Consider the following 57671-nt stretch of genomic DNA (forward strand, 5'->3'; position numbering starts at 1 on the left):
ATTTTTCAACCATAATTGTCCTTATGAAGCCTCCTATTAGACACTTCTACCCATTTTTCAACCATAATTGTCCTTATGAAGCCTCCTATTAGACACTTCTACCCATTTTTCAGCCATAATTGTCCTTATGAAGCCTCCTATTAGACACTTTTACCCATTTTTCAGCCATAATTGTCCCTATGAAGCCTCCTATTAGACACTTCTACCCATTTTTCAGCCATAATTGTCCCTGAGATGCTTCCTATGAGTCACTTTTACCCCAAAAAAACTGGCTTAGTTCTGCAGAAGCAAAAATAAGCCAGTAAATGTTCTATGTAACCGCCAATCCCAATAATGCCGTCTATAGTAAGTTTTGATCCCCGCTTCCTGCAGGTGGGTGCCTTGTTTTATATTTTATACGTCCCCGCATTTGAATACGAGGCATGTATGCCATATAAAAACAGATAAGCTCCCAATATCATACTGTTCGGTCAAAACGTATTTTATAGACTAACATATCAGGATTGACTGGTTTTATAATACTTTAGGTTTGTAAAAATATCTTAACATAGCCCATAACGGGATTCAATATCCCGTTATATGAAGTATTGATTACAAATGTTACAGAAAAGCAACAAAATTCAATTTCAAGCATACTATTGACGCAAGCGAATAGATAATTCCGTTAGCTGTGCATCACTAACTTCACTTGGTGCATCCGTTAATAAATCGGATGCTGATGCCGTTTTCGGGAACAGGATCGTATCACGCAAATTGCTTCGACCTGATAGTAACATGACAATCCGGTCTAAACCTAGCGCAATCCCCCCGTGTGGTGGTGCTCCATATTCTAATGCATCTAACAAGAAACCAAATTGAGCTTCTGCTTCCTCTTGAGAAAAACCAAGCACCTTGAACATTTGGTCCTGTTGCTCTCGTTTATAGATACGGATAGATCCGCCACCCAATTCATAGCCGTTAAGAACAAGGTCATAAGCATTTGCTCGAACACTTCCTGGATCAGTAGAAAGTTTCTCAAGGTCCTCTTCAAATGGCATCGTAAACGGATGATGTGCAGCAAAGTAACGGCCAAGTTCTTCATCATACTCAAGTAATGGCCAATCTGTCACCCATAGGAAGTTAAATTTAGTTTCATCAATTAATTCTAATTCTTTCCCAAGCTTGAGTCTTAAAGCACCAAGGCTGTCATACACTACAGATGTTTTGTCCGCAACAAATAATAATAAATCCCCTTCTGTTGCTGCCGCTTTTTCAACAAGCCCTTGTCTTTCTTCATCGGAAATAAATTTAGCAATCGGCCCTTTTAGTTCATCACCTTCAACTTTAAGCCACGCCAAACCTTTTGCTCCATATACCTTGACGAAGTCTGTTAACTTATCAATATCTTTACGTGAGAAGCTAGCCGCCTTGCCTTTTACATTTAATAGACTAACCTTTCCGCCACTTTCAATGGCGCTTTTGAATACGTTAAAATCAGAGCCAGCTAACACATCAGAAACATGAATTAGTTCCAGCCCAAAACGGGTATCGGGTTTATCTGAGCCATAACGTTCCATCGCCTCTTGATATGGCATGCGAGGTAAAGGTAACGTAATATCAACCTGATTGACTTCCTTCATCACCTTTTGCATCATGCGTTCTGTCATGGTCATAATCTCATCGCTTGTCATGAATGAGGTTTCAATATCGATTTGTGTAAATTCTGGCTGACGGTCAGCACGCAAATCCTCGTCACGGAAGCAACGAGCAATTTGGTAATACTTTTCAAAACCACTCATCATAATTAACTGCTTAAACAATTGCGGCGATTGTGGTAATGCGTAAAATTCCCCTGGATGGACACGACTTGGTACTAAATAATCACGTGCTCCTTCCGGTGTACTTTTGGTTAAGACTGGTGTTTCCATTTCTAAAAATCCATCTTCATTTAAATAGTTGCGTACTACTTGTGAAATTTGATGACGTTTCTTAAATGTTTCTTGCAGTGCACCTCTTCTTAAATCAAGGTAACGATATTTCAACCTAAGATCCTCTGAAACATCGGTTTCATCCTGGATTAAGAATGGCGGGTTTTTCGATTTATTTAAAACCTGTACAGCAGTAGCAGATACTTCAATCGTTCCCGTTTCCATTAATGGGTTTACCGTTGCAGCATCTCGTAACACTACTTGCCCTTTTACTTCAATAACATATTCACTTCGAACGGACTCCGCTATCGCTAGAGCCTCTTCATGATTTGGATTGAAAACGACTTGAACGATCCCTGATTTATCACGAAGGTCGATGAAAATTAACCCACCTAAATCACGGCGCTTCTGTACCCATCCTTTTAATAAAATAGTTTTCTCTACATCTGCTTCTCGGATCGTACCCGCTAGCACTCTTTCACTCATTCTATTCTCCTCCTTCGAGCTTTTCTTTCAATGTGTTTACTAATTTATCCAGAGGAACCTCAACTTGTTCACCCGTACCCATTTCTTTCACGTTAATAACTTGTTTTTCTAATTCATCTTCACCTAGAACTAACACATATTTTGCCTTATAACGATCTGCCGCCTTAAATTGTGCTTTCATCTTTCGTCCTTGATAATCCTGATCGACTTGTATTCCATTCCATCGTAGTTCATGGACGATACGAACCGCTTCTTTTTTTGTTTCATCACCAACAGATATAAAATAGCAATCTAATTCGTCTTCAACTGGAATTTCAATATTTTCCGCCGCTAGCGCCATTAATAATCGCTCTATTCCCATTCCAAAACCAATTCCTGGTGTATCTGGACCGCCTAACTCTTCCACTAGCCCGTTATAACGACCACCACCAGCTAATGTTGTAATCGAACCAAAGCCTTCCGCTTCGCTCATAATTTCAAATGCAGTGTGATTATAATAATCTAGTCCACGTACTAGATTTGGATCGACTGTATAAGCAATCCCCATGCTATCTAAATAGGTTTTAACTTGGTCAAAATATGTTTTCGATTCCTCATTTAGATACTCTAAAATCGAAGGAGCTGTTTTCATCGATGGATGATCACGATCTACTTTACAATCTAATATCCGTAATGGATTTTGATGTAAACGTGATTGACAATCTCTACATAGCTCTTCTTGATGTGGTGTGAAGTGTTTAATTAACGCTTCTCGATAGTTTTGGCGGCTTTCTTTATCCCCTAGTGAATTAATTACTAGTTTTAAAGAAGTTAGCCCTAATTGTTTATAAACTGTCATAGCCAAATCAATTGCTTCTGCGTCTACTGCTGGATCAGCACTACCTAGTACTTCAACACCAAATTGATTTAATTGGCGCATTCTTCCTTGTTGTGGTCGTTCATAACGAAACATTTGCATGAAATAATATAGTTTAACCGGTTGATTTGGTTCCCCGTATAATTTGTTTTGTACAAATGCTCGCGATACTGCAGCGGTACCCTCCGGACGAAGGGTCAGACTTCTACCGCCACGATCTTCAAATGTATACATTTCCTTTTGCACAATATCTGTTGAGTCACCTACACCACGAGAGAAAACCTCGGTATGTTCAAATAATGGTGTGCGAATTTCCTCATAATGGAATTTGTCACAAATACTCTTTATTCTTCCTTCAACATACTGCCACTTTTGGGCATCTTTCGGTAAAATGTCTACCGTTCCCCTTGGCGCATTAATATTCATTCCATCATCCTCCTAATAACTATGTATCCATAAAAAAATATACAAAAAACTCCCGTCCCTATAATAAGGGACGAGAGTATACCCGCGTTGCCACCCTAGTTGATGCATAATCTGCATCCTCTTTACACAGTTAACGCCTGCAAAACGTCTATATTTACTAGTCACCGTTCAATATAGATCCTCAGGAATGTCTTTCACTAGATCGTCATGCAAAATGCTTTCAGCCCAAGGCACTTTGTCTCTAAACAGTCACACACTAGTTACTCTTTCCCTCTACGGATATATTCTAAATTTGTTTAAATTTGTTTGAATGACTATTATCATAATGTTTCAAAGGGGGATTGTCAAGTACGATTAATCTTTTTCTTTAAGGCCTTTACTTCCCCTAGCGAAATCCCCAATTCCTGGGCAATTTCCATATGATTAGATGACTCTTGCATTTCAATAAATCGATGTAGATTAACCCCAAATATATCTCGATTTTGTTGAGAATTCCAATGCTTTTCATTGTACCGCAACGTTTTAGCCTCCTTTTTTCTAACACTAGTTTTGCCTAATTCGACAATTTTTATTAAAATAGAATGGAAACATAATGTTTGAGAACTAGTAGGAGGACGTCTTTTGCGACAACGAAAACGAATCGGAATAATACTAACACTATTATTGCTTGTCATGAGCATACATATTACAGCTAGTACGGAAGAATTAATGGTTCAAGAGGATAATGTAAATGTCAGAAGTGGACCAGGTACAAATTATGAAGTGTTAGGACAAGTACATGCAGATGAAACCTACCCTATTCTTCAGCAACAGGGCGACTGGCTGGAGATTCAATTAGATGGCTATACAGGTTGGGTCATAAGTGATTATATTTCTCTTAATGGAAACAATCCAGACTCCAGTACCAATTCAGAATCAGATTCGACTATTGATTCAGTTCCCGCCACATCACCAGTCTACGATGCAGATGTAGACGCTATTACTATCCAGCACGAACAAACACAAATCCGTAAAGGTCCATCTACAGAGTATGATATTATTTATTTTGCGGATAAAGGAGATCGCCTAGAGGTTACTGGTGAAGTTGGAGAATGGTTACAAGTGAAAACCGATGAAGGCGAAGGGTATGTTTTAAAAGCATTATTAGTAAAAAAAACTGCAAGCACCTCTGGCTTAGCAGGCAAAACTATTGTTATCGATCCTGGACATGGTGGCGATGATTCTGGCGCAATCGGTGCAAATGATTCACTTGAAAAAGACTTAACCTATAAAACAGCACGAGAATTAGAACAAGAGCTAACCATGCTCGGTGCTGAGGTCATTATGACTCGTGATGAAATGACATTTGTATCCCTAAGTAGTAGAGCAACTGTATCAAATGTGTTGGATACAGATGCATTTATCAGTCTACATTACAACAGTGTACCTGACCTACCTGATGTAACTGGTATTGGGACTTATTATTATCACGATCAGTATGAACCACTAGCCCGCTATATCCAAACAGAGCTAATTAAAGAGTCCGGTGACAATGATCGCGGCATGGGCTTTGGCGATTTTCAGGTTATAAGGCAAAACGCCAAGCCTGGTGTACTAATTGAATTAGGATTCATTTCCAATCCAGAAATTGAACAGCTGTTACTTACAAATGCTTATCAGAAGAAATTAGTCACTGGCATTGTCAATGGATTGCAACATTACTTTGCAACCAATTAGGAAAACTATCTCGTTAACAGGCATTCTGTTACGTGACAAAAGCAACATTAAAACTAAAAAACAAGTCATTACTACAGCAACCGTACCCCATTTGTGGTATGGTTGCTGTTTTTATTTTCCAATGATTCGAGAATAGCCCCGTTCTCACCCTAAAACTAGCCAAGTAAACCTATCATTTTCTTGATTTCTAAACAAAATTCAGATAAAAGCGTTTACATTAAAATTTCTAATTGTTTAATTAACTAAATAGTATTAATATAAATTACATCATAATTTTTTCGTATTACGAAATAATTATAACTATTGAAGAAGAAGGTGTAAGTATGTCTCAAATGTTAGCTTTAGCAATTGTTGTTCTTATTCTTTTAATCGGGGATTGGATTGCGATCCGAACCAAAGCATGGGTTCCATCCATGTTTATTAGTGCACTCTTATTCCTAATTGGCTACTGGACATTCTTCCCGACAGAAATCGTCTCTGTCGCTGGTATTCCGTCTGTAGTGGCTACCATGCTGATGTATTTATTAATTACGAACATGGGTACACTACTTTCCCTACAGGAATTAAAAGCCCAGTGGAAAACTATTCTGATTGCCTTAGCAGGAATTATTGGAATCGTTGTATTTTTATTAGGAATCGGAACCTTCATCTTCGGTTTTAAAACTATGGTAGTTGCTATACCACCACTTGTTGGAGGTGTTGTATCTGCCCTCATTATGGCAGACGGAGCTAATGCTGCGGGTCTTACAACCCTGTCTGTTTTTGCTATCGTCATTTATGTCATGCAAGGTTTTGCCGGTTACCCTCTTACATCTATTGTGTTAAAAAAAGAAGGAAAAAGATTACTAGAAAAATATCGCAGTGGTGAGTTACAACCAATGGATCAAGTACAAGCTTCTTCCGAATTAGCTGTTACCGCAGAACCAACCCTAAAGCTATTTAAATTTTTACCAGAAAAATATAACACGGATTTCTTTAAATTCTTTCGATTAATTGTTGTTGCGTTTCTGGCATACTTCGTTTCTACACTAGTTGAACCGATTGTTTCAATCAGCCCGTTTATTCTCTGTTTATTATTCGGAATAATTGGTAAAAGCATCGGATTTTTAGAGAAGCAAGTACTTCAAAAAGCTAATGGATTTGGATTTGCAATGATGGGTCTAATGCTATTCATTTTTGATGGGTTAAAGCAAGCAACTCCGAGCATGATGGTTGAGATTATTTTCCCACTAATCGGAGCAATTGTAATTGGTGTATGTGGGATGTATATTTTTTCATTCATCGCCGGAAAATTTCTTAAGGTCAGCAAAGAAATGGCATTCGCTGTTTCGTTAACAGCATTATATGGTTTCCCAGCCGACTTCATTATTACGAACGAGGTCATTAATTCCTTAACACAGGATGAGAAAGAAAAAGATGTACTGACGAGCCATATGCTGCCTCCGATGCTTGTTGGCGGGTTTATCACGGTCACCATTGTTTCCGTTATTTTAGCAGGTATATTCGTTACATTATTATAAAAACGGGAGGATTTAAATGAATACCCTACAAGCTCGAATTGAAGCTCATATAGACACACTTAGTACGTTCACTGCAACGCCTGGACAAGGAACAACGAGATTAACGTATAGCCAGGAAGACAAGCTTGCTCGAAACTATATAAAAGAAAAGATGAAGCAATACGGATTAGAAGTACGTGAAGATGGTCTAGGGAATATATTTGGAAAGCTAGCTGGAACGTTACAGGATGCACCAAGCGTTCTAATTGGCTCTCATTTTGATTCCGTACCAAACGGCGGCTCTTATGATGGGCCAGCTGGTGTTGTTGCCGGTTTAGAGGTTGCAGCTTTATTCGCTGAACACAACCTTAAACCAACCTATCCTTTAGAACTGATTGCACTTGTTGAAGAAGAAGGTTCCAGATTTGGCGGTGGATTAATGGGATCAAGAGGAATTACTGGTTTAATAACTGATAATGAATTCAAAGCACTCCGTGATCAAAATGGTATCACTACTACGGAAGCGATGACCGAAATCGGGCTTAATCCATCCCTTCCCAAAAAAAGAGAACCAAACACCATTAAAGCATATTTAGAATTGCATATTGAACAAGGACCAATTTTAGAAGCTACCCAATTTCCAATCGGAGTGGTGGAAACGATTGTTGGTTTAACACAATTTGAAATTACTGTAGAAGGTCAGGCCGGACATGCAGGTACAACACCTATGGATCGTCGTGCTGATGCCTTGGTAACTGCAGCACAAATGATTGCACAACTCCCTTCTCTTGCCATAGCGGAAGGCGAAGGAACTGTTATAACGACAGGAAGATTAACTGTGTTTCCAAACGGCGCTAATGTAATTCCGAAAAAAACGGTCTTCACAGTAGACATTCGTTCTGGTAAAGAAGAACATATCCAACATGTAATCAACAAACTGAACATGCTCATTGATTCCTATTCTACTAATGATATAAAGATCACTGCTGTTCAGCAACTATACATGCAACCAAAAGTGATGAACCCAGAAATCGTATCGCTTTTCAAGCAAACTAGTGAGCAATTAGCAATCGAGTACTGTTCGATTAATAGTGGAGCTGGTCATGACGCCATGGTTTTTGCTGATGTGACTGCAGTAGGTATGTTATTCATCCCGAGCAAGAATGGTCTCAGTCATTGTCCAGAAGAATGGTCAGACTCCAGTGATATTGCAAGAGCAGTTGAAATCCTCTATGAAACTGCAAAGAAATTAACGGAAACTAACGGAGGTTAAGACAATGATTAGTCAGACAATTAAACAATCGATTTTACAATACAGTGATGAATTAACGGCAATACGAAGAAAGCTTCATAGTGAACCAGAGCTTTCTTGGGAGGAAGTTAATACGACCAATTTTGTTTGTGAATATCTGGATCAATTAGGTATTACCTATCGTAGAGCAACCCCTACTGGCGTTATCGCTACCATTAAAGGAGGCATGCCAGGAAAAACGGTCGCATTACGTGGTGATATGGATGCCCTTTCCATAGAAGAACTCAATACAGACATATCATATGCTTCAAAGCATCCCGGTAAAATGCATGCATGTGGTCACGACTCCCATACGGCTATGCTACTAATTGCAGCAAAGGTATTAACAGAACATAAGGCTAATTTACCAGGTAATGTTCGATTATTATTTCAACCAGCTGAGGAAGTAGCAGAAGGCGCAAAAGCATTTGTGAAGCAAGGTGCAGTGGATGATGTCGATAATGTATTTGGCATTCATATTTGGTCACAAATGCCAACTGGTAAAGTATCTTGTACACCAGGACCATCTTTTGCTTCTGCGGATTTATTTAAAGTAACATTCAAAGGAAAAGGTGGCCACGGTGCTCTCCCCCATGCTTGTATTGATACTGCAATTGTTGCTTCATCCTTTGTTATGAATGCTCAAAGCATTGTGTCTCGAACAATTGATACACAGCAACCAGCAGTCCTTACCATTGGTAAAATGGTTGTCGGTACCCGCTTTAATGTCATAGCCGAAAATGCAGAAATAGAAGGAACAGTTCGCTGCTTTGACCAACAAGTAAGAGATCATATCGAAACCCAGCTTGAGCATTATGCCAAGCAGGTCGCAGCTATATATGGTGCTACAGCAACACTCGAATACACTCGCGGTACACAAGCAGTTATTAATGAAGAAGAAAGCGCTAGGTTAGCAGTGGACGTTATTACCGAATCATTTGGCTCCAGTGCTGTTTATCAGGAGAAGCCAACAATGGGTGGTGAGGATTTTAGTGACTATTTCGCCAAGGCACCTGGTTGTTTTGCACTAGTCGGAAGTGGTAATCCAGAAAAAGATACTGAATGGGCCCATCACCATGGTAAATTCAATATCGATGAAGACGCCATGGTAATTGGTGCAGAGCTATACGCACAATATGCATGGTCCTATTTAACTAAGTAGACACAAGAAAAAAGGCTGGATATACAGGTAATAGGCAAGGAAAATTTAACATGTTCTTCTTTTCCTTGCTCGCTACACTGTTATCCAAGCCTTTTTTCTAGTCTTACTATACTCGGTTATTTTTCCTTACTATCAAGTAGTAATGTGACTGGTCCGACATTAGTAAACTGCACATCCATCATTGCCCCAAATTGACCTGTTTCTACAGAGATTCCCTCTGACAAAAGTAATTCGTTAAATTTCTCATATAGCTCGTTCGCCAATTCAGGTTTTGCTGCTTGCATAAAATTGGGTCTTCTCCCTTTTCGCGTATCACCATATAGGGTGAATTGCGAAATAGACAGGATACTTCCACTAACATCCTTTAAGGATAAATTCATCTTTTCTTGTTCATCTTCAAATATACGCAAATGAACAATTTTATTGACTAGATATTTCGCATCCTCTATCGTATCTTCATGTGTGACACCCAACAGCACAACTAAACCATTAGGAATTGCACCGATTATTTCATTTTGCACAGTTACTGTTGCATCCTTTGCACGCTGAATTACTGCCCTCATTTAGTTCATAACTCCTTTTCGGTAATCAGATCGAAAAATACCAATTACACTTGCTAAATATTCCGATGTAAAAACCCCATACATGGAAGCTATGGGGTTATTGGAGTGTACGTGTAACGGTGTACACATCCTTGATTTGTTTAATTCGCTCAACGATCTTTCGTAAATGATTCGTATTTTGAATTAAGGTGGTGATGTGAATTACTGCCATTTTATTACGATCTGAGCGCCCATTTACATGGGTAATATTAGTTTTCATCTCATTTACTGCTTGGAGTACTTCATTTAATAAGCCTCGGCGATCATAGCCTGATATCTCTAGGTCTACATGATATTGTTTCTGCGTTTGATCAGCTTCCCACTCCACATGTAAATGTCGTGCTTTAGCTTCTTCCGTTTGAACGTTCGGACAGTCATCACGATGGACTGACACGCCTCGTCCCTTTGTAATATACCCAATTATGTCATCACCAGGAACTGGATTACAGCATTTTGAAAGGCGAACTAGTAAATTATCAATTCCTTCGACAATAACACCAGAATCCTTTTTATATTTCTTCGCTGCTTTTTCATCTGTTTTCGCAACTTCTAATGTTTGCTCGAGATTTTGTTCCTTTTGACGCGTTTGACGAATTTTATCAGTCAATCTAGTGGCAACTAATGCCGCAGTAATACCTTGATAGCCTACTGCTGCATAGAGATCATCCTCAGTGGTAAAATTAAATCGTTCATAGACACGCTTTAAATTTTCCTCTGTTAAGGCCTCTTTCGGCTCAATATTAAGAGCCCGAATCTCCTTGTCTACTAAATCTTTTCCTTTTGCAATATTCTCATCACGACGTTGTTTTTTGAAGAACTGCCTGATTTTATTTTTTGCCTGTGAGGTTTGGGTAATTTTCACCCAATCCTGTGAAGGTCCGTAAGAATGCTTTGATGTCAGCACCTCAATAATGTCACCATTTTTCAGCTTGTAATCAAGTGGCTCCATCTTCCCATTGATTTTTGCACCAATGGTATGATTTCCAACTTCGGTGTGAATACGATAGGCAAAATCAAGTGGAATCGAACCGGATGGTAATTCAATTACATCGCCTTTAGGTGTAAAAACATATACCATATCGGAAAACAAATCTATCTTTAAGCTTTCAACAAATTCCTCTGCATCGTGTGTTTCATTTTGCCATTCCAAAATTTCACGGAACCAAGTTAATTTTTCTTCAAATGATTTTTTATCTTTATTTAATTGTTTTCCCTCTTTATATGCCCAGTGTGCTGCAATTCCGTATTCAGCTATTTCATGCATTTCTTTCGTACGAATCTGTACTTCTAATGGATCGCCTTTAGGACCTATGACGGTAGTATGCAAGGATTGATACAGATTTTGCTTTGGCATCGCAATATAATCTTTAAATCTTCCTGGCATAGGCTTCCAACATGTATGAATAATACCTAAGACTGCATAACAATCCTTTATACTATTTACAAGGACACGGACTGCGAGCAAATCATAGATTTCATTAAATTGTTTATTTTGCTTAACCATTTTCTGGTAGATACTGTATAAATGTTTCGGTCTTCCTGAAATTTCCGCTTCCACATTAATTTCAGCAAGTTGTTTCGTAACTTCACTAATGACTTCTTCAATGTAGGATTCCCGTTGTTCACGTTTCTGTTTCATTAATTGAACAATTCGGTAGTATTGCTGTGGGTTCAAATAACGTAGTGCTGTATCCTCAAGCTCCCATTTAATGGTTGATATTCCTAAGCGATGTGCCAAAGGAGCAAAGATTTCTATTGTTTCATTGGCTTTTAATCGCTGCTTTTCTGGCGGCAAATGTTTTAATGTACGCATATTATGCAGGCGATCCGCAAGTTTAATGAGAATAACTCGAATATCTTTTGCCATTGCGACAAACATTTTTCGGTGATTTTCAGCTTGTTGTGCTTCTTTGGACTTATATTTAATTTTCCCTAGCTTCGTCACGCCATCAACAAGCATGGCTACTTCATGATTGAATTCTTCCTCAATCATTTCTAGGGTTACGTCTGTATCTTCTACTACATCGTGTAAAAAACCACCAGCAACTGTTACTGGATCCATTTTTAAATCAACTAAAATACCAGCTACCTGAACAGGGTGAATGATATACTCTTCTCCTGATTTACGGTATTGGTCCTTGTGCGCTTCTTCCGCATACTTATACGCACGAATAATAAAGTCAACATCTTCATCCGAAAGATATTCACGCGCTTTATCAATTAAATTGTCTATAGTAATCGTGTCACTTTTTGCCATATTATCACCTTTAAATGTAGAAGATACTTTCTTACTAGTATTGATAACTTTTTGTTAAAAGTAAAGAAAAAAATTTATTAGAAGAGGTCTGATGAGGCATATATCTCATCAGACCTAAAATTTCAATTAATATTTCATTAATGTTAGGACGTCATAGCCTTTAAGTTTTTCTAAACCATCTAAGTAAGTTAGCTCGATTAAGAATGCACAACCAACAACAATACCGCCTAACTCTTCAACTAATTTGATTGTTGCTTCAATTGTACCACCAGTTGCCAATAAATCATCGGTAATTAACACTCGTTGACCTGGCTTTATCGCATCCTTATGGATTGTTAGTACATTTTGGCCATACTCTAAACCATAATCTACCTTGATTACTTCACGTGGAAGCTTTCCTTCTTTTCGAACAGGTGCAAACCCAACTTCTAATGCATAGGAAACCGGACAGCCTACAATAAACCCACGTGCTTCAGGCCCTACGACTAGATCAATATCCTTTTCTTTGGCAAATTCAACGATTTCATCCACTGCTGCTTTAAATGCCTTACCGTTATCCATTAATGGTGTGATATCTTTAAATTCAATTCCTTCTTTTGGCCAATCCTGAACAATTTTAATATATTGTTTATAATCCATGTATAATTTCCTCCTCAGGCTTCTCCATCTGTTCCATACAAGCTTGGAACCAACGAATTAGTTCCTCGTATGGTGCAAAGTAGAGTACCTTCTCTATTTCCGCTTGTTTTAATCGCTGCTGGTACTGATTGGATTCTTGTAAATCCTTCTTATTAGGTGAATTATTTAGTAGAATCATACCATTTTCTATCTTAACAAATTCAAGCTCAGAAAACACGTCTAACATAAAAAGAATCGTATCCTTGGACCAACCCTTTGCCTTCATAACCTTAGGCAATTCTTTATTTATATCTAAAGTCTTTCTTTTCCATATTAATGCATATAAGTCTTTAAAGTTTTCCCTAGTAGGAAAAGCAAATAGATAGGCACTATTTTCCACATAAAAGCAAACATGTATACATAATGGCTTTACCTTATTCACGATAGACCGCAACAGGTCTAAGTCTGGTGGTAAATCTACTAAATATAATACTTCCGCTTCCATTATTTCCTCATGTACTTCATCATATCGAACTTTTGTGATATCAGTTGGAAATGATCCTAGCTTGCTTTCATCCTGATACAATAGCATATGCGATTCATACTGATTAAGATAGTTTGTTATGTCAAATTGTTTTTTGCCACGGTAATCAAACAATTGCCAATCGTCTATTCGCATGTCCTCAATGACTAGCTGTGGTTTTCGAACACCGTTCCATTCGTTGACACCTAGTTCTCCAACTACGGAAAGGTTTGCTTTTGGAGAGATAAACGAAAACAATTCACCCATTCCAAAGGCGATTCCTTCCAGTATGTTATCCTCATCTTTAAATAACAACTTCAGGTGATTTTTTTGATTTCCTAGTTGTCGTAGGTCAGCTGGATTTTGCTTTATATGAAATTTAGGTTTCGGATTCGCCATTCCAAATGGTGCTAATTGATTCAGTTCTTCAATTAGATCTAGGCTAACCTCACCTAATTCTAGTGTTTTACTAATGACTATTTCCTGTTTAAAATCCTCTGGAGTTAACTCTTGCTTAATGATAAGGTCAAGTTCTCGTTCTAGTTCCTCTACATTCTCCAGTGGTAACGTCATACCCGCCGCTTGCGCATGACCTCCAAAATGTGTAAATAATGCTTTATGCCTCATACACCCCTGAAACAGGTCAAATGCAGCAATACTTCTAGCTGACCCCTTTGCTGTACCTTTTTCTTCATTAATCGCTAATACAATTGCCGGTCGGTCATATTTTCGAACTAGTCGAGAGGCAACAATTCCGAGAACCCCCTCATTCCACCCCTGTTTTGCCACGACGATGACATGTTTCATCGTGTCAGAGTCTATCATCTCCTCAACCTCTTTTACGATTGAAGCAACAATTTGTTGGCGTTCTTGGTTTAATCCTTGTACCATCTCGGCAAGCTCAGCAGCCTCATCATGATCTTCGGTCATTAAAAGCTGAACAGCAAGATCAGCATCTTGTAATCTTCCTACTGCATTTAATCTAGGCCCAATTAAAAATCCGATATCTTCCTCCGTTACATTACCTACTAGTTTACATTGCTTTTTTAAGGCAATTAATCCATCCCGCTTCGTTGTCGACATTTTTCGCAATCCATAGTATGCTAACACCCGATTTTCACTCACTAATGGAACTAGGTCAGCAATTGTGCCGATTGCTACTAAATCTAAAAACTGCTCGGGAAAGTATCCTAATAATGCTTCTGCAAATTTAAATGCAACTCCGACTCCTGCTAATTCCTTAAATGGATAATCTGGTGAACATTTTGGATGTATAATGGCAAATGCATCAGGCAATGTTTCCTGTGGTTCATGGTGGTCGGTAATTATTAAATCAATTCCAAGCTCTTTTGCTACATTCGCCTCATGAACAGAAGCAATACCTGTATCAACAGTAATGATTAAGCGAAAGCCATTATCAAATGCCTGTCTAAAGGCTGCTTCATTAGGACCATATCCTTCCGTAAACCGATTCGGAATATAATATTCACAGACTGCTCCTAGCTCTTGCAATGCTTTCATTAATACGGTTGTTGAACTAACTCCATCGGCATCATAATCTCCGTAGACAAGAATTTTTTCTTGTTGCGCAATAGCTTGCAGCACACGTTCTTTCGCAATATCCATCGATGCTAATCTATCTGGCGCTACCAAATGATCTATTGCAGGCGATAAAAATGCCTGTGCTGCATCATTTGTCGTAATGCCACGTTGTATTAATAACGTTTCTATCACGGGGGATAAGTCTGATGAGTCATCCATCCATTGCTGTGTATTCTCTTGTTTAGTTGCAAATTTCCATTTCGATTTGCTTCGTAACATAAATTCACCCCTGACTAATCTATTATACACAAAGTTAGTCAGGGGTAGCAATTAGAATTTGTTCTCTATCGATTCTGCTTCTTCCGTACCATTGTTCGGTTGTTTATTACTATCATCTAGTTGCAAACCATGTTCTTCCATTAGATGATTTAATTTATCGCGTTCTTGTTTTAAGCTCTTTATTTCTCGTTGTAGCTTAAACATTTTAACCATACCAGCAGCTGCCGTAATAATACCACCCATTAAAACTGAAAATAGAATGACGAGAATAAGTGGTGACTCAGCTTGCCAAAAATAGTAGGTAACTTCCACTGAATTAACATTTGTAACGGCAAAAATCGCTACTAAAATCATGACAATTATAGCTAAAATAACATAAGATTGTCCTTTCAAAAAAAATCCTCCTTTTAAGGTAATCAACCTTATTATTTACTTGCAAGGATAAACAATCCCCTTATCACTAGACAAGGAGATTGTTTTTTTAAGATTATCTACTAGTTATACTTGTGGACCTTCAACCCGTTTTTTCTTCCTAAAATCAACTGGATTTTCTTTAATACGTCTACCACGTAATACGAGCCATAATTGAGTAGCTAAGAATAAGGAAGAATATAGTCCAGCTAACAATCCGACCATAAGCGCTATTCCAAACCCAGCAATTGACTCTGCACCTAATAATAGGAAAGCAACCACCGCAATTAATGTGGTAATCGTAGTATTAAGTGTTCTTGTCATTGTCTGAACAATACTCTTATTCACGACATTTGCTAGTTCGTTAAATGTTTTGATCGGTTTCTTTCTTCGCTGAATGTTTTCTCGGATACGGTCAGAGGTTACAATAGTCGCATTAATGGAATACCCAATAATCGTTAGGATTGCCGCAACAATTGTCACATCAAATTCTATTTTAAAAATACTAAATACCGCAAGCATCAGGAATACATCATGTAACAAGGCAATGATCGTCGTAATGGCAAAGTACAGTTCGAAACGCAAGGCAACATAAATAATCATGCCAATCGAAGCAATTCCGAGCGCATATAAAGCATTTTTGACCAATTCTTGTCCCACAATTGGCGAAACGACACTTACACTTGGCTCAACACCATATTCATCTAAAACCAATTCCTTTAGACCATCTAGCTCTTCATCAGCAATAACATCTTCATATCGTATCACTGCAATTTCATTATTCTCACCGGAGAGTACGATCGATTTTGCTGCTAAACCTATTTCATCGAGACTTGTTTCAATCTCTTCTGAACTTAATGCTTCCTCTGCGATGATTTGCACACGAGTTCCACTTGTAAAATCAATGCCAGGATTTAATTTAAACACGAGAAGTGATACAGTACCAATTACGACGAGTAACAATGTAACAATGAAAAATTTCTTTCTACTTGTTACAAAGTCCCATTCACGATTGAAAAATTTAGCAGGTACTTCGGTACTGTCTTTAATATCTTTGATTTCCGTCTTCTTAACCCCAAACCATGCGGGGTTATTTTTTAGGAATTTAACTTTTATCCAAAGCTGTAATAATAATCTAGTTCCATAAACAGCTGTAATAAAGCTGGCTATTATAGAAATAATGAGCATGGTTGCAAACCCTTTAACAGAGCTTGTCCCGAATGCAAACAAAACAGCCGCTGCTAACAGTGTGGTGATATTTGCATCTAAAATCGCCCGAAGTGAATTACTCGTACCTGCTTTAAAGGCTGCAACCAGCGATTTTCCTTCTCGTAATTCCTCTTTAATACGTTCAAAGGTTATGACATTGGCATCAACAGCCATCCCTACTCCTAATATTAATGCCGCAATACCAGGAAGTGTTAATACACCATTTAACAAGTCAAAAATGACTAGCACTAAGAAAATATATGCGATTAAATTGATAACTGAAATAATCCCAGGGAACCGATAAATAACTAGCATGAATATGAAAATAATGGCTACCCCAATTATTCCAGCAAGAACAGTTTGATTTAATGCCTGTTCCCCAAATTGAGCCCCCACAGAAGTGGAGAATATTTCATTCATACTGACCGGTAAAGAACCAGAATTTATGATGTCAGCAAGATAGGTTGCTGATTCTACCGTAAAGTTCCCTTCAATCATGACGTCTGTCGTATTCAAGGTTTGACTTACACCTGGCGCAGATACAAATTTCGGATCTGCTTTTGTTGCTTCTGCTTGGTAAGAATCACCTTCTTGATAATCCATCCAAATAACAAGTAAGTTCTCACCTGTTGTTTGCTTAGCTGCTAAATCCCGTGTGATTTCACCGAACTTTTTAGCATCCTTGAGCTTTAACGTAACAATTGGTGCATTTGTGTCAGGATGGAAGTCTTGTTTTGCACTTCCCTCTTTTACATCGGATCCGTCGAGCAATACGTTATCATCTACATCACGAAATGTAAGTCGAGCTGAGGTAGCTAACATTTCACGCGCTTGGTTCTGATCTTCTACTCCAGCAAGCTGTACCCGAATTCTATCTTCACCTTCAATATTAATGACTGCCTCGCTAATTCCTAGCTTATTAACACGATCGTTTAATAATTGCACAGTCGACTCTAATAAAGCACGGTCCACTTCTTGGTCTAGGTCAATTGTTTCAACCTCGTACAATACTTCAAATCCACCTTGCAAGTCTAAGCCAAGATTAATATCCTTTGCTACGCTCGGGGTTAACAGCCCCACCAATAAACCTAATCCGATAACGATTAGGAAAAAGACTGAAATACGTCCTTTATTCTTCATTCAATTGTTCCTCCCTTTCCAATAACAACCAACCTATGTACTTATAACCATTGATAGCTTAATTTTTTCCTGTTAATGCTGCGATCGATGCCATTAAATCATCATCTTGGTAAGTATCTACGGTTAAATAACTCATATAGATATTTGAACTGAGATGAAAGACCTCTTGAACAACCTCGTGTAAACGTTTGTCCGGATTACCCTTCCACACCTTTTTTTCTAGGCAGCGCCAGACATCTTCAGCAGTTGCTCTTGTATATCCCATCAGTTGAAATTCTTCTGCTTTACTCTGTAAAGCAGGCTTCAACTCAACCTTCCATTCCTTTACAGTCTTTATGATTTCCAAGACCTTCACCTCGTTAGAAAGAATTTTAAATAAAAAGACAAGTTGTCATGCTTGGACTCTACTATTGCATATATATCATTGTATATGAAATTTTATTTTTTGAGAAGGCAGGTCGTCGATGTTGTCGAAACAAACGTTTTTACAAGGCACACTTATCTTAATATTTGCAGGTATGATTACAAGATTTTTAGGCTTTATTAATCGGTTAGTTGTTGCCAGGCTAATGGGTGAAGAAGGTGTCGGATTATATATGATGGCTCTTCCTACCTTCTTTTTAGTCATGACGTTGACACAATTAGGATTACCTGTTGCCATCTCCAAGCGAGTTGCCGAGGCAGAAGCTCAACATGATCACGCAAAAGTAAAGAAAATTTTAGTAGTATCCATTATTATCACTAGCCTATCTAGTATTATTTTCACTGCGGTAATGATAGTTGCCGCTCCATTTATTGCAACAACACTCTTGACAGATGAACGAACTGTATATCCTTTGATTGCCATTAGCCCGATTATTCCTATCGTCGCGATATCCTCTGTATTACGTGGGTATTTCCAAGGAAAACAAAATATGAAACCACAAAGCTATGCACAAGTCATTGAGCAGATTGTTCGGATAAGCTTTGTAGCCTTATTTGTTCATCTATTACTACCTTATGGAGTCGAATTTGCTGCAGCTGGTGCCATGTTTAGTGTCATTCTTGGTGAATTTGTTTCGTTACTCTATATGATTTACCAATTTAAACGGAAAAAGACTATCCGTATCCGTTATCGTTTTTTTAGTTATTTAAAATCTAGTGGGCAAACCGTAAAAGAATTGTTCTCTATCGCTCTTCCTAGTACCGGTAGTAGAATTATCAGTTCGTTTTCTTATTTTCTGGAACCGATAATCGTGGCTCATAGTCTAGCATTAGCGGGATTAACTACAGTGATGGCGACAAAGCAGTATGGCGAGCTAACTGGATTTGTCTTACCATTATTAGCTTTGCCAACCTTTATTACGCAATCATTGTCAGTGGCACTTGTTCCAAACATTTCTGAAGCAGAGGCCATGTCCAATAATCGGCTAATTCACTACCGTATTCATCAATCCATCCGCATTTCATTTGCATCCGGTGCTATCTCAACGGTTGTATTAGCAATCTTCGCTATCCCGATTCTTTCGTTTATGTATGGTACATCAAATGCTAGTACGATGCTTGTTTTCATGGCACCTTTTTACATTTTACTGTATATACAATCCCCCTTACAAGCCGCTTTACAGGCGCTTGACCTCGCCAAGCCTGCAATGTGGAATAGTTTAATTGGTGCTTTAATAAAATTCTTTGTGCTTTTCATCCTAGCTTCCAACGAAGACTTTGGCATTATGGGGGTCGCCATTGCTATGTCAGTCAGTGTCGTATTAGTAACATTCTTGCATTTAGCCGCGTTAAAGAAAACAATCAATTTCTATATACCAGTTAAGGATATTGCAAAGATGGTTGCTTTAATTTTAGTTACCTGGACGATAGCTAGCTTCTTCTATGATATTTATAGCAAGTATGATCCAAATGTACTTCTATTTGGTGCTACACTACTCTTACTTGCAGGTATCTATCTCGTCATGCTTTTCCTACTAAAATTTATAACGAAAGCAGAACTGGAACAAATTCCATTTCTTCAAAAATGGATTCGATAAAATTTTCTCAAAAAAACTCGTCTACTTTTGTTGTACAAGAATATGTATAGAATAGGAGACTTTTACGGGCTGTCACAAGCTAAGCAGTTCTAATGGGATAAGTTTGACTCTTGGCTAGTAACAGGATGAATAGGAGGATAAGGATGCGAAATCAACAATTTATTGCATTATTGTATGGATGGATCGTTGTGCTAGGATTAATTCTTGTTTCTAGTATGACATTAGCATTATTGCTACGTTTCTCTAGCTTCAATGAGCCGGCATTGGATTGGGTGACACTTGTCATTGGTCTAATTTCATTATTTATTGGTGGCGCAGTATCTGGTGCCAAAGGGAAGAAAAAAGGATGGGTAATTGGTGCAGTTACAGGGCTTGGCTTCACGCTTTTTACTTTTTTAGTACAGTATTTGGGCTATCAGCAAGGCTTCTCGTTGGAGCAAACCATTCATCATTTATTCTATATTTTGGCAGCTTTATTTGGCGGAGCTGTTGGTGTGAACGTTATTGCTGATCAAAAATAAAGTACAAGTATAATGCCCTTTTCGCTCGTGTGTGAAAGGTATTGATAAACAGGTGTTTCGTCTTTAAGCTTTTTATTTTATCATTGTTCATGAAAAAAGAGGCAGACATTTACGTCAGCCTCTTTTGCTTGCATTAAACAGTTTTCACATCACGGATCGCAGAACGATCATATGTAAGCTTAGAACCATCTCCTGCTTGTAATACAACAGTGTCTTCATCGATAGCATGAATCACACCATGAAAACCACCAATCGTTACAACTGTATCACCTTTTTTAAGTTCAGACTGCATTAGTCTAACTTGTTTTTGACGTTTTTGTTGTGGACGAATTAGCAAGAAGTAAAAAATAACAAACATTGCTATCAACGGTAATAATGTAGCAAGTTCTCCCATTACTTGTCCCTCCTTTCCAGACAATTTGTTTAAAAAACGGATTGCTTTTTAAACACACTTTAAAAATTCTTTGCATCCGGTTGGTTTAACCCATAGCGTTCAAAGAATTCCTCTTTAAAGTCACCAAGTCGATCTTCGCGAATTGCTTGTCGTACCTGTTCCATTAATTTTAACAGAAAATGTAGATTATGATAAGTAGTAAGTCTAAATCCAAATGTTTCATTACATTTTATTAAATGTCTAATATAGGCGCGTGTATAATTTTTGCATACGTGACAATCACAATTTTCATCAATTGGTCCAAAGTCACGAGCGTATTTTGCATTCCGTACGACCAATCTTCCATTTGAAGTCATACAAGTACCATTACGAGCAATTCTAGTTGGCAAGACACAATCAAACATATCAATCCCTCGAATTGCACCATCAATAAGTGAATCAGGTGATCCTACTCCCATTAAATATCTTGGCTTATTGCTTGGCATTAATGGTGTTGTAAATTCTAATACTCTATTCATGACATCTTTAGGTTCACCGACTGATAACCCACCAATGGCGTATCCAGGGAAATCAAGGGAAACCAAATCACGTGCACTTAGTTTTCGCAGTTCCTCATATTCCCCACCTTGAATAATTCCAAATAATCCTTGTACATCCTTTCGTTGATGAGCTTCTAAACAACGCTCTGCCCAGCGAGAGGTTCTTTCAACCGACGATTTCATATAGTCATAGGTTGCTGGAAATGGTGGACATTCATCAAATGCCATCATGATATCCGACCCGAGTGCATTTTGAATTTGCATCGCTTTTTCTGGTGATAAAAATAATTTATCCCCATTTAAATGATTACGAAAATGGACACCCTCTTCTTTTATTTCGCGCATATCACTTAAACTGAAAACTTGAAAACCACCTGAATCCGTTAAAATAGCACCGTCCCAGTTCATAAATTTATGGAGACCACCAGCTTCACGGATAATATCCTCTCCAGGTCGTAACCAAAGATGATACGTATTTGATAAAATTATTTTTGCATCCATAGCTTGTAAATCTTCTGGACTCATTGTTTTTACAGTAGCAAGTGTTCCAACTGGCATAAATGTTGGGGTATCAAATGAACCATGTGGAGTATGTACTCGTCCAAGTCTTGCACCGGTTTGTTTATCTGTTTTAATTAATTCATATGTTATTGGTGTTGTCATCATATCTTTCCTCTACTAAATAATAAGCATCGCATCTCCAAAGCTAAAGAAGCGATAGCGTTCCTGTACTGCCTTACGATAGGCTTGTAAAATAAAATCACGATCACTAAATGCACTGACTAACATAATCAATGTTGATTTAGGAAGATGGAAATTCGTTATTAACCCATCAATTGCTTTAAACTCATATGGTGGGTATATAAAAATATCTGTCCAACCACTAGCTTCCACAAACTTCCCATTATTATCTCTGGCGATCGTTTCAAGTGTACGAGTTGACGTTGTCCCAACTGAAATGATTCGACCACCATTTTCCTTAATCTTGGTCAGCGTATCGGCAGTTTCTTTTGTCATGACATAAAACTCTGCATGCATTTTATGATCATCTACATTGTCCACACTTACAGGTCGAAACGTGCCTAGTCCAACATGTAGCGTAATAAATGCGACCGTCACACCCATATTCTCTATTTCCTGCAGTAATTCCTTCGTAAAGTGAAGTCCTGCAGTAGGTGCAGCAGCAGATCCTTGTTCCTTTGCATAGACAGTTTGGTAACGATCTTTTTCTGGTAATTGTTCTTTAATATACGGTGGTAGTGGCATTTCTCCTAACTCATCTAATACTTCATAAAAAATGCCGTCATACGAAAAGGTTAGTACACGCCCACCATGTTCTAGACTATCGATACATGTTGCAGTCAACCGACCATCACCAAATACGAGCTTAGAACCAGTTTTTATTTTTTTAGCAGGCTTTGCTAATACCTCCCAAGTGTCCCCTTCTAGCTGCTTTAACAACAGGATCTCTAGCTTCGCACCTGTGTCCTCTTTTATCCCGTATAACCTTGCGGGAAGTACACGTGTGTCATTTAACACAAGGCAGTCACCTTTTTTTAGATAACTAGTAATATCTGCAAAATGCTTATGGTCAATTTCTTTTGTTTGTCGATTCAACACCATTAATCGAGAAGCACTCCGATCCTTAAGTGGTGTTTGTGCGATCAATGATTCTGGTAAATCAAAGTCAAAATCCTCAATATTCATGCTGTTACTCCTTTAATAAACTAGGATATTCAAAAGGATATTGTCAGATAGTAATTGTAATATCAAGCCATTGGCATATCCTATTAGTTAACGAAACCTTCCTAGGATGAAAAATATAAGCGATAATACGATGCTAACAATAATAGAAGTCATTAGTGGAAAGTAAAACGTGACATTTCCCTTTTTAAACGAGAAATCCCCAGGTAATTTTCCTATTAAGGTCCAAATCAACCCAATAATGAGAAAAACAATCCCAATGATAATTAACATCTTCCCTATATTCATTCGTCCTCATGCACCTTCATTCCAAAATGATGATAGGCTTTCGGCGTTACGATTCTTCCTCTTGGTGTCCGTTGGATAAATCCAATTTGCAATAGGTATGGTTCATAAACATCCTCAATAGTTTGCGATTCCTCTCCTATCGTTGCTGCAATTGTATCTAATCCTACTGGTCCGCCTTTATAGCCCTCGATGATACCTTTCAGAAGTTTGTGATCAATGTGATCGAGGCCGGCATCATCAACCTGTAGCATCTCTAACGCAAGCTCTGTTGTTTGATAACTAATCTCTGTTTCACCTTTTACTTGTGATATATCACGAATTCTTCTAAGTAAACGATTTGCTATACGCGGTGTTCCTCTTGATCTGCGCGCAATTTCAACTGCTGCTTCCTTCGAGATAGATGTCTCAAATATTTCTGCGGTACGTTCGACTATAGCGCATAAATCCTTCGTTTCATAGTATTCCAATCGGCTCAACACACCGAATCGGTCACGTAGCGGAGCGGATAATAGACCTGCTCTCGTTGTTGCCCCCACTAACGTAAATGGTGGTAAGTCAATTCGTACCGACCGCGCACTTGGTCCAGTTCCAATGACAATATCAATAAAAAAATCTTCCATTGCCGAATATAATACTTCTTCAACGGCACGCGGTAGGCGATGAACCTCATCAATAAAAAGAACATCTCCCGCCTCTAAAGACGTCAGTATAGCAGCCAGGTCACCTGCCCGGTCAATTGCTGGTCCAGATGTAGAGCGAAATTGCACTCCCATTTCATTTGATATAATTGCTGCGAGTGTTGTTTTACCAAGTCCAGGCGGTCCATATAATAATACATGGTCTAACGGTTCATTCCGCATTTTAGCAGCCTGAATAAAGATATGAAGGTTTTCTTTTACTTTATCTTGGCCAATATATTGATTTAATGTTGTAGGGCGCAAACTAAGCTCAACGGAAAATTCTTCAGCCTGTAATTCACCAGTAACCATTCGCTCATCCATAATATTGCCCCCTTCTTACTTTTTCATTAATAGACTTAATGCCTTTCGGATAATTTCATCCGTGTTGGTTGTACTTTCAATTTGTTTGCGTAGCTGTGGTAATACTGCCTTTACTTCACGTTCCAAATATCCAAGTGCCTTAAGCGCTTCAATTGCTTCGGTTAGTTCCTCAGTTGTTCCGGTTGATACTGGTGTTGCCTCAATTTCCTCATTAGCAATACTGAAGGTAGATGTTAATTTTCCTTTTAAATCAAGAACGATTTGGCGAGCAGTTTTCTTTCCAACTCCCGGAAAACTTGTTAAAAACTTGTCATCTTCACGTTCAACTGCCGCAACAAACTCTGGAATATTAACACCAGCTAAAATAGCTAACGCACCTTTTGGGCCAATACCTGAAACAGATAATAACCGAGTAAATAAATACTTTTGATCCTCATTTTTAAACCCATAAAGGATTTGCGCATCTTCACGAACATGAAGATAAGTATGTATATGAAAATCATTATTTAATGCTTCCTGAAAAACAAATGGATTTGGACAAATTATTTCATAGCCAACTCCACCGACATCCACCAGTACCGCTTCATCCTGGATGGATACTAATTTACCACGAATATATGCTATCATGTCATCTTCTCCCCTAACAATCCTTTTCCTATTCTAACATAATTTCACCATCTCGGCATCGATGGGAGAATTTGACTTGGTTAATGTTCCTCATAAAAAAAACCTTTGAAAAGTTCAAAGGCTTATTCATTACCAAAAAAGCTTTGTAGCCTTTTGGTAATTTCATCATCTACTTTTAATTGCTTACCATTTAAGTTACGCATTCTTTCCCAATAATTCTCGTCTGTATAAACGACAATTTCTTTATTAGGTTCAACCTGGCGTACTTCTTGCTCGACAATTTCATTAAGGTTTGGGTATTCGTGATTTTCCGTAAGTACCGCCACAATAATCCGATCATCCGTTTCAGCAACTTGAGCTTGGACGATTTCTTTACGTTTTGCTAGATATTCTGCGATTAATAATGTCTTTTCATTTGTGTAACGGTCTTCATTTTTTGCGTTAAGATTTTTATCTCCCTCATTCACATATTCTTGCTCACTTTGTGGATAGCCACCTAATTCACCAATTGTTTTATCCCGTTCGCCCATCCGATTTTCTTGTTCCTTAGGTGTTTCATAATTTATCGGCTGTGTGCGGTTTGGTGTATCAGAATGGTTAGAATCATTCATACCCTCCTCTGAATTGCCACATCCAGCGATAACTAGAATACTAAAGCATAGTAGAATTTTGCCACGCATAAATAAAACCTCCCTTATAGCTAGTTTGCTAAAAGAGAGGTTATTTACAACAGGATAAATTATCCTTAACGTTTAAATTGTGGCAATGGATTTCGTTTGTGAGCAGAGCGATTATGCATCCGTTCAATCACAGCTTTATCTGCTTCAGGAATTGTTTCTCCTTTTAAATAGGCATCGATTTTGTCATAGGTTGTTCCCATCTCAGCTTCATCTGTTTGCCCTTCCCAAAGGTCTGCACTCGGCTTTTTCGTAATGACTTCATCTGGAACGCCAAGATATTTGGCTAATTCACGAACTTCACCTTTAGAAAAATCAACAATTGGTAAAATATCTACGCCGCCATCTCCATATTTCGTGAAGTATCCAGTAAACCATTCTGCAGCATTATCTGTTCCCACAACTATATAGTTAAAGTTAGTTGCAATTGTATATAATGTACTCATTCGTAATCTCGCACGAAGGTTCGCATCTGCCAATTTTCCATTTTCTTCGTTATATTCTTCTTTTAATTGTGACTTAATTTGTGAGAACATCACGTGATGCGTCTCTGCTAAGTCTACTTTTACACCTTTAATGCCAGATGCTTCGATAACCTTCTCGGCATGCTTCATACCTTCTGGATCACTATTAAGTGGCATAATAACACCTAAAGAATTATCTGGACAAGCTCGCTTAATTAAGTTAGCAACGACAGCAGAGTCAATTCCCCCACTTACACCAACTAATAGACCATCTACACCTGCTTGTTTTACTTGATCCTGCAGCCAAGCTACAATATCCGCTACTACTTTTTCCAAAATAATCGCTCCTTTTGTCTTTTTCTACCCTAATTGAAGAGACTTCCAAGGCTTCTAAACCTCAGAAGCACCTTTCCAGTTAGATACAATATGATTATTTTACCATTATTTTAGAATTAGTTAAAAATTTTTTTCTTTGGATCCATTCCATTTCCATCGTTTGCAAATAAGATTCCACACTAGTTAGACCTCTTTTGGACAGAAAATGCAACCATTCCCGAACCAAATCACTTGGTATAAAAACCGAATAGAGAAATTGTTCTAGTTTTTCATCGTCAATCATGTCATAAGCAAGTAATTGTTCAACATCCCAATCAATAGTCGGTAAAAATCGTTGCCCTAATTGAATATAATCATATAAAGGAGTTGTACAATGCAATAAGTCGAAATCAATAATAAAACTTCTTTCATTTTGAATAAAATTGTGAGAAGCTACATCACCATGTACCCACATACCCTTTTGTTCTGCTTCTAGCTGATCCTGGTACCATGGAAATCCTGAGACAATTTCAATGGATTCCTTCATCGTTAGAAGAATATCATCAAACAGTGTACTATAACCATATTGATGAAAAATGGCTTCCGTTTCCTTCAATTTATACAATCTAGATTGCCATCGTTTATAAAACAACGGTTTTTTTAATGTGTTATGCAAGTAAATTCCACTTGCATGATGGTGAAATTGTTTTACAGCACGCACAGCTCTTTCTCGGTCTTCTTCAATCTGATAGCTTAATTTTCGTCCAGGAATATAAGGCGAAATCGTCCAATAATAATTCGTACCAATTGAAATTTCCTTTTTGCCATTCGGAAATCGCACGAACGGGACAATCACAGGTGAACGAATTGCTTCAAAAAAATCCCACTGCTGTTTCATGTTTGCAGCATCCAAATGTCCTTTTAATATATAGCATTCTCCAGTACTCGCTTCTAGAAAGTAAACATTTTGCTTGATTGAATATAATTTTTTTGCTAGTAAATTCCCCTCCACATACAAAAAAGAAGAGAGACGATTAATACGATTATCGTCTCTACTTAGTTGATTGTTCACTCAGATAACTCTTCCTTATCTTGCGTTCGCAAATCCCCAAAACTAGGCGGGGTTGGAAATGCATTGGTGTCATGTCCTGACATTGTCGGATAAGTAGAGGTCGGTCCTGTTTGGGTTGGCATTGTGAATGCTTGATTTGGAAGATTTACATTTGGATTAAAGCCAAATTCAGGCACTATTCCCATCGGCGGGAACTGGTTCATTGTAGTTCTTCCTCCGCCACACCCACAATCATCATAGGCCATCTCCTGGATTGGCATTACCGGAGCAGGGTACCCCATTTGTTGTGGCATAAATTGTGGAAGTGATACTGGTTGTGGTCCAACTGGTACTCCTCCATAGCATGGATGAACTGGAAAACATGGAACCATTTGTACTGGCTGTTGAATCGGATGATAAATTGGTTGCTGGACTGGCTGTTGAATCGGTTGCTGGGCAGGTTGTTCAATCGGATGAACCGCCTCTGCTGTAGATGATTCATCTGTTGGAAAATTAAACGTTAGATAATTTAATTCTTGTTCAATTAGAGGAAACTGTGCTGTTTCCGGTTGTGAAATTGGCTGTGGCAGAGGTTGTGGTATTTGCGGCATTTGTGGCATCTGTGGCATTGGCATTTGTGGCTGAACTTCCTTGATTGGTTGTACCTCATCTTCATTTATCACCGGTAATGGCTTTGGCGAAATATCCAAATAAGGTTGTTCTACCTGTGGTTGTATTTGCACTTCTTTTGGCTTTGTTTGCATTTCCTTTAAGGCGGTTTCTTTTTTAACTGTCTTAGCTGATGTCGGTATTCGAATCTTCATTCCTGGCATAATCATATCTGGACTTGCGATATGTGAATTTGCTTGTTTTAATTGCTCGAAATCCACTCCATATTGCTTAGACAATTCCCATAATATATCCCCTTTTTGTACAATATGAATCTTCAATGTAAAACCGAACTCCTTTCACTTCTGTATTCTGGGCTGTTTACTCTCTATCAAGATATGCAATTCAAATATAAATGTTGAACCTTATTCAAAATTTATCCTTTCTTTTCTTCTTTAATAAAAATCACATTTATTCGTAATTTAGCCAAAAAAATTGAGAGCCACTTTCTACAAACAAAAGTGCCTCTCATAGCAAACATTATTCAACAAACTCAAATTCAAATTGGAGAATACGAATCGTATCGCCATCTTCTGCGCCTCTTTTTCGCAGTTCTTCATCAACACCCATAGAACGCATTTGGCGGGCAAAACGACGAATTGCTTCATCGCGATTAAAATCTGTCATTTTAAATAATTTTTCTATTTTCGGACCAGAGACAACGTATGCCCCGTCGTCATCTCTAGTTATTTCGAATCCTTTATCTTCCTTCTGATAACGGTAAACAACGGTTTCCTCTGTTTCTTCAAGCTGTGGTGCAAATTTAGGGATAGATTCTAATAAATCTGCTACCGCAAATAAGATATCTCGTAGTCCCTCTTTCGTCAGTGCTGAAATAGGATAAACAGGAATATCTGAACCAAGTTGTTCTTTAAAGCGTTCTAAATTGTCTTCCGCTCCTGGCATATCCATTTTATTTGCCGCAATTATCTGTGGTCTTGTCATCAGCTTTTCATCATATTCACGTAGTTCACTATTGATCTTTTGATAATCATCAAACGGATCTCTACCTTCCGTACCAGCCATATCAATGACATGAATAATAACTCTTGTCCGTTCAACATGTCTCAAAAATTGATGTCCAAGTCCTACACCTTCACTTGCACCTTCGATAAGTCCTGGTAAATCCGCTAACACGAAGCTCCGTTGATCTCCAGTATCCACTACGCCTAAGTTAGGTGCTAAGGTTGTAAAATGATAATCAGCAATTTTGGGACGTGCGGCACTAACGACTGATAGCAAAGTCGATTTTCCTACACTTGGAAATCCGACCAATCCTACATCAGCAATTAATTTTAACTCTACTTTAATGGTACGTTCCTCACCTGGTTCCCCATTTTCAGCGAAGTCTGGTGCTGGATTCCGTGGTGAAGCAAAGCGCGTATTTCCTCTACCTCCACGTCCACCTTTAACAATAACTGCTTCTTGTTCATGTATCGTAAGGTCAGCTAGTACTTGACCTGTATCTTCATCTATTACGGTAGTTCCAGGTGGTACAGGTACAATAAGCGGCGATGCATTTCGTCCATGCTGTCCCTTACTCATCCCATTTTCTCCACGTTTTGCTTTAAAATGTCGGTTATAGCGAAAATCCATTAACGTATTAAGACCCTCGTCAACCTTGAAGACAACATCTCCACCATCTCCGCCATCTCCACCAGCAGGACCACCCTTTGGCACATATTTTTCTCTACGGTATGCAACAAGGCCATTTCCACCATCTCCAGCCTTTACATACACACTGACTTGATCTACAAACATATACTCACCTCTTCTATTCAGGCAGGAATCGAAAACGTACAAATTATTTCTGAATCCGATTCATTTACGTCGATCGCCCCATTAACATGATCGATATTATTTTGAATTATTTTTTTTAATGCTTCATAATCAATAGTACGTCCCGGAAGACTAGTTATTAATTCGATTGTAGCTTCCTTTACGACTAGCTGAATATTACCTTCAACTACTTCCAAATCGTTCTGCACAACGTCTGCAATGGATTCGATTAGCGCATTCCCATAAGTTGTTAATGTCATATCATAAGCCGCTAAATTTCGATTCGTTGTATGTATATCGTATGTAAAACGTATGTTATTATGAAGCCAATTTACTTGCATTAGCCATAAAGCGAAATTTGGGCAGTTACTATTCATCAACAGTCTTTCTCGACTAAATGCCGCAATAATTTCCTCCACTTTTGCATTTACTTTTTCCGTCTTGCCCATACTTAAATATCCATGAACAATCTGCAACTCATTCATTAAATCATGTCGCTGTAATCGTAATAACTGAATAACTTCCTTCGCATCCATACTATCCCCCCGTAGGTAGCATTATAGCAAAAACAACAAGATCATGAAATGCCAATAATCTTATCGTAATAAAAAAGCTCCAACCATCTACTAGTTGGAGCTTTTAGTCATAGCCAATTATTATGCTTCTTGAGCAACTGGATATACACTAACTTTTTTGCGGTCACGACCAAAGCGTTCGAACTTCACAACACCATCGATTTTAGCAAAAAGTGTGTCATCACCACCACGGCCTACGTTTTCACCTGGATAGATTTTTGTACCGCGTTGACGATATAAAATAGATCCACCTGTAACGAACTGACCGTCAGCACGTTTCGCGCCAAGACGTTTTGATTCAGAATCACGACCGTTTTTTGTACTACCTACACCTTTTTTAGATGCAAAAAACTGTAAATCTAGACGTAGCATTCAGCACACCTCCTTATTTACTTTGTATTGTTATAAATTGATTATAGTCACGTTCAATTGTTTCTAGTGATACAATCATGCCCTTAAGTAAGAGCTGTACCTTTTCCATTACTGCTGGAGCAATAGAGTCAGGAATTGTTGCACAAAGGTAACCACCATTTGCGCCTTGTTCAATGTCTAGGTCAATACCCGTCAGTTCAGAAACAGCATTCACTGCACCAAAGGAAACTGCGGATACACCTGCACAAACTAAGTCGTATCCATATGGTCCACTTTCTGCATGTCCAGATAACTCAAAGGACTTTATTTGATTATTATCTCGATATACAGTGACATGTATCATGGAACAAACCCTTATTAGTTAATTTTTTCAATTACAAGTTTTGTGTAAGGTTGACGATGACCTTGCTTCTTATGATAGTTTTTCTTAGGTTTGAATTTGAATACAGTAACTTTCTTTTGACGACCATGTTTTTCAACTTTAGCCGTTACTGTAGCACCATCAACATATGGAGAACCAACTTTAACGTTTTCTCCACCTACGAAAAGAACCTTGTCAAAAGTAACAGTTTCGTTCACGTCTGCTGCAACTTTTTCAACGTAAACTACTTGGCCTTCTTCAACTTTAATTTGCTTACCGCCTGTTTCGATAATAGCGTACATAACTTGCACCTCCTTAATATACTCAGACTCGCCATACAGGTACTCTAAAGAAGAGTTTCAAAACCTGTTCTGTGCGGTTGTAGCACGGGTGCTACGATGAATAACATACAAATGTTATCATGCAGATACTAGTTTGTCAAGTTCATGTAATAACAGAAGTTGCAATTTCACCAATTGATTTATCAAACTGTTTATCAAAAAAATAGCTTCGCAAACAATCATTCTCATCTATTGAAAGCCGTGACGCATCCGGCATTCGAACATATATAGGATGCCTCTTGTCCCTTCTAAATTGAGAAAACACCGCCATTAATGGGGTTTGATGCGAAACCGTTAATGGGTTTATGGACTTTATTTGTGCATCTCCATTATACCGATTTAGTAAAAAACGTATAAAGACATAATGGCGCTTGTTCCATTCCGAACGATTTTCAATTAGTAAAAAGACTAAAATTAGAAAAACACTTAACGTAAAGGGATATAAAAGTAGCTGTAAAAGGATTAAGGTAACGGCAAATATCATGGAGAACAGCACGATACTATGATATGCCTTTTGATATGGTAAGTTAATTGATAACAAAAAAAACAACAGTTTTCCACCGTCCAGCGGCCAAATCGGTAATAGATTAAATATTAAAATAGATGTGTTATACAGTAATATTAATTCCACCAGAGACTCTGGAATGAAGGAACTAATTGATCCTATGTAGACGATGAAATAAATAATCACATGCTGAAACGGTCCCGCTATGGTTACAATGATTTCTTCGTGAAATGGTTTGTTCCCAAACTCATCTGTATCCATGACACCACCAAAAACCCACAGCATCACTTGCCTAACACGCCACTTAAAATAAGCCGCTGCAAGATAATGTCCAAGTTCATGGAATAAAACGATTGACAGAATCACTAGCATCTCTACAAATGTACCGGTAAGCACGGAAATGATGATAAAGATAATCAAGATTGGATGGATATGTATTGGTGGGAGTAACTTTTTAATTTTCATCAACTTCTATCACTTGTACCGGATCGATATATTCATTATCCTTCTCAATTGCAAAAAATACCATTTCATTTTCTTCTGTTGGCGTGAATTCCCCAATTCGTTGATGAGCTGTAATTATTTGATATAAATGAACATCAATTGAACTTAAAAAACCATATGTCGAGGTTGATCCATCAGGATGCTGGATTACAACTGTTTTCTTCGAGTTTCGATCATTCCCAGCAAATACAACTATACCTTCGTTAAGCGCAGCAACTGAAGTTGTTTCTGTCGGTGCGATCATTATCCCTGTACCATTTGCCTGAAAGGTTTCAATTACATTTCCAGAAACAGGAAGTGCAAGCGTTGTTTCTTCATCTGTAGCTTCCTTTCGTTCAGGCGAAAAGGCAAGCGGCTCACCGAGGGCATCCTGATACCACTGGTAGACACTAGCAAATGGGAATTCTTCTGTTAATGCCGTACTTGTCCATTCTTTAGGCGCCTCTAAAAAACTCGCATCATTTTGCCATAAAATAGCTACGGCAAAGAATAGTAAGACCGAAACAGTTCCTTTTAAAATAATACCTGTAATCATATTACTGCTTTTATAATTTGAGGTAGAAGCATCAAGAAAATTAGGATAGAATCCATGTTTTTCTTCATCTTGAGGCAAAGAAGGTAACATTGTATTCAGTGTATTTCTTTTTGCATGAACTGGTAATCCTCGAGATTTTTTTCGATTCGTTATCGACTTGCGTACATCCTTAATTTCTTTCTTCATTAGTCCTCACATTCCTTCATTATTCTTTTGTACAAGTGTATGAAAGAATGAAGAAAGATATGATAGACAACCCTATAAATAGAAAAAAGATGAACTAAAATACCTTCAGTTCACCTTTTTAGTCTATCTATGCACGAATTCCGAAGAATTTTTTGACCTTTTGGAACATACCAGATTCATCGTCCAATGATTGTAATGGAACAGATTCACCAAGAATTCTACGGGCGATATTTCTGTATGCAATGGAAGCTTTTGTATTTGGTTGAAAAGCAACAGGCTCTCCATGGTTCGATGCTTTTATAACTTCATCATCATCTAAAACAATACCAATTAAATCGATAGATAATATCTGTACAATTTCATCAATATCTAGCATATCACCATTTTTCATCATATGCTTCCGAATACGATTTATCACAAGACTAGGTGGCTCCATGTCCTCCTTCTCTAGTAAACCAATGATACGATCGGCATCACGAACACTAGATTTTTCGGGTGTCGTAACCACTATTGCCCTATCGGCACCTGCCACCGCATTCTGATAACCTTGCTCAATTCCAGCAGGACAATCGATGATTATGTAATCATATTCTGTTTTCAGCTCTTTAATAATCTCACGCATTCCCTCAGGTGTTACGGCAGATTTATCACTTGTTTGTGCAGCTGGTAATAACGATAAATAATCAAAACGCTTATCCTTAATCAATGCCTGCTTTAGCTTGCATCTCCCTTGAACAACATCCACAATATCATACACAATACGATTTTCAAGCCCCATGACAACATCAAGGTTACGTAATCCGATATCTGTATCGATTAAACAAACCTTCTTACCCATTAATGCAAGAGCTGTTCCTATATTAGCTGTAGTAGTCGTTTTACCAACTCCACCTTTACCAGATGTTATTACTATTGCTTCACCCATTGATTATTCTCCTTTCAAATCCATTTAACTTTTTACGTCTATGTGTTAAAGCTTGTAATCTATCAATTATAATTTTATCTTTCGTCGTATCAATTAGACCACATTCCATATACACACCATCTGATTCATAGTCCGGAGCACGACTAATATAATCTGCTATACGGAGCTGACTAGGATTCATATAGGAAGCTGTAATAATCGCATTTTTATCACCATTCGAGCCAGCATGTGCAATGCCATGTAAACTACCCATGATATAGATGTTTCCTGTTGAAACTACCTTTCCACCGGGATTAACATCGCCAATTAACAGTATGTCCCCTGTTACCTCAAGAACTTGTCCAGAGCGAACGATACGATTCATTACTTTCACATCGGCATCCTCTAACATGGCAAGTGCATCATCTTTTAAAATGACATTTGATTCAAGTGATTGTACGGTAAACGGGTTTTCACTCGTAATAATCGTTTCTAATTGTTCCTTTTGATCATCATATAAGAACCGATTGCCAAGTTTTACGGTTACCTTGACAACTGGTTCATCTTTTTGCGGACGATTGACAGTTAATTTCTCTTGTAACTCCCTACACGCATCTTCAAATGAACAACGATCATCGATAAAAAGTGTTAGTCCATCTCGTGTCCCCTTAATGGTTACATATTGATTTTGCTTTGTTTCTTGCAAATGTTTCACCTCATTCGTACTTCTATTTATGCAGTGTTAGGGTTTTTAAGTTTTGCATATTGTGTGTGTCTATCTACTATCAAAACTGATTATTCCATTTAGCAAGTCGCTTTGCTAATAATGGATATAAAAGTAAGATGAATAACGAATTTGCTAATATGGATGGTATTAAACGATCCATAAGATAATCAATCCATGTAGCATCCATAATACCAACTACGAAATAAATCGTATTAATTATTACTTCAGCAACTGTTATCCCTATTATACCAAATAATAGAACAGTATAAATATTACTATGCAACATATTTCGCAGACCATGGATAAAATAGATAACAACACAATAGGTAAACATGTATACACCAAGGACACCAGTATATACAACATCGATTAACAAGCCAAAAACACCCGCATATATTATCGAATGATACGTATTATCACGATCATAGAAAATCGTTACAAGGATAAGGAACATGAGCACCCAATGCGGGGTTATCATTAAATCCCCATCAATTAATGAGCTTGGGAGAATATCCAAAGCAATGCCTTCCATCACAACTAAAAGTAGAAGAATAAGGGGTAGGAACAAACGTCTCATTCCTCATCCCCCTCTTCACCTTCCAATATCCGATCTACAACGACTACATTATTTAGTTCATACATATTAGCTGCAGGCTTTATTAATGCTGTTCTTGTTAATCCATACTGATCTGGGATGACTTCTTTAACAGTTCCAATAGGAAGTCCTGCTGGAAAAACGCCACCCATTCCGGAGGATACAACAAGCTCGCCCTCTTCTAAATCTTGATCCGATTCTTCGATAATTTTAAATAAGAGCGAATTGGTATCGGCATCATACTCTTCAATCAATCCAAATATATCATTACCCTCTTCACGTGAGATTGTTGCTGAAATTCGGTTAAATTGATCAAATCCTGTCAATAATTGAACAGTCGATGTTAATTTGGAAACACTTTGTATTTTACCTACCATTCCAGCTGCAGTGATTACCGCCATATTCGGTTTAACTCCCGCAATAGACCCTTTATTAATGGTAACTTGATCTATCCATCGCTCTGGCGATCTTGCCGTCACTGTAGCATGTATTGGATTATACGATCGAATAGAGTCTTCCTTATCAACTAATTCTCGTAACTCTTTATTTTCTTCTTTGATTTCTTGTACTTCATAAATTAACCCTTTGTACTGCGCTATTTTTTCACGTAATAATTGGTTTTCATTGTACGTATTTTTTATATCATCAACATTGTTGATGATATTGGTCACTCCCTTAATTGGCGCTGATAGCACATTTTGCATCCAGCCAACCGTATCACTAATAAATTGCTCACCAGTTGTGAGATTCGTACGGTCTTTTAGTGAGAACCCTATTAAAACGACAAGTACGATAATTCCTATGAGTATGGTAAATAATCTTTTTTTTCGAAACAATGACATCAAGACACCTACTTATTCTACCGTTGGACGTGTGGCAACATTGGGTTGGGATTTGAAATGCTGGATATAATCAAGTGATTTTCCTGTACCAATTACAACACTATCTAATGGGTTATCTGTTACAAACACTGGCATTTTTGTCTCTTCACTAATGATGTGGTCTAAGTTACGAAGCAATGAGCCACCGCCAGACAACACAATTCCCCGGTCCATAATATCCGCTGCTAATTCAGGCGGTGTCTTCTCAAGTGTATTTTTAACCGCATCAATGATTGCAATTACGGTATCTCGAAGCGCATTTGCGATTTCTAACCCATTAATCGTAATAGTCTTTGGTAATCCAGTCAGTAAATCTCTTCCACGAATATCCATTGATTCCGCTTCTAAATTATCGCCACCCGCAGAACCAATTTCCATTTTAATTTGCTCTGCAGATCGTTCGCCAATCATTAGATTATAATTTTTTCGGATATATTGAGCAATTGCTTCATCCATATCATCGCCTGCAATTCGGATGGATTCACTTGTTACAATACCGCCTAGTGAAATAACCGCAACCTCAGTCGTTCCACCACCAATATCGACAATCATACTTCCAGTTGGCTCCCATACTGGTAATCCAGCACCAATCGCTGCTGCAAAAGGTTCCGCAATGGGAAACGCCTCTTTGGCACCAGCTTGCTTGGAAGCATCAATTACTGCACGTTCCTCGACCATTGTAATGCCGGACGGAACACAAATCATAACATTTGGTTTCTTGGCAAAAAACGAGCGATTCCGCATTGCACGTTTAATATAATATTTCATCATAACTGCAGTCGTATCATAATCCGCAATTACACCATCTTTCATTGGTCTAATGACAGAAATATTTCCAGGACTTCTACCGATCATATTTTTAGCAGAACTTCCAACCGCTTCAATTTCCCCTGTCTCAATATTTCTCGCTACTACGGATGGTTCTCGTACTACAACGCCTTTTCCTTTTATAAACACAAGTGTATTAGCCGTACCTAAATCAATACCTAAATCCTGAGTAAATCCAAAAATACCCAATACTATCTCCCTCTCCTATGTCATGTGGTTGTCTTTATCTGTAGCATGACTAACTTGCACGTTTTTATCCTACATGAACTTTCGTTAGCTATACGAACGAAGTCCATCTTGAAATTATGTTATGTATGGAAGGATAACTTCATTCCAATCCTAAGAAGCGCCACTTTCAATATCGTACGAAAATGGCGCTATTCAATCCATCTATTCAATTATACGAAAAAAAGTCAAAAATTGATAGTGCTATAAGTAGCCTTTTTCTTTTAAGGATACAAACTTACGGTCACCAATGACGAGATGATCTAGTAACTCTATGCCAATCATTTTCCCTGATTCGGCTAATCTTTTCGTAACATGAATGTCTTCTTGTGAAGGAGTGGGGTCGCCAGAAGGATGATTATGAGCAACAATGATAGAGGCGGCAGAGCGCTTGACAGCTTCCCGAAATACTTCTCTCGGGTGAACAATGGATGCATTAAGGCTCCCGATAAAGATGGTTTGCCGGTGGATAATTTGATTTTTCGTATTTAAAAATAAAGCAACGAAATGCTCTTGATTTAGATTTCTTAATTCTTCCATAATATAATCCGCACCATCCTCTGGAGATCGGATAACATATCGTTCATTTGGCCTGTATTCACTTAATCGTTTCCCTATTTCTAAAGCAGAAAGAATTAATACTCCTTTCGCACTACCTATTCCTTTAATGGCTGTTAGTTCTTCGATGGTTGCATCCTTCAATAGCTTCAAGCCTTCAAAATGCATCAATAATCGATTTGCTAATGTCATAACCGATTCCTCTTTTGTTCCACTACCTAATAGAATCGCTAGTAATTCTTGATTCGATAGATGACTTGCACCTAAATTTAGCAATCGCTCTCTAGGACGATCTTCTTTTGGAACATCCTTTATCATAATCGATGTCGTATCCATGGATTTATCCTCCCTACACTATGTTTTTCTTTAGCATAGTCGAGATAAACTTTTGATACAACTACATAAAATTGCAATTTACCCACTAGCACATATACTAAAATAATAAAAAGCAGTAATGAATTTTCATTTTCAACTACTGCTTATCAGAAAAAAAGTTATTTTTACGTATTCATCCGTTATTCTTGCAAATATGCTTCATATTCCTTCCACATTGCCAACCAGATATGCTGGAAATCTTGTTCTTGTGCCTCCATTAAATCTGCTTGCAAACCATCCAAATTCGTAATCAATGTTGCTAATTTATCAGAATCAGAAGGTGCACGTTCCAGTAATTGCTTCCAATCAGCCTCTAGGGATTCTACATGACTACTAGAAAGCGATTCTGTCCAGAGTTGTTGGAAAGAAGTTAACCAATCAAACTCCTCCTTAGAAATATCCACTTCTCCCTGTTCCACTCGCCATTCCTTCGCATAAACATCAATTCCTAATTCTTGTAGCTCACTCGCAATATGCAGGACGGCTTCTTTCGTAGAAGCAACTCCAACTAGTAGGAAAAATTGATTATCTTTCTCCCATATAATTGGTGTATACCCTGCATCAGTGAATTTTGCAGACTCTGATTCAGCATTTACTGAATCAGAAAACACACCACCCTGCAACACAAAGGCACTCATAGCTTCTAACGAAAAAGCATTTGTTGATGACTCAGGTTGACTTTCCCCATTTTCATTAGCGGTATCTCGTTCACCATTTGCAGGAATAATCATAGCATTAGAGCTCGTATTGTTATCAAAGTTTACCATTAGCTTCAACATCATGATTCCCATGATGGAACCAATCATAATGGCGGAAATAATTGCAATAATAATTGGTTTAAACATCGTTAGCTTTGCTTGTGTTTTCGTATTCGTATAATCCTGTTCATAGTCTCTAGCAAAGGTGTGAATCATCGTATCACTAGTTTCCTCTGCAGCAGCTACTTCACGGTGTGCAGTAATTTTCTCAGGGTTACTTGTATCGATTGCACTTCTATTGTAGGATGCCTTCTTTCCATCTATTCGGACAACGATTGGTTTTTTGATAGACATATTTTCTGTTCCCTCACTTTGCTAGCGTAATTTGTTTCACTCTAGCACATAATCTATGAAAAGTAAGGCGAATATTGTCTAACACAAAACACTTTATTTCAACATAAACTGCGATAAACTTTGAACGCTCAGCTACCGAATTATGTATTATATTCTTTTAGAAAAGCTCGCACCTCTCCAATAAAGTGTAAGGATCCTGCAACAAAATAGCAGTCCATATCGTCATGGTGCTGCAAGATAGCTGCAAGTGTCTTTCTCCAGTCTAACGATTCCTTCAGCTTTTCTGTGGATACCAACCTATTCAATTCCTCTGTATCCATCGCTCTTGGATGATCAAAGCTAGTTACCGTTATAGAATTAAAATAAGGCAACGCCAGTGCTAGCATCTTTTCTAATTCTTTATCACGAAAGCCTGCGAAAATAAGATGTTTCCTCGAATTATCGTATACATCGACTACCGTTTTAACAAATGCTTCCATTCCATGCGGGTTGTGTGCCCCATCTAAAATGATAGTAGGTGATTCATGTATTCTCTCAAACCTCCCGATTACTTGTGCAGTACGAATCCCAGCTAAAGCACGCTCCCAGCTGAATTGGAATCCATTCATTTCCATTAAAGTCAGTGCCATCACAGCAGTTGAAGCATTTTCGACTTGGTGCCTTCCTTGCATTTTTATGGCTATCTCCATTGCTCTTTCATTAAAACGCCAACGAAACATCTGACCATCCATAGTAGTACGGACATCCTTCGCCTCATAATGCTCATTAAGCTGATAGACAATCGAGTCTTTCTCCTGTGCTTCTTGCATGATAACCGGCAAACAGACTGGATTTATATTTCCTACCACTGTCGGTACATTAGCTTTTACAATCCCCGCTTTTTGATATGCGATTTTCTCTAATGTATCCCCTAAAAAATACGCGTGATCCATTGCAATATTTGTTATAATAGATAAAATAGGTTGGATACAATTAGTTGTATCTTCTCGACCACCCATGCCAGCTTCAATTAATGCAATATCAACTGTATCACGGAAATACATAAAAGCAATCACCGTTATTATTTCAAATTCGGTGGGATGCATGTGGTTTTCATCTAGCTGTGTAATAACCGGAATTAATTGATTAAACAAGGCTAAAAAAGCTTCCTCACTAATTGGTTCGTTATTCAGCCAAATATGGCCAGTTAATCCCGTTAAACTAGGAGAAGTAAAAACACCAACCCGCAAGTCATTTGCAATAAGAGCTTGTTTTAAAAAGGTAAGTGTGGAGCCTTTTCCATTCGTCCCAGCAATATGAATCGTTTTACATTTCGTTTCCGGATTATGTTGTGAAGCTAGTAATTGATTCATTCGCTCTAATCCAGGTTTTATCCCTAGATTGCTACGGCGTTTAAAATAATCCTCTACTTGTTTGATACTTTGCAACATATATATCATCACCATCTTTTAACAAACTATTAGAAATTAGTATAGCATATACAGAAAGGAAATCATCAATTGGAGAAATACGGATGGATTATCTATAATGGCAATCTACCAGGAACAAAGTTTCTAGATTTTGCCTCAATGTTACAGGTAGCTGCTCAAGCGTTGGGCTCACAAACAACCATTGTAAAAAACAATGACGTCCTAGCTAATTTTATCAATGGAGAATTGCGAGTGATTACCGATCACGTTCTACCTGACTATGTTGTGTTTACAGATAAAGATATCTATTTAGCAAAGCAGTTAGAGCTATTAGGTATACCAGTTTTCAATACCGCACACGTCATTGAAACAAGCGATGACAAAATTGCAACCTATCAAGTGCTAGCCAAGCATCAGTTACCGATACCAGAAACAATTGTTTCACCTAAGGTATTTTATCATCGCGAGGAAAAAAAACTACCAGATCTGGATGCTATTATTGCTAGATTAGGGCTTCCAATGATTATAAAAGAAGCGTTTGGATCATTTGGCGAACAAGTTTACCTCGTATCCACTAAAGAAGAATTACTAGAAAAAGTAACAGCATTGTACGGGAAGCCTTTTATGTTCCAACAATTTATTGCTACAAGTGAAGGAAAAGATTTACGGCTACAGGTCGTTGGCGATCAGGTCGTTGCTGCGATGAAACGAACAGCAGCTAATGACTTTCGGGCAAATGTTACAGCCGGTGGTACAATGGAAGCCTATGAGCCAGCTGAACATGTAAAAAAACTAGCCATTGCAGCAGCTAAAGCTATTGGTGCAGACTTCTGTGGCGTTGATTTATTGTTCGGCCCTGATGGTAGCTTTTTAATTTGTGAAATAAACTCGAATGCGCATATTCGCAATCTATACGATTGTACAGGGGTCAACGCAGCGGACGCAATTATCAACCATATCTTAACAACACTTGCAAAGAGGGATTCTAATGAAATATAGTGGTTGGTTAATATATAGTAAGCGTGATGCACATGAGAACCAAGCCTACATAAGCTGGTTTATAGAGGAAGCAGCTAAACAAGCTATTCAATTAACATTAATTCTCCGTGAACAGCTTCATGTGGGAATTATTCACCACAAACACAGCTTGTTATACGAGCAGAAACTGACAAAGCTGCCTGATTTTGCCGTTATTCGTACCATTGAGCCATTACTAAGCTACCAGCTTGAGCAATTAGGTATCAACGTATTTAACAATTCAAGCGTAGCGGAAATCTGTAATCATAAAGGAAGAACTTATTTTGAAGTAGCCAAACTTGGAATTCCAATGGTAGATACGCTTTTTATAAAGCAGGAGAACTTACCAAGCACAATCCCAATACCTCTCCCATTCGTAATCAAAGAAGTAGCTGGTAGAGGTGGGAAGCAAGTCTACTATGTCGAGTGTGTAGAACAGTGGGATGCTTTCATAAAACAGCCTACGCCAGGTGAATATGTCATACAGTCAACCGATGTACAGTTAGGAAAGGATTTACGTGTTTTCGTAGTCGGAAACAGAATTGTTGGAGCGGTTTTACGTGAAAGTAATCAAGACTTTCGTGCAAATTATACATTAGGTGGTTCTGCTAAGCTGTATGAGTTGAGTCATGAGGAACAACAGCTCATCCATAAAATAATTCAGCATTTTGATTTTGGCATGGTTGGAATCGACTTTTTAATTGGACATGAAGGTCAGCTACTATTTAATGAAATTGAAGATGTTGTTGGATCAAGAACACTAAGTGCTGTTAGTAATGTAAATATTTTAGCAGACTATATAACCCATATTGTTGAAAAGCTAGAAAGGGATTCATGAGTTTTATTTACCTCATGAATCCCCTATTTATTACTAGCCTTTTAACTCTTCTAAACGTGCCTTAACCTTAGCCTGCTTATCCAAGTAGTCTTTCTGCTTACTCTTTTCTTCTTCTACTACTGCTTCAGGAGCTTTTGCGATAAAGCCTTGATTCGAAAGTTTCTTCTCAACGCGTTCTACTTCGTTCGTCCATTTATCAAGTTCTTTTTCCAAACGAGCGATTTCTTTATCAAAATCAATTAGCCCTTCTAATGGTAAGAAGATTTCCGCACCAGTAACCACAGCGGTCATCGCCTTCTCCGGCGCAGTGAGATTTGTTGCAATTACTAATTCGCTTGGGTTACAGAACCGTTCGATATAACCGCGATTCGCTTCAAGCTCCTTGGCAATTGTTTCATCGCTTGCTTGAATTAATAAGCTAACCTGCTTCGACATTGGTGTGTCCACCTCCGCACGAATGTTACGAACAGCTTTGATGATTGAAACAAGACGTTTCATCTCCTCCGCTGCTTGTTCATCGTGGAAGTCCGTACGTACCGATGGCCACGCTGCAACTGTGATGGACTCCCCTTGATGTGGTAGCTTTTGCCAAATCTCTTCGGTGATGAATGGCATGTACGGATGCAATAAGCGCATCGTCTGATCAAGTACATAAGCTAACACAGAACGAGTTGTTTTCTTCGCTGCATCATCTTCCCCATATAACGGAAGCTTAGCCATCTCAATATACCAGTCACATAGTTCATCCCAGATGAAATTGTGTAGGTGGCGACCCGCCTCACCAAACTCATATTTCGTTGTATTTCTCGTTACTTGCTCAATCGTTTCATTTAATCTTGTTAATATCCACTTATCGGCTAATGAAAGCTCGCCAGTTAGATCAATATCTTCATAAGTGAATCCTTCCATATTCATAAGCGAAAAGCGTGATGCATTCCATATTTTATTAGCGAAGTTCCAAGTTGATTCTACCTTTTCCCAGTAGAAACGCATATCCTGACCTGGTGATGAACCAGTTAACAAGAAATAACGCAGGGAATCGGCACCATACTTATCAATTACATCCATTGGATCGACACCATTACCAAGTGACTTACTAAATTTACGGCCTTGTTCATCACGAATTAAGCCATGTAGTAAAACATCCTTGAACGGGCGCTGTCCGGTAAACTCCTTGGATTGGAAAATCATTCGAGCAACCCAGAAGAAAATAATATCATAACCCGTTATTAATACATCCGTTGGGAAATAACGTTTCAGATCTTCTGATTCTTCATTCGGCCAACCTAAAGTTGAAAATGGCCATAGTGCACTAGAAAACCAAGTATCCAGTACATCTTCATCCTGCTCCCAGTTCTCGATGTCGCTTGGAGCTTCTTTTCCTACATAGAGTTCATTTGTTTCTTTATGATACCATGCAGGAATTCGGTGACCCCACCATAGCTGACGACTTATACACCAATCGCGAATGTTTTCCATCCAATTGAAGTATGTTTGTTCGAATCGCTTCGGAACGAAATTAATGCGCTCGTCAGTATGTTGCATGGCTAATGCCTCATCAGCCAATGGTTGCATTTTTACAAACCATTGTGTTGATAAATACGGTTCAACAACTGCACCGCTACGCTCCGAGTGGCCAACTTGATGTACATGCTCTTCGATTTTGAATAATACACCCATATCTTGAAGGTCGTTTACGATTTGCTTACGGCATTCAAAGCGATCCATGCCTTCATATTTCCCAGCATTATCATTCATCGTACCATCTTCGTTCATAACGAGAATACGCGCTAAGTTATGGCGATTTCCAATTTCAAAATCATTAGGGTCATGTGCCGGCGTAATCTTTACAGCTCCAGATCCGAACTCACGGTCAACATAATCATCAGCGACAATCGGAATTTCACGACCTGTGATTGGTAATACAACTGTCTTCCCAACTAAATGGCCATAGCGCTCATCTTTCGGATGTACCGCAACAGCAGTATCACCAAGCATCGTCTCTGGACGAGTTGTCGCAATTTCGATTGTTTCATCACTGTCTTTTATCGGATATTTCATATGATAAAAGTTCCCACTTACTTCCTTATAAATAACTTCAATATCCGATAATGCTGTTTTTGTCTGTGGATCCCAGTTAATGATGTATTCGCCACGATAAATAAGTCCTTTTTCATATAACGAAACAAACACTTCTTTAACTGCATCCGAAAGTCCTTCGTCCAACGTAAAGCGCTCGCGAGAATAGTCTAGGCCTAACCCTAATTTCTCCCACTGTGAACGAATGAAGTCAGCATATTCTTCCTTCCAATCCCATGATTTTTCAAGGAATTTTTCTCGACCTAATTCATAACGGTTCGTACCTTCTTCTTTTAACCGTGCTTCAACCTTTGCTTGCGTTGCAATGCCGGCATGGTCCATTCCAGGTAACCATAATACGTCATAGCCCTGCATTCGCTTCATACGAGAAATCGTATCCTGCATTGTCGTATCCCATGCATGACCAAGATGTAGTCTTCCAGTTACATTTGGTGGTGGGATAACAATTGAGAATGGCTCCTTTTCTGGATCTCCTGTGGCTTCAAAATATTTACCGTCTAACCAAAACTTATAGCGATCCTTCTCTACTGCCTGGGGATCATACTTTGGTGGTAATGTAGTAGTATCTTTTTCCTGCATACGATCAACCTCCTCTAAAATATAAAAAAAGCCCTCTTCATCCTAAATAAAGGACGAAAAGGGCATTATTTCCGTGGTACCACCTTTGTTTACAAATATAAAAAAATATTTGTACACTCATTGCTTGATAACGGCTGTAAACCGGCAAACTCCTACTAATCGTTCAGAGCTACTGCATTAAGGGCGACCTTCCAAAACGCTCACCTAGAAAACTCTCACCAACCGTTTCCCTCTCTTGTTAGGCAACTATTCTGTACTCTTCCCTATCACTTGCTTCTTAGTATTTAGTTTATTATTTTTATATTTTAGCCAATTTCCTTTATAAAAGCAACTATTAATTGAATCATTGCACAAAACACCTAGTCTTATACATATAGTATTAGAAACATACGAATGCGTGATAAAAATAGATTAGAGGTGATCATTATGGCACGGTATTATCGCTATCGTTTACCACCATGGGCGAGGAAATGCTTATATATTGCCGAATCCGTTACATTACCACTCTTGATTTTCCAATTAATACGTACGATTATTTTTCCGACTACATTTGATGTATTACTAACATTATGCTTTGCTTTTCTGTTTATTTCATTTTATCTTAAATGGATTTAGCGTTCGCTTTCACTTTCATCAAATGAAACGAATTCAAATTCAGATTCCACATACTGAGAAAAACGTATACCAAATAAAAGCTTACGATGCTCTCGTTGGACATCGATTACATGCTCCATTCGATTAGTGTCCCGTTGCTCGGTATTCATAATCGAATGAATGTACACTGACGGATCTAATAAATAGATAGCAAGTAAATTAAGCTCATGGTTCCCAAGCTTATTCTCTTCTAAATAAAACTTAAATTTTTCAATTAAAACTTCTGTAGGGGTATCATACCAAGCTGCACTATCCCTAAGGAAACACGACAAATCAACGATCGGATGTTGAAAAATAGCATTTTCCCAATTAATAACATATGTTTGATCATGTTGCAGTACATGCTCACGTGTTAAATTACCGTGACAAAGGGACACTCTCCAATCATTTGTTTCCGTTAACTGCTCCAAATAGCTTTCCAAGCGTTGATCAAGCAAATAAAATACTTGAACCAAATCGCGATATTGCGTACAAACTAACAACTCTACCGGTTCCATATAATGCTTCTGTTCATAGCGCTCTACCTGTCGCAGTAAATTTTTTCGCGTATCACCCATCCGTTGTTTGTACACAAGAAAATTTTCTCGTATTTGTTCATGATTCTCCGTTGAAATGCGCTGTGGTTGTTTCGTTTTTGCGTGTACGTAACCTAAGCTTTGAAAAAACGTTTCATACGAAAAGGAGCGGTTATCTGATTCAATCCAAGGTGTTACATAATAGTAATCACCACCCTCTTCAGTAAAAAGCTGCCCCTTTTGATTTAAATATACAGGAAGAATTGGCAATAGATTTAGTGCTTGTGCTGTTCGATAAGTCGATAACCATTTCGTTATCGTTTTTTCAGTTAGCCCACTTTTCTTTACGGAATATAGTTGTTTATTGCCTTTAACACGATACAATTGTTCGGTAACTCGATTAATTTCAGCTGGGAAAATATGATAGGCTTCCAAGACTTTTCGGAGATTTTCCATTTACGTTCACCACCAGAATATGGATTGCAATAATATACCCCTTGGCAAAGTGACAAGGGGTTCAAAACTTCTTTTATTCGCAGGTCGTCACTAGCTACTACATTAAATTACTAATAGCTAGCAAATGCGAGGTGCTACGATTACTTTTTTACAGGAATGTAGAGTAATTGTCCTTTTGTAAGATCATCATCCTCTAATTGATTTTGGTTGCGAATTTGTAATGTTGAGGTTTCATATTGTTCTGCCAATGTTTCAAGCGTATCTCTTTCTTGCACAATACGAACCTTAAGCTTGGTGTATTGCTCCTCCCCACCTTGAAAGATATCCGCTAAATACGTTAAATCTGCATCTTCTTTCCTATCCTTACTTTCCGATAGACTAAAATCTTCATCGTCTTCAACGAAGCTAGATGACTCAAAATTTTCTTCTTCGACTAATTCCTCTACTGCTGGTTCTTTAGGCTTTTTGAAAAATGCATCGAAGGTCTGTGATTGCTGCATGAATTTCCAGCGTTCACTTTCCGTCTCTTCCACCTGCTCTTCTACCGGAAAGCTTGGCAGTGCTGCTTCAGGCTCCTCTATATAGGGAGAAGATTCTTCACTATTTTTTACTTCAAATTCAAATGAATCGTCTGAACCTCTGGTAAACGCCTCTTGCTGCTCGCTAGTTACGGATCCTGATTCCGCTTGATCCTCCACCTGATTATTAATCCCATAAATTTCAATCGTAGAACGTAAATACAAGTGATTAGACTCTGGTAGTTCATAATCAAATTCAGAAATCGAAACTGTTACCTCATCTACATCATTCACACGATAGGATGGTACGGTTATTTCGACAGGAAAGCGATGCATAAATTCTGCCCCGCCATATTGTGTATCCGTGACCCGTTCCATATACCGCTTTGACTCATAGCCATCTACATAAGAATTATCAGCCTCTAGATCGCCTAGTGTTTGTGCCTTTTGATACGAGCCTTGTAATTCCACTACACCTCTTATGGATATATAATCGTTAAATTCTTGGATTGAAATCTCTGGATCAAGCGAGATTCCCATAATCTCTGCGACTTCTTGCCCTTTCTCAAAATAAAGTGACTCATTTAAATCGAAACGAAATACAGATTGTTCGTTTGACAAGTAGCTTCCTCCCTTCAACACATACATACCATATGCTCTTATCTCTTAATTATCTATATGAGCTATCGAAGAAGGATATGCTTCCAGGAGGAAAACTACCACCGAGAAATTTCAAGTGAATAGCCAGTTTTAGTCTTTAACAAAAGCAAAAGGCTACTCCAAAACGGAATAGCCTTCTTTACTAGTTAGCAAGTTTAGCAAAAGCTTTTCTTGCTGCTTCTATTGTTTTTTCAATATCTTCTTCTGTATGTGCGGTAGATAGGAATAGCCCTTCAAACTGAGAAGGAGGTAAAAATATGCCTTCCTCCGCCATTGTTCGGTAATACTGCTTAAAGTGCTCTAGATTGGAAGCTGCGGCAGTAGCAAAATTCACAACAGGTTCTTCTGCAAAGAAGATACCTACCATTGACCCTGCACGATTAATTTGAAGTGGAATACCGTATTCATTTGCAGCTTGTTGATACCCTTCCACTAAACGATCTACTTTCTTGTTAATTTCATCATAAGAAGCATCTGTTAGCGCATGTAATGTCTCATAACCTGCCGTCATCGCTAGAGGATTACCAGAAAGCGTGCCTGCTTGATAAATTGGTCCTTGTGGTGCTACTTGTTCCATAATCTCACGCTTACCACCATAAGCACCAACAGGTAGACCACCACCAATAACCTTACCTAAGCATGTTAAGTCTGGTGTGATTCCATAATAGCCTTGTGCACAGTGATACCCTACACGGAATCCAGTCATAACCTCATCGAAAATTAGTAATGAGCCATGTTCTTCGGTAATTTTTCTAAGGAATGGCAGGAAATCATTTACCGGTGGTACAACACCCATATTCCCACAAACAGGTTCGGCAATTACAGCTGCAATATTATCACCATACTTTTCAAAAGCGGTGCGAACACCCTCTTGATCATTATAAGCAACGGTAATCGTATTTTGGGCAATTGCCTTAGGGACCCCTGGGCTATCAGGTAAGCCTAATGTAGCAACACCTGACCCCGCTTTAATTAATAGGGAATCACCATGTCCGTGGTAGCTTCCTTCAAATTTCAGGATTAAGTCTTTTCCAGTATAACCTCGCGCTAGGCGTAACGCACTCATGGTCGCCTCTGTTCCGGAATTTACCATACGGACTACTTCTATCGAAGGAACACGTTCAATTACTAGTTTTGCTAGCTTGTTTTCTAATAGCGTAGGCGCTCCGAAGCTCGTCCCATTTTCGATAACCTCGTGTAGTTTGTTAACAACACGTTCATCGGCATGACCTAAAATTAACGGTCCCCAGCTTAACACATAGTCAATGTATTCATTCCCATCAATATCGCGAATCTTTGAACCTTTTCCACTTTCCATGAAAATTGGATCCATTCCTACCGCTTTAAACGCTCTAACTGGAGAATTTACCCCACCAGGCATTAAATCAACTGCTTCTTTATATGCATCAATTGATTGTTGATAACTTTTCATTCAAGTACACCTCACTTTTTAATGACTTTCTTGTAACCAAACAGCAACATCTTTTGCAAAGTACGTAATGATTAAGTCTGCTCCTGCACGCTTCATCGATGTTAGCTTCTCTAGCACGAGCTCTTTTTCATTAATCCAGCCATTAAGAGCTGCCGCTTTTACCATGGAATATTCCCCACTCACATTATAAGCAACAACGGGTAGATTGAAGTTATTGCGAACATCGCGAACAATATCTAAGTATGATAAAGCAGGTTTAACGATTAAAAAGTCTGCACCTTCTGCAACATCTGATTCTGCTTCTCGAAGTGCTTCTAAGCGATTAGCTGGATCCATTTGATAGGTTTTACGATCACCAAATTGTGGTGTACTATCAGCTGCATCACGGAATGGGCCATAGAATGCAGACGAATATTTAACCGCATACGACATAATTGGAATATTCGTGAAGCCTGCCTCATCAAGCGCATGACGAATTACTGTTACAAATCCATCCATCATATTAGATGGTGCAATAATGTCGGCACCAGCTTCAGCTTGAGCAACAGCCGTTTTTGCTAATAGTTTTAATGATTCATCATTGTCCACATCGTGATTATGAATAACACCACAGTGACCGTGTGACGTATACTCACAAAGACATGTATCTGCCACCACCAATAGTTCAGGATATTCTTGTTTAATTAACCGTGTTGCCTCCTGTACTATACCTGTTTCAATAAAAGCACCAGAACCGATTTCGTCCTTCTCATTTGGAACGCCAAATAAAATAACTGATTTAATACCAAGATCAACAACTTCTTTTACTTCTTCCACTAAACGATCTAATGTTACCTGAAAGACACCAGGCATGGAAGGCACTTCATTTTTTATGTTATTCCCTTCTAGTACAAACATCGGATAAATGAAATCCTCCACACGTAGATGGTTTTCTCTTACCATTGCTCGCATTGAAGCCGAAGAGCGTAAGCGACGATGACGTTTAAAATCAAAATTCGTTTCCATTTCTATCAGTTCCTCTCTCCATTAGTTATCTGGCACATGATGGTAACCATACCATCGACCGTATAGTCTTGTGGTATGATCGTATTGGTGAAACCAAGCTCCTTGGCTTGATCTTCTGTTGTTCTTCCGATACAAACGAACGTCGTATCATGAGATACATTGATATTTCCTGTCTTCATTCGATTAAATGCCTCGACTGACGAAGGACTTGTAAAGGTAATAAAGTCCAGTTTTGTAGTTCGTAAGACTTCATTTAAGGTTGTTCTGTTTTTATCATTATCTTTCGTCTCATAAACAACCAGTTTCTGATACGGAATAACAGCTTCCGTTAATCCATCCGAAATTTCCTTTCTGGAACGATTACCCTGGATTAATAAGACATGACCGATCTCGTTATCCAATGCTAAAAATTCTTTCACAAGGGTTCGACCATCAAATACAGATGGTACAAAATCAGCACGATGACCAAATTGTTCTAGTGCCTCAGCAGTTTTACTTCCAACAGCAGCAAAACGTACATTTTTAAGTTCTTCCATTTGCTCGGTAACGAACCGGAAAAAGCATTCTACACCGTTCACACTCGAAAAAAAGATCCAATTAAAAGTGTGAAGCTGTTTCATGATGTCTTCGTTTTCTGCCGAATTCACACATGTGATTTTTAGCAAAGGTACTTCTATTGCCTGACCGCCTAACTGATTAACTTTTTCAGAAAAGGACTTGGCAAGATGTTGTTCCCTTGTAATCAGAACCTTCTTCCCTGCTAATGGAAGTTCCATTACTTTTCTAGCTCCTCTTTAACTTGTTCCACAATTTCTTTTGCACCTTGTTGCAATAACTTTTCAGCCGCTAATCGACCAACCGCAACTGGATCCGTACCACGAACAACCTCTTTAATAATTGTTTTACCATCCGGTGTTCCAACAAGAGCCGTTAGGACTACTTCATCATTTTCTAGTTGCGCAAAACCACCAATTGGTATTTGACAACCACCCTCTAATAAATGTAAATAGGTACGTTCTGCTGTAACTGTTTTTGTGGTATAGGCATGATTAATCGTAGCGAGTAACTCACGAACCTCTTCATCATCCTCACGACATTCAATGGCTAAAGCACCTTGTCCAACTGCTGGAACACACACTTCAGGCTCTAAGTATTCTGTAATTAGATCTTCACTAAGACCAACCCGTTTTAAGCCAGACACTGCTAAAATAATCGCATCATACGCTTCTTCCTCTAGCTTACGAATTCGCGTTTCAATATTTCCGCGAATCCATTTAATTTCAATGTCAGGTCTAACAGCAAGTAGTTGAGCAGCACGACGCAAGCTACTGGTACCAACAATTGAGTTTTCTGGCAAGTCTTGAAGCATAAGCTTATCTTTTGAAATTAATGCATCACGATGATCTTCCCTAACCGGAATAGAGGAAATAACCAGCCCTTCAGGAAGCTCAGCAGGCATATCCTTCATACTATGTACAGCAAAGTCAATTTCTTGATCATATAGAGCTTGTTCAATTTCTTTTACAAATAATCCCTTTCCACCAACTTTTGATAATGTCACATCAAGAATTCTGTCTCCCTTTGTGACTATCTTTTTCACTTCAAATTCATGCTTTACTCCCGCTTTTTTTAATTCATTAATAACCCAGTTCGTTTGGGTGAGTGCAAGATTACTTTGTCTAGAACCAACGATGATTTTCCGCATCTGTTTTTGTCCTCCTTATGTTTTACAGGATATGAAATTTCGAAAACGCACTAAATAAAAAGAAATTACTTAGTAAGATTAGAAATGCAGCATAGTTATATAGTGCCAACGTTTTTCCTGAATAACGTCTTTGCATGCGTAATAACAGATATCCACTATACACTAGTAATACTAAAATAGAACCTATTGTTTTCAAATCAAACCAGTATACTTCTTGTTTGTCTGTATATGCCCAAACAAAGCCTAAAATTATACCAGTTAACAATAATGGGATGCCGATTGTAATGACCCGGAATGTAAGATATTCTAACCGTTCCAGATCCCCAAATCTCCAAATCCATTTTAATGCTTTTTTCTCTTTTAAGAAACGATATTGCATCCTATACATAATAGAGAACAAGCAAGCGATTGTAAAAAAACCATAGGAAATAATTGCTAACACTATATGAATAAGTAAGATTTCATTGACTAATTGGATACCATCCTGCTGCATTGAAGTGCGTGCTAAAAACGCGAGATGCATTAATACAATGAAAAAGCTAAATACATTAATAAAAAATACGATGAAACGAACGTCAAACAACCGATTCATGGCAATGGAAAAGGTCACTAATACCCATGCATATACAAAAAGACTATCTGCCATGGTTGCAATCGGAATTTGTTTATCGATTATCACCTGTTGAAACAAAAAAAAGGTTTGCATTAGCCAAACCATACAAAGTAACCAGAAGGCAATACGATTCGCCTTCCGGTTTTGCTGTACGAAATCAATAAAATACCCGATTAGACTTAAAATGTAGGTAATGACAATGCCCTCATAAATCCAATGAACATCTCCCATGCTACAAATCTCTCTTCTCTACTAATTCGTAACGATTTTTTCTAAAAGTGGTTGTATTCCTTGTCCTTGATTAACGAGAAGGTGTTCATTTTTTTTCGCCTGTTTTTCAAACTCTTCTCTTACCTCGTTTTCAATCCCAAAGATATCCACAAATAATTGTAGTGCTTCTTCAGCTTTATTCGATCCAGCAAGCTCCTTCGCCTGTGTGATGGGTTCTTTTAATAGCTGATTAATAATACTTTTTGTATGCTTGTTTAGCACCTTTTTCTCTCGATCAGTTAAGTCAGGCATCTTTCGCTCTATACTTTCCATAGTATCTTGTTGTATGGTAAGCGCCTTTTGGCGTAACGCAGAAATTACTGGTACTACACCAAGTGTTTTTAGCCATTCTTTAAACGTGATGATTTCCTGTTCAAGTAATATTTCAATTTCCTCAGCAGCCTTCTTACGCGCTTCTAAATTCTCATCAACAATATGTTGTAAATCATCTATATCGTAAAGGAACACGTTATCCAATTGGCCGATTGCTGGGTCAAGGTCTCTTGGTACAGCGATATCAACTAGGAATAATGATTTATCCTTCCGCTTGTTTTGAATTGGTTCAAGCATTTCTTTCGTGAGCACATAGGCATCTGATCCAGTGGAGCTGATCAAGATATCTGTAGTTTCAAGCACTTCTTCTAATGCATCTAACTGGACGGCTTTTGCACCAAACTTATCTGCTAACGATTTAGCTTTTTCAAGTGTACGATTTACAACTGTTAATTGTGTTGCGCCCGATCCTTGAATATTTTTTACTGCAAGCTCTCCCATTTTTCCTGCACCTAGAATGACAACATGCTTTTGATCAAGGCTACCAAATATCTTTTTGGAAAGCTCTACCGCTGCATAGCTAACCGATACCGCATTTTCTCCGATAGCGGTTTCTCGTTGCGCCTTTTTAGCGAAGGTAATCGCCTGCTTAAATAGTTCATTAAAAATAGTACCTGTCGCATTAATTTCCTGGGAGGTCAGAAATGCTTGTTTCACCTGACCGAGAATTTGCGTCTCACCAAGCACCATAGAATCTAGTCCTGAAGAAACACGAAATAAATGTTCTAAAGCTCCATCATCTTCCGTAATTCTAAGATAAGAAGAAAATTCATCTTTATCAATATCAAACCATTCGGCTAGAAATTGTTTTATATAATAACGGCCAGTATGTGCTTGATCAACAACCGCATAAATTTCCGTACGGTTACATGTGGATACAATTACATTTTCTAATATACTTTTTCGTCGCTTTAGTTCTAGCATTGCATCCTGAAGAGAGTGTTCGGAGAAAGTTAGCTTTTCTCGAATTTCGACAGGAGCTGTTTTATAGTTTAATCCAACTTTAAGAATGTGCACCGTAATCTCTCCTCCAACGATCCAGAGGTTCAAAAATAAATTGAACGTAATATTGTCGTATTCCACCAATCATTATACCATAGTTAAATAAGCACTTTTTATCGTTTTGTGAACAGTTTTTGAAAACAATATGATATGATAATCATTATAAAGTAGAATACAGATGTACTCTAACACACTGCACCAAGAGAAGCAAGGAATCCATTCGTGGGTGTGATTTAGTATTTATCTTGTATAAAAGTGAGGTAATTTCATGAAAAACAAAAATTCCTTTACCGCTTATTTATTAATTGGTATTGGACTATACTTTCTCTTTCGCCAGCTAAAGCTACCCATTTTCACGGACTTTTATTCCTGGCCAACATTACTTATTATTATAGGCTTAGCGCTCGTAATATATAGCTTTCAAACAAAAGATTATCAGCAATTATTCAGCGGCACCATTATCCTTGGGCTTGGTATCCATTTTCACGGCATACAGCACTATGTCTTCTGGATTGATCATTGGGCGATGTACCCGTTAATTATTGGGATTGCTTTTCTCGTACGATATTTCAAAACAAAACAAGGACTCGTGCCTGGGTTAATTCTTATCGGATTATCAAGCATTCTTATCTTTTCCATTAATATTCCCACATGGTTTGATTGGATATACGATATTATAGATTTCATTGCTATTTATTGGCCGGTTGTTCTGATTGGAATCGGTATTTATTTCCTGAAAAAGAAAAAATAAGAGTCTGTGACATAAGCAAAAAACACCTTATGTCACAGGCTCTTATTGGTTTTATAAATATTTACTTAGTATTCCCCATGCTTGGTCTTTTCCTTCTCCTGTTTCAGAAGAGAATGGTAGCACCAAGTCACCTTGCTCCATTTGTAATGTTTCCACGGTGCGCTTGACATGCTTTCCACGCTTACCTTTAGGGATTTTATCCAATTTCGTTGCCACGACAACAACCGGAAGATCAAAATGCTTTAAAAAATCATACATTTGAATATCATCTCTTGTTGGCTCGTGACGGATATCTGTAATGAGGAAGACTGCTTTTAATGTATCTCTTGTTTCAAAATATTCCTCCATCATTTTGCCCCATTTTTCTCGCTCCGTTTTAGAAACCTTCGCATAGCCGTAACCAGGTACATCGACAAAGTAAAACGCATCATTAATCCGGTAAAAATTTAATGTTTGTGTTTTTCCTGGCTTCGACGATGTACGTGCTAGGTTTTTACGATTGATTAATTTATTTATAAACGAAGATTTTCCAACGTTAGATCGTCCAGCTAACGCAATTTCAGGCAATTGGTCATTCGGATATTGCTTTTGACTTACGGCACTTATTACAATTTCAGCGTTTGTTACTTTCATGTTTCTCCTCCACTAGGGCATGTTCCAACACTTGGTCAAGATGATGAACCGGAATGAATGTAAGCTCCTCGCGTATACTCTCTGGAATATCATCCAAATCCTTTTCGTTATCTTCCGGGAAAATGATCGTCGTAATTCCCGCACGATGTGCACTTAATGATTTCTCTTTCAATCCACCAATTGGAAGGACTCGCCCTCTTAACGTTATTTCTCCAGTCATTGCTACTTCTTTCTTTACAGCTCGATTAGCCAATGCCGATACGAGCGCTGTTGCCATAGTTATCCCTGCTGAAGGTCCGTCCTTAGGGGTTGCACCTTCTGGAACATGGATATGAATATCATATTTCTCATAGAAATCTGGATCGATTCCTAATTCTTTAGCCCTTGATCGAATATAGCTAAATGCTGCCTGGGCAGATTCCCGCATTACTTCCCCTAACTTACCTGTTAGTGTTAGTTTACCTTTTCCGGGATAATGGGATACCTCAATCGATAGTGTATCGCCACCGGCTGTTGTATAGGCAAGCCCTGTCGCTGCACCAATCTGGTTTTCCTTTTCCATTTGCCCAAAACGGAAAATCGGCTTACCGAGTAGGTCTTCCAAGCTCTTTTCTGTCACTACGACCCGTTTTTTCTCTGCTGCAACAATTAACTTTGCTGCCTTCCGACAAATTTTCGCAATTTGCCTTTCAAGTGTTCGGACACCAGCTTCTCTTGTGTACATTCGAATGACTTTCAGTAAAGCTTCATCCTTGAGTTGTAAATTCCCTTTTTTTAATCCATTTTCTTTCAACTGTTTTGGTACTAGATGTTCTTTGGCAATATGTAATTTCTCATGCTCTGTATAGCCAGATAGAGAAATTAACTCCATACGGTCTAATAATGGGCCCGGTATATTGTTCACATAATTTGCCGTCGCAACAAACAGAACATTGGATAAATCATAGGTTTCTTCAATAAAATGATCACTAAAGTTACTGTTTTGTTCTGGATCAAGCACCTCTAACATCGCAGAAGACGGGTCTCCACGAAAATCATTGGACATTTTATCTATTTCATCAAGTAAAAATACCGGATTAATCGTTTTTGCCTTACGCATTCCTTGAATAATTCGACCAGGCATTGCACCGATATACGTTCTACGATGACCACGAATTTCCGCCTCGTCACGAACTCCACCTAAGGAAATACGGACAAAGTTTCTATTTACAGATTTAGCAATTGATTTTGCCAGTGATGTTTTCCCAACACCGGGTGGTCCAACAAGACATAGAATGGGCCCTTTTATTGAGTTGGTTAACTTTTGTACTGCTAAATACTCTAATATCCGTTCCTTTACCTTATCCAAGCCATAATGGTCTTTATCTAAAATATTCTTTGCATGGTTGATATCAATTGTATCTTGTGATTTTTCTGTCCATGGCAGGGAAAGTATCCATTCAATATAATTACGAATCACGGAACTCTCAGCAGAAGACTGTGGCACTTTTTCATATCGTCCTAGTTCCTTGAGTGCTACTTCCATCATCCGTTCAGGCATTCCTGACTTCTCAATTTTCTCACGCAAATCACTAACTTCTCCAGTTTTTCCCTCTTTATCGCCAAGCTCCTTTTGAATAGCTTTAAGCTGTTCACGAAGGTAATATTCTTTCTGGGTTTTTTCCATCGAAGATTTCACACGCT

The 57671-nt window shown here is 38.3% G+C and carries 56 protein-coding genes, 1 other RNA gene and 3 other annotated features (1 of these 60 running past the window's edge); of the genes, 10 read left to right on the top strand and 47 right to left on the bottom strand.

Annotated elements, in window-relative coordinates:
* Positions 1 to 320: 320 nt before the first annotated feature.
* The 4 genes from ssrS to JF53_RS17660 form a co-directional block, all read right to left on the bottom strand.
* Positions 321 to 507, bottom strand: a non-coding RNA gene (gene ssrS / locus JF53_RS17045) — 6S RNA.
* Between the two features lie 128 nt (positions 508 to 635).
* Positions 636 to 2393: an aspartate--tRNA ligase gene (gene aspS / locus JF53_RS00750; protein ID WP_047979690.1), complete on the bottom strand. Its 1758-nt coding sequence runs from the start codon at positions 2391 to 2393 to the stop codon at positions 636 to 638.
* A 1-nt stretch (position 2394) separates the two neighbouring features.
* Positions 2395 to 3675, bottom strand: a complete 1281-nt coding sequence (gene hisS, locus JF53_RS00755; RefSeq protein WP_047979691.1) for a histidine--tRNA ligase — start codon at positions 3673 to 3675, stop codon at positions 2395 to 2397.
* Between the two features lie 63 nt (positions 3676 to 3738).
* Positions 3739 to 3960, bottom strand: a binding site (T-box leader).
* A 59-nt stretch (positions 3961 to 4019) separates the two neighbouring features.
* Entirely contained in the window at positions 4020 to 4193 is a 174-nt protein-coding gene (locus JF53_RS17660; RefSeq protein WP_169750775.1) for a hypothetical protein, read from the bottom strand.
* A 103-nt stretch (positions 4194 to 4296) separates the two neighbouring features.
* Here JF53_RS17660 and JF53_RS00760 point away from each other — a divergent pair, with 103 nt between their 5' ends.
* The 4 genes from JF53_RS00760 (at position 4297) to JF53_RS00775 (ending at position 9343) form a co-directional block, all read left to right on the top strand.
* Positions 4297 to 5391: an N-acetylmuramoyl-L-alanine amidase gene (locus JF53_RS00760; RefSeq protein WP_047979692.1), complete on the top strand. Its 1095-nt coding sequence runs from the start codon at positions 4297 to 4299 to the stop codon at positions 5389 to 5391.
* 323 nt (positions 5392 to 5714) lie between these two features.
* Positions 5715 to 6911 carry a hypothetical protein gene (locus JF53_RS00765; RefSeq protein WP_047979693.1) on the top strand — a complete coding sequence of 399 codons (1197 nt, stop codon included), beginning with the start codon at positions 5715 to 5717 and terminating at the stop codon, positions 6909 to 6911.
* Positions 6912 to 6927: 16 nt separating this feature from the next.
* Positions 6928 to 8163: a Zn-dependent hydrolase gene (locus JF53_RS00770; RefSeq protein WP_047979694.1), complete on the top strand. Its 1236-nt coding sequence runs from the start codon at positions 6928 to 6930 to the stop codon at positions 8161 to 8163.
* A gap of 4 nt (positions 8164 to 8167) precedes the next feature.
* Positions 8168 to 9343: an amidohydrolase gene (locus tag JF53_RS00775; RefSeq protein WP_047979695.1), complete on the top strand. Its 1176-nt coding sequence runs from the start codon at positions 8168 to 8170 to the stop codon at positions 9341 to 9343.
* A 116-nt stretch (positions 9344 to 9459) separates the two neighbouring features.
* Here JF53_RS00775 and dtd read toward each other — a convergent pair whose 3' ends face one another.
* The 7 genes from dtd to JF53_RS00810 all read right to left on the bottom strand — a co-directional run bounded on the left by dtd (position 9460) and on the right by JF53_RS00810 (position 18270).
* The gene (gene dtd, locus JF53_RS00780; protein ID WP_047979696.1) at positions 9460 to 9906 is read right to left on the bottom strand and encodes a D-aminoacyl-tRNA deacylase; all 447 of its coding nucleotides are present in this window, start codon (positions 9904 to 9906) and stop codon (positions 9460 to 9462) included.
* Between the two features lie 97 nt (positions 9907 to 10003).
* Positions 10004 to 12202 carry a RelA/SpoT family protein gene (locus JF53_RS00785; protein ID WP_047979697.1) on the bottom strand — a complete coding sequence of 733 codons (2199 nt, stop codon included), beginning with the start codon at positions 12200 to 12202 and terminating at the stop codon, positions 10004 to 10006.
* A 126-nt stretch (positions 12203 to 12328) separates the two neighbouring features.
* Entirely contained in the window at positions 12329 to 12841 is a 513-nt protein-coding gene (locus JF53_RS00790) for an adenine phosphoribosyltransferase (protein ID WP_047979698.1), read from the bottom strand.
* Complete coding sequence (recJ, locus tag JF53_RS00795) at positions 12831 to 15164, bottom strand: single-stranded-DNA-specific exonuclease RecJ (protein ID WP_047979699.1); 2334 nt, start codon at positions 15162 to 15164, stop codon at positions 12831 to 12833. Before recJ ends, JF53_RS00790 begins: the two co-directional genes overlap by 11 nt.
* A 51-nt stretch (positions 15165 to 15215) precedes the next feature.
* Complete coding sequence (locus JF53_RS00800) at positions 15216 to 15557, bottom strand: LapA family protein (RefSeq protein ID WP_047979700.1); 342 nt, start codon at positions 15555 to 15557, stop codon at positions 15216 to 15218.
* Between the two features lie 105 nt (positions 15558 to 15662).
* Complete coding sequence (secDF, locus tag JF53_RS00805) at positions 15663 to 17924, bottom strand: protein translocase subunit SecDF (RefSeq protein ID WP_047979701.1); 2262 nt, start codon at positions 17922 to 17924, stop codon at positions 15663 to 15665.
* A gap of 58 nt (positions 17925 to 17982) precedes the next feature.
* The gene (locus tag JF53_RS00810; protein ID WP_047979702.1) at positions 17983 to 18270 is read right to left on the bottom strand and encodes a post-transcriptional regulator; all 288 of its coding nucleotides are present in this window, start codon (positions 18268 to 18270) and stop codon (positions 17983 to 17985) included.
* A 118-nt stretch (positions 18271 to 18388) separates the two neighbouring features.
* Here JF53_RS00810 and spoVB point away from each other — a divergent pair, with 118 nt between their 5' ends.
* Positions 18389 to 19945 carry a stage V sporulation protein B gene (gene spoVB / locus JF53_RS00815; protein WP_083443517.1) on the top strand — a complete coding sequence of 519 codons (1557 nt, stop codon included), beginning with the start codon at positions 18389 to 18391 and terminating at the stop codon, positions 19943 to 19945.
* 143 nt (positions 19946 to 20088) lie between these two features.
* Positions 20089 to 20466, top strand: coding sequence for a TIGR04086 family membrane protein (locus JF53_RS00820; protein ID WP_047979703.1), 378 nt, complete (start codon positions 20089 to 20091; stop codon positions 20464 to 20466).
* A gap of 133 nt (positions 20467 to 20599) precedes the next feature.
* On the opposite strand, the gene yajC is transcribed toward JF53_RS00820, so the two are convergent.
* The 25 genes from yajC to JF53_RS00945 form a co-directional block, all read right to left on the bottom strand.
* Positions 20600 to 20860 carry a preprotein translocase subunit YajC gene (gene yajC / locus JF53_RS00825; RefSeq protein WP_047979704.1) on the bottom strand — a complete coding sequence of 87 codons (261 nt, stop codon included), beginning with the start codon at positions 20858 to 20860 and terminating at the stop codon, positions 20600 to 20602.
* A gap of 59 nt (positions 20861 to 20919) precedes the next feature.
* On the bottom strand, positions 20920 to 22065 hold the full coding sequence (gene tgt, locus JF53_RS00830) for a tRNA guanosine(34) transglycosylase Tgt (protein WP_047979705.1): 1146 nt from the start codon (positions 22063 to 22065) through the stop codon (positions 20920 to 20922).
* Positions 22066 to 22077: 12 nt separating this feature from the next.
* Positions 22078 to 23106: a tRNA preQ1(34) S-adenosylmethionine ribosyltransferase-isomerase QueA gene (gene queA, locus JF53_RS00835; protein WP_047979706.1), complete on the bottom strand. Its 1029-nt coding sequence runs from the start codon at positions 23104 to 23106 to the stop codon at positions 22078 to 22080.
* An 87-nt stretch (positions 23107 to 23193) separates the two neighbouring features.
* Positions 23194 to 23391 (bottom strand): DUF2905 domain-containing protein, encoded by a 198-nt coding sequence (locus JF53_RS00840; protein WP_047979707.1) that lies wholly within the window; start codon positions 23389 to 23391, stop codon positions 23194 to 23196.
* Complete coding sequence (gene ruvB, locus JF53_RS00845) at positions 23388 to 24392, bottom strand: Holliday junction branch migration DNA helicase RuvB (RefSeq protein WP_047979708.1); 1005 nt, start codon at positions 24390 to 24392, stop codon at positions 23388 to 23390. The genes JF53_RS00840 and ruvB overlap by 4 nt, the downstream gene beginning before the upstream one ends.
* 15 nt (positions 24393 to 24407) lie before the next feature.
* Positions 24408 to 25019: a Holliday junction branch migration protein RuvA gene (gene ruvA / locus JF53_RS00850; RefSeq protein WP_047979709.1), complete on the bottom strand. Its 612-nt coding sequence runs from the start codon at positions 25017 to 25019 to the stop codon at positions 24408 to 24410.
* Positions 25020 to 25141: 122 nt separating this feature from the next.
* Entirely contained in the window at positions 25142 to 25699 is a 558-nt protein-coding gene (locus JF53_RS00855; RefSeq protein WP_047979710.1) for a YhcN/YlaJ family sporulation lipoprotein, read from the bottom strand.
* 65 nt (positions 25700 to 25764) lie between these two features.
* Complete coding sequence (nadE, locus tag JF53_RS00860; protein ID WP_047979711.1) at positions 25765 to 26496, bottom strand: NAD(+) synthase; 732 nt, start codon at positions 26494 to 26496, stop codon at positions 25765 to 25767.
* Positions 26497 to 26590: 94 nt separating this feature from the next.
* Positions 26591 to 27547 carry a phosphotransferase gene (locus JF53_RS00865; protein ID WP_047979712.1) on the bottom strand — a complete coding sequence of 319 codons (957 nt, stop codon included), beginning with the start codon at positions 27545 to 27547 and terminating at the stop codon, positions 26591 to 26593.
* Entirely contained in the window at positions 27544 to 28476 is a 933-nt protein-coding gene (safA, locus tag JF53_RS00870) for a SafA/ExsA family spore coat assembly protein (protein ID WP_053351190.1), read from the bottom strand. The genes JF53_RS00865 and safA overlap by 4 nt, the downstream gene beginning before the upstream one ends.
* A 199-nt stretch (positions 28477 to 28675) precedes the next feature.
* The gene (gene obgE / locus JF53_RS00875; RefSeq protein ID WP_047981712.1) at positions 28676 to 29956 is read right to left on the bottom strand and encodes a GTPase ObgE; all 1281 of its coding nucleotides are present in this window, start codon (positions 29954 to 29956) and stop codon (positions 28676 to 28678) included.
* A 17-nt stretch (positions 29957 to 29973) separates the two neighbouring features.
* A complete protein-coding gene (locus JF53_RS00880) occupies positions 29974 to 30510 on the bottom strand; it encodes a Spo0B domain-containing protein (protein WP_053071937.1) in 537 nt (178 codons plus the stop codon).
* A gap of 120 nt (positions 30511 to 30630) precedes the next feature.
* Positions 30631 to 30921, bottom strand: a complete 291-nt coding sequence (rpmA, locus tag JF53_RS00885) for a 50S ribosomal protein L27 (protein ID WP_047981711.1) — start codon at positions 30919 to 30921, stop codon at positions 30631 to 30633.
* A 13-nt stretch (positions 30922 to 30934) separates the two neighbouring features.
* Positions 30935 to 31264, bottom strand: coding sequence for a ribosomal-processing cysteine protease Prp (locus tag JF53_RS00890; RefSeq protein ID WP_047981710.1), 330 nt, complete (start codon positions 31262 to 31264; stop codon positions 30935 to 30937).
* A gap of 14 nt (positions 31265 to 31278) precedes the next feature.
* Complete coding sequence (gene rplU, locus JF53_RS00895; RefSeq protein WP_047981709.1) at positions 31279 to 31584, bottom strand: 50S ribosomal protein L21; 306 nt, start codon at positions 31582 to 31584, stop codon at positions 31279 to 31281.
* A gap of 14 nt (positions 31585 to 31598) precedes the next feature.
* Positions 31599 to 31673 (bottom strand) — a sequence feature (ribosomal protein L21 leader region).
* Between the two features lie 53 nt (positions 31674 to 31726).
* Entirely contained in the window at positions 31727 to 32593 is an 867-nt protein-coding gene (locus JF53_RS00900; protein WP_047981708.1) for a site-2 protease family protein, read from the bottom strand.
* Complete coding sequence (locus tag JF53_RS00905; protein ID WP_047981707.1) at positions 32583 to 33353, bottom strand: M23 family metallopeptidase; 771 nt, start codon at positions 33351 to 33353, stop codon at positions 32583 to 32585. The genes JF53_RS00900 and JF53_RS00905 overlap by 11 nt, the downstream gene beginning before the upstream one ends.
* A 127-nt stretch (positions 33354 to 33480) precedes the next feature.
* Positions 33481 to 34278, bottom strand: a complete 798-nt coding sequence (gene minD, locus JF53_RS00910) for a septum site-determining protein MinD (protein WP_047981706.1) — start codon at positions 34276 to 34278, stop codon at positions 33481 to 33483.
* Positions 34271 to 34963, bottom strand: coding sequence for a septum site-determining protein MinC (minC, locus tag JF53_RS00915; RefSeq protein ID WP_047981705.1), 693 nt, complete (start codon positions 34961 to 34963; stop codon positions 34271 to 34273). Before minC ends, minD begins: the two co-directional genes overlap by 8 nt.
* 79 nt (positions 34964 to 35042) lie before the next feature.
* Positions 35043 to 35561, bottom strand: a complete 519-nt coding sequence (gene mreD / locus JF53_RS00920; RefSeq protein ID WP_047981704.1) for a rod shape-determining protein MreD — start codon at positions 35559 to 35561, stop codon at positions 35043 to 35045.
* Positions 35558 to 36421, bottom strand: coding sequence for a rod shape-determining protein MreC (gene mreC, locus JF53_RS00925; RefSeq protein ID WP_047981703.1), 864 nt, complete (start codon positions 36419 to 36421; stop codon positions 35558 to 35560). Before mreC ends, mreD begins: the two co-directional genes overlap by 4 nt.
* A 12-nt stretch (positions 36422 to 36433) precedes the next feature.
* Positions 36434 to 37477 (bottom strand): rod shape-determining protein, encoded by a 1044-nt coding sequence (locus JF53_RS00930; protein ID WP_047981702.1) that lies wholly within the window; start codon positions 37475 to 37477, stop codon positions 36434 to 36436.
* A 240-nt stretch (positions 37478 to 37717) separates the two neighbouring features.
* Positions 37718 to 38407 (bottom strand): RadC family protein, encoded by a 690-nt coding sequence (radC, locus tag JF53_RS00935; RefSeq protein ID WP_047981701.1) that lies wholly within the window; start codon positions 38405 to 38407, stop codon positions 37718 to 37720.
* Positions 38408 to 38586: 179 nt separating this feature from the next.
* Complete coding sequence (locus JF53_RS00940) at positions 38587 to 39498, bottom strand: SPOR domain-containing protein (protein WP_047981700.1); 912 nt, start codon at positions 39496 to 39498, stop codon at positions 38587 to 38589.
* Between the two features lie 140 nt (positions 39499 to 39638).
* Positions 39639 to 40928 carry a bifunctional folylpolyglutamate synthase/dihydrofolate synthase gene (locus JF53_RS00945; protein WP_047981699.1) on the bottom strand — a complete coding sequence of 430 codons (1290 nt, stop codon included), beginning with the start codon at positions 40926 to 40928 and terminating at the stop codon, positions 39639 to 39641.
* A 69-nt stretch (positions 40929 to 40997) separates the two neighbouring features.
* Here JF53_RS00945 and JF53_RS00950 point away from each other — a divergent pair, with 69 nt between their 5' ends.
* Positions 40998 to 41906: an ATP-grasp domain-containing protein gene (locus tag JF53_RS00950; RefSeq protein WP_047981698.1), complete on the top strand. Its 909-nt coding sequence runs from the start codon at positions 40998 to 41000 to the stop codon at positions 41904 to 41906.
* Positions 41896 to 42762 carry an ATP-grasp domain-containing protein gene (locus tag JF53_RS00955; RefSeq protein ID WP_047981697.1) on the top strand — a complete coding sequence of 289 codons (867 nt, stop codon included), beginning with the start codon at positions 41896 to 41898 and terminating at the stop codon, positions 42760 to 42762. The genes JF53_RS00950 and JF53_RS00955 overlap by 11 nt, the downstream gene beginning before the upstream one ends.
* A gap of 33 nt (positions 42763 to 42795) precedes the next feature.
* Here the strand turns inward: JF53_RS00955 and JF53_RS00960 are convergent, their stop codons facing one another.
* Positions 42796 to 45441, bottom strand: a complete 2646-nt coding sequence (locus tag JF53_RS00960) for a valine--tRNA ligase (RefSeq protein WP_047981696.1) — start codon at positions 45439 to 45441, stop codon at positions 42796 to 42798.
* 46 nt (positions 45442 to 45487) lie between these two features.
* Positions 45488 to 45720 (bottom strand) — a binding site (T-box leader).
* 147 nt (positions 45721 to 45867) lie between these two features.
* On the opposite strand from JF53_RS00960, the gene JF53_RS00965 reads away from it, so the two are divergent.
* Positions 45868 to 46056: a hypothetical protein gene (locus tag JF53_RS00965; RefSeq protein ID WP_047981695.1), complete on the top strand. Its 189-nt coding sequence runs from the start codon at positions 45868 to 45870 to the stop codon at positions 46054 to 46056.
* On the opposite strand, the gene JF53_RS00970 is transcribed toward JF53_RS00965, so the two are convergent.
* The 8 genes from JF53_RS00970 to hemA form a co-directional block, all read right to left on the bottom strand.
* Positions 46053 to 47066, bottom strand: a complete 1014-nt coding sequence (locus tag JF53_RS00970) for a phosphotransferase (RefSeq protein ID WP_047981694.1) — start codon at positions 47064 to 47066, stop codon at positions 46053 to 46055. The two genes, JF53_RS00965 and JF53_RS00970, sit on opposite strands and share 4 nt — an antisense overlap.
* Before the next feature lie 140 nt (positions 47067 to 47206).
* Complete coding sequence (gene spoVID / locus JF53_RS00975; protein WP_047981693.1) at positions 47207 to 48205, bottom strand: stage VI sporulation protein D; 999 nt, start codon at positions 48203 to 48205, stop codon at positions 47207 to 47209.
* A gap of 181 nt (positions 48206 to 48386) precedes the next feature.
* Positions 48387 to 49676 (bottom strand): glutamate-1-semialdehyde 2,1-aminomutase, encoded by a 1290-nt coding sequence (gene hemL, locus JF53_RS00980; protein WP_047981692.1) that lies wholly within the window; start codon positions 49674 to 49676, stop codon positions 48387 to 48389.
* An 18-nt stretch (positions 49677 to 49694) separates the two neighbouring features.
* The gene (hemB, locus tag JF53_RS00985; RefSeq protein WP_047981691.1) at positions 49695 to 50681 is read right to left on the bottom strand and encodes a porphobilinogen synthase; all 987 of its coding nucleotides are present in this window, start codon (positions 50679 to 50681) and stop codon (positions 49695 to 49697) included.
* 5 nt (positions 50682 to 50686) lie between these two features.
* Positions 50687 to 51457 carry a uroporphyrinogen-III synthase gene (locus JF53_RS00990; protein WP_047981690.1) on the bottom strand — a complete coding sequence of 257 codons (771 nt, stop codon included), beginning with the start codon at positions 51455 to 51457 and terminating at the stop codon, positions 50687 to 50689.
* Positions 51457 to 52386, bottom strand: coding sequence for a hydroxymethylbilane synthase (gene hemC, locus JF53_RS00995; protein ID WP_047981689.1), 930 nt, complete (start codon positions 52384 to 52386; stop codon positions 51457 to 51459). Before hemC ends, JF53_RS00990 begins: the two co-directional genes overlap by 1 nt.
* Before the next feature lie 22 nt (positions 52387 to 52408).
* Positions 52409 to 53230: a cytochrome C assembly family protein gene (locus JF53_RS01000; protein ID WP_047981688.1), complete on the bottom strand. Its 822-nt coding sequence runs from the start codon at positions 53228 to 53230 to the stop codon at positions 52409 to 52411.
* Positions 53231 to 53251: 21 nt separating this feature from the next.
* Positions 53252 to 54619, bottom strand: coding sequence for a glutamyl-tRNA reductase (gene hemA / locus JF53_RS01005; RefSeq protein WP_047981687.1), 1368 nt, complete (start codon positions 54617 to 54619; stop codon positions 53252 to 53254).
* Positions 54620 to 54872: 253 nt separating this feature from the next.
* Here hemA and JF53_RS01010 point away from each other — a divergent pair, with 253 nt between their 5' ends.
* Complete coding sequence (locus tag JF53_RS01010) at positions 54873 to 55355, top strand: LiaI-LiaF-like domain-containing protein (RefSeq protein WP_047981686.1); 483 nt, start codon at positions 54873 to 54875, stop codon at positions 55353 to 55355.
* Positions 55356 to 55406: 51 nt separating this feature from the next.
* Here the strand turns inward: JF53_RS01010 and yihA are convergent, their stop codons facing one another.
* Positions 55407 to 55988: a ribosome biogenesis GTP-binding protein YihA/YsxC gene (gene yihA, locus JF53_RS01015; RefSeq protein WP_047981685.1), complete on the bottom strand. Its 582-nt coding sequence runs from the start codon at positions 55986 to 55988 to the stop codon at positions 55407 to 55409.
* Positions 55969 to 57671, bottom strand: partial view of an endopeptidase La gene (lon, locus tag JF53_RS01020; RefSeq protein WP_047981684.1) — the 3' portion only. It continues 634 nt past the right edge of the window; 1703 of the gene's 2337 nt are visible here — the last part of the coding sequence; its start codon lies off the right edge, out of view; the stop codon is at positions 55969 to 55971. The genes yihA and lon overlap by 20 nt, the downstream gene beginning before the upstream one ends.

Origin of the sequence: Ornithinibacillus contaminans, assembly GCF_001038425.2 — a bacterium.
Lineage (GTDB): Bacteria > Bacillota > Bacilli > Bacillales > Amphibacillaceae > Ornithinibacillus > Ornithinibacillus contaminans.

Excerpts from the sequence above, each read along its gene's own strand:
- JF53_RS00900 (WP_047981708.1), bottom strand. The coding sequence starts at position 32,593 with ATGAAAATTAAAAAGTTACTCCCACCAATACATATCCATCCAATCTTG.
- recJ (WP_047979699.1), bottom strand. The coding sequence starts at position 15,164 with ATGTTACGAAGCAAATCGAAATGGAAATTTGCAACTAAACAAGAGAAT.
- JF53_RS00785 (WP_047979697.1), bottom strand. The coding sequence starts at position 12,202 with ATGGCAAAAAGTGACACGATTACTATAGACAATTTAATTGATAAAGCG.
- rplU (WP_047981709.1), bottom strand. The coding sequence starts at position 31,584 with ATGTACGCTATTATCGAAACAGGCGGTAAGCAAATTAAAGTTGAAGAA.
- JF53_RS00955 (WP_047981697.1), top strand. The coding sequence starts at position 41,896 with ATGAAATATAGTGGTTGGTTAATATATAGTAAGCGTGATGCACATGAG.
- hemB (WP_047981691.1), bottom strand. The coding sequence starts at position 50,681 with ATGGAAACGAATTTTGATTTTAAACGTCATCGTCGCTTACGCTCTTCG.
- JF53_RS00905 (WP_047981707.1), bottom strand. The coding sequence starts at position 33,353 with ATGAAGAAAGAAATTAAGGATGTACGCAAGTCGATAACGAATCGAAAA.
- ruvB (WP_047979708.1), bottom strand. The coding sequence starts at position 24,392 with ATGGATGAGCGAATGGTTACTGGTGAATTACAGGCTGAAGAATTTTCC.
- dtd (WP_047979696.1), bottom strand. The coding sequence starts at position 9,906 with ATGAGGGCAGTAATTCAGCGTGCAAAGGATGCAACAGTAACTGTGCAA.
- JF53_RS01000 (WP_047981688.1), bottom strand. The coding sequence starts at position 53,230 with ATGGGAGATGTTCATTGGATTTATGAGGGCATTGTCATTACCTACATT.
- hisS (WP_047979691.1), bottom strand. The coding sequence starts at position 3,675 with ATGAATATTAATGCGCCAAGGGGAACGGTAGACATTTTACCGAAAGAT.
- JF53_RS00970 (WP_047981694.1), bottom strand. The coding sequence starts at position 47,066 with ATGGAAAATCTCCGAAAAGTCTTGGAAGCCTATCATATTTTCCCAGCT.
- JF53_RS00855 (WP_047979710.1), bottom strand. The coding sequence starts at position 25,699 with ATGCGTGGCAAAATTCTACTATGCTTTAGTATTCTAGTTATCGCTGGA.
- JF53_RS00820 (WP_047979703.1), top strand. The coding sequence starts at position 20,089 with ATGCGAAATCAACAATTTATTGCATTATTGTATGGATGGATCGTTGTG.
- yihA (WP_047981685.1), bottom strand. The coding sequence starts at position 55,988 with ATGAAAGTAACAAACGCTGAAATTGTAATAAGTGCCGTAAGTCAAAAG.
- JF53_RS00775 (WP_047979695.1), top strand. The coding sequence starts at position 8,168 with ATGATTAGTCAGACAATTAAACAATCGATTTTACAATACAGTGATGAA.
- radC (WP_047981701.1), bottom strand. The coding sequence starts at position 38,407 with ATGGATACGACATCGATTATGATAAAGGATGTTCCAAAAGAAGATCGT.
- tgt (WP_047979705.1), bottom strand. The coding sequence starts at position 22,065 with ATGATGACAACACCAATAACATATGAATTAATTAAAACAGATAAACAA.
- mreD (WP_047981704.1), bottom strand. The coding sequence starts at position 35,561 with ATGAGACGTTTGTTCCTACCCCTTATTCTTCTACTTTTAGTTGTGATG.
- JF53_RS00940 (WP_047981700.1), bottom strand. The coding sequence starts at position 39,498 with ATGTCTATCAAAAAACCAATCGTTGTCCGAATAGATGGAAAGAAGGCA.
- rpmA (WP_047981711.1), bottom strand. The coding sequence starts at position 30,921 with ATGCTACGTCTAGATTTACAGTTTTTTGCATCTAAAAAAGGTGTAGGT.
- aspS (WP_047979690.1), bottom strand. The coding sequence starts at position 2,393 with ATGAGTGAAAGAGTGCTAGCGGGTACGATCCGAGAAGCAGATGTAGAG.
- JF53_RS00880 (WP_053071937.1), bottom strand. The coding sequence starts at position 30,510 with ATGGATGCGAAGGAAGTTATTCAGTTATTACGATTACAGCGACATGAT.
- mreC (WP_047981703.1), bottom strand. The coding sequence starts at position 36,421 with ATGTCATTGTTTCGAAAAAAAAGATTATTTACCATACTCATAGGAATT.
- yajC (WP_047979704.1), bottom strand. The coding sequence starts at position 20,860 with ATGGGAGAACTTGCTACATTATTACCGTTGATAGCAATGTTTGTTATT.
- JF53_RS00770 (WP_047979694.1), top strand. The coding sequence starts at position 6,928 with ATGAATACCCTACAAGCTCGAATTGAAGCTCATATAGACACACTTAGT.
- JF53_RS00965 (WP_047981695.1), top strand. The coding sequence starts at position 45,868 with ATGGCACGGTATTATCGCTATCGTTTACCACCATGGGCGAGGAAATGC.
- JF53_RS00890 (WP_047981710.1), bottom strand. The coding sequence starts at position 31,264 with ATGATACATGTCACTGTATATCGAGATAATAATCAAATAAAGTCCTTT.
- hemC (WP_047981689.1), bottom strand. The coding sequence starts at position 52,386 with ATGCGGAAAATCATCGTTGGTTCTAGACAAAGTAATCTTGCACTCACC.
- JF53_RS01010 (WP_047981686.1), top strand. The coding sequence starts at position 54,873 with ATGAAAAACAAAAATTCCTTTACCGCTTATTTATTAATTGGTATTGGA.
- JF53_RS00790 (WP_047979698.1), bottom strand. The coding sequence starts at position 12,841 with ATGGATTATAAACAATATATTAAAATTGTTCAGGATTGGCCAAAAGAA.
- JF53_RS00990 (WP_047981690.1), bottom strand. The coding sequence starts at position 51,457 with ATGGAACTTCCATTAGCAGGGAAGAAGGTTCTGATTACAAGGGAACAA.
- queA (WP_047979706.1), bottom strand. The coding sequence starts at position 23,106 with ATGAATATTGAGGATTTTGACTTTGATTTACCAGAATCATTGATCGCA.
- hemL (WP_047981692.1), bottom strand. The coding sequence starts at position 49,676 with ATGAAAAGTTATCAACAATCAATTGATGCATATAAAGAAGCAGTTGAT.
- JF53_RS00960 (WP_047981696.1), bottom strand. The coding sequence starts at position 45,441 with ATGCAGGAAAAAGATACTACTACATTACCACCAAAGTATGATCCCCAG.
- secDF (WP_047979701.1), bottom strand. The coding sequence starts at position 17,924 with ATGAAGAATAAAGGACGTATTTCAGTCTTTTTCCTAATCGTTATCGGA.
- minD (WP_047981706.1), bottom strand. The coding sequence starts at position 34,278 with ATGGGTGAAGCAATAGTAATAACATCTGGTAAAGGTGGAGTTGGTAAA.
- ruvA (WP_047979709.1), bottom strand. The coding sequence starts at position 25,019 with ATGATAGCATATATTCGTGGTAAATTAGTATCCATCCAGGATGAAGCG.
- obgE (WP_047981712.1), bottom strand. The coding sequence starts at position 29,956 with ATGTTTGTAGATCAAGTCAGTGTGTATGTAAAGGCTGGAGATGGTGGA.
- spoVB (WP_083443517.1), top strand. The coding sequence starts at position 18,389 with ATGTTGTCGAAACAAACGTTTTTACAAGGCACACTTATCTTAATATTT.
- JF53_RS00840 (WP_047979707.1), bottom strand. The coding sequence starts at position 23,391 with ATGAATATAGGGAAGATGTTAATTATCATTGGGATTGTTTTTCTCATT.
- JF53_RS00765 (WP_047979693.1), top strand. The coding sequence starts at position 5,715 with ATGTCTCAAATGTTAGCTTTAGCAATTGTTGTTCTTATTCTTTTAATC.
- JF53_RS00945 (WP_047981699.1), bottom strand. The coding sequence starts at position 40,928 with ATGTTGCAAAGTATCAAACAAGTAGAGGATTATTTTAAACGCCGTAGC.